The sequence below is a fragment of the Frigoribacterium sp. CF331 genome, from assembly GCF_057787905.1.
Genome location: NZ_CM173545.1, coordinates 3,119,123 through 3,176,330, shown reverse-complemented (window position 1 = coordinate 3,176,330; position 57,208 = coordinate 3,119,123). Strand labels below are relative to the sequence as shown.

The following is a 57,208-nucleotide window of genomic DNA, read 5'->3' as shown; positions in this document are numbered from 1 at the left end:
TGGTCGGTCGTGACCGAGTCGCCGAGCTTCGCCAGGACGCGGGCACCCTGGATGTCGGTGACCGGCGTCGTCTCGATCGTCATGCCCTCGAAGTACGGGGGCTTGCGGACGTAGGTCGACTCGGAGTCCCACTCGAAGGTCGCACCGGTCGGTGTCGGCAGCGACCGCCACCGCTCGTCCCCGTCGAAGACGCCCGCGTACTCGTGCGTGAACATGCCGGTGTCGATCGACGAGTCGATGGTCTGCTGCACCTCGGCCGCGTCGGGCCAGATGTCGCGGAGGTACACGTCGGTGCCGTCGTCGGAGGTGCCGAGCGCGTCGTTCTCGAAGTCGAAGTTCATCGAGCCGGCCAGGGCGTAGGCGATGACCAGGGGCGGGCTCGCCAGGTAGTTCATCTTGACGTCCGGGTTGATGCGACCCTCGAAGTTGCGGTTGCCCGACAGGACGGCCGTGACGGCCAGGTCGTTGTCCTGGACGGCCGTCGAGATCTCGTCGAGCAACGGACCCGAGTTGCCGATGCAGGTCGTGCAGCCGTAGCCGACGGTGTAGAAGCCGAGGTCCTCGAGGTACGAGGTCAGACCGGCCTTCTCGTAGTAGTCGGTGACGACCTTCGAACCGGGCGCGAGGGTCGTCTTGACCCACGGCTTGGCCTTGAGGCCCTTCTTGCTGGCGTTGCGGGCGAGCAGGCCGGCGGCGAGCATGACCGAGGGGTTCGACGTGTTCGTGCACGAGGTGATGGCCGCGATGGCGACGGCGCCGTGGTCGAGGGTGAAGGTCGAGCCGTCCTCGAGGGCGACGGACGTCGGCTTGGAGACCTTGGCCGGTGCATGGGACGTGTGCGAGATCGTGTGCGGCTGCGCCTCGTCGTCGTCCTCGGCCGTGAAGCCGATGGGGTCGGACGCCGGGAAGGTGCCCTCGACGGCGGCGTCGACGTGCGAGTGGTCGGTGCCGGCGTAGTTCTCGAGGTCGACCTCGAACTGCGACTTGGCCTCGGTCAGTTCGATGCGGTCCTGCGGACGCTTCGGACCCGCGATGGACGGGACGACCGTGGCGAGGTCGAGCTCGAGGTACTCGCTGAAGACCGGCTCCGTCGACGGGTCGTGCCACAGCCCCTGCAGCTTCGCGTACTGCTCGACGAGGTCGATCTGCTCGTCGGAGCGGCCCGTGAGCCGCAGGTAGTCGAGGGTCACGTCGTCGATCGGGAAGATCGCCGCCGTCGAACCGAACTCGGGGCTCATGTTGCCGATGGTGGCGCGGTTGGCCAGCGGCACCTCGGCCACGCCCTCACCGTAGAACTCGACGAACTTGCCGACGACGCCGTGGCGGCGCAGCTGCTGGGTGATGGTGAGGACCACGTCGGTGGCGGTCACGCCGGTGGGGATCGAGCCCGACAGCTTGAAGCCGACGACCTTGGGGATGAGCATCGACACCGGTTGACCCAGCATGGCGGCCTCGGCCTCGATGCCGCCCACGCCCCACCCGAGGACGCCGAGGCCGTTGACCATCGTCGTGTGCGAGTCGGTGCCGACGAGGGTGTCGGGGTACGCCTGGAGCACGCCTCCGACCTCGCGGCTGTAGGTGACGCGGGCCAGGTACTCGATGTTGACCTGGTGGACGATGCCGGTGCCCGGCGGGACGACCTTGAAGTCGTCGAAGGCCGTCTGGCCCCACCGCAGGAACTGGTACCGCTCGCCGTTGCGCTCGTACTCGATCTCGACGTTGCGCTCGAGGGCGTTCTCGCTGCCGAAGAGGTCGGCGATGACCGAGTGGTCGATGACGAGCTCGGCGGGCGCCAACGGGTTGATCTTGGTGGGGTCGCCGCCGAGCTCGGCGACGGCCTCGCGCATGGTGGCGAGGTCGACGATGCAGGGCACGCCGGTGAAGTCCTGCATGACGACGCGAGCCGGCGTGAACTGGATCTCGGTGTCGGGGTCGGCGGTCGGCTGCCACGAGCCGAGTGCCCGGATCTGGTCACCCGTCACGTTCGCACCGTCCTCGGTGCGGAGCAGGTTCTCGAGCAGGACCTTGAGGCTGAACGGAAGCTTCGAAGAACCCTCGACCGCGTCGATGCGGTAGACCTCGTAGTCGGTGGACCCGACCGTGAGGGTGTTCTTCGAGCCGAAACTGTTGATTGCAGACACGTGCCGTCTCCCTTGCTGACTACGCCCTCATCTTGGCCGGTGGGCGCGACGCGCACCAGCGAGGTCAGCCTAAGTCCGCGGGGTCTCCCCGGGGCCGATCCCAGCGATTTGTCTCGATGTCGAGATAAAACATAGCACCAGGAGGCGCGGGTCAGGTCGACGGGCCCCGCGCGTCGGCCGCCGCGTCGCGTCCCCGGTAGACCGTCCGCACGAGCAGCCAGGTCACCCAGAGCAGCCCGGCGTACAGCGGCACGCCCATGACGAGCTTGAGGGTGCCGAGGAGGGCGACGTCGCCCGCGAGCCAGAGGGGTGCCTGGACGGCCAGGCGTGCGGCGAAGAGCCCGGCCCACAACCACGTGGCCAGCACCAGCACGCGACGCTTGGCACGATCCGCCCGCCAGCCCGTCCCGTCGTTGGTGAGCAGCCCGACGACGATGCCGATGAGCGGCCACCGGACGGCGATGCTCACGAGCAGTGCCACGAGGGACGCCGCGTTGATCAGGAGGCCGGGGACGAAGTTGTTCTCCGCCCGGCCCGAGAGCAGCGCTATGCCCGCCGAGAGGGCGATGCCGAGGACGCCGGCCAGGGCCTGCGCGACGGGACCGCGTTGGATCGCCCGGACCACGACGAACGCGACGGCGAGCACGAGCGGGATGAGGACCGACGGCACGACGTCACGGGTGATCGTGTAGACGACCACGAACCCGAGACCCGGGACGATGGACTCGACGAGACCCCGCACGCCTCCGATCGCGGTGAGGAGCGCCGCGGCCGTCGGCACCTCGCCGGGCGCGACCTGCCCGATGCCGGCTCGACGCGCCGCAGCCTGGAGCTGGGCCGCGAGGGACACCCTCGGGTCGTCGAGCGGGGTGGGATCGGACGGATCGGGCCGCTCGGGCGTCGCCGACACGTCGGGTCAGACGACCGAGGGCGTGGTGCCCGGGGCGTCGGTCGGGCCTGCCTTGGGCATGGCGAGCGGGATGAGCTCGCGGGGAGGCATGGGGGTCGTGCCACGCACGACGACGATGCTGCGGAAGAGCTCCTCGATCTTCTCGGCGGCCTCGCCGTCGTCCGCGGCGTCGCCGGCGATGACGCCGCGCAGGAACCACCTCGGGCCGTCGACGCCGATGAAGCGGGCCCGTCTCGTCGTGCCGGGGTCGCCTCCCATCACGGGGATCTCGGCGCGGACCTCGGGACCGAAGGGCCCGTCGACCTCGGCGGTCGTCCCGCCCTGCTTCTCGATCTGCTCGCTGATCTGCCCGCGGATCTCGTTCCAGAGGCCGGTGGTCCTGGGCGCCGCGAAGGGCTGCACCTGGAGGGTCGACTTCGCGAAGTCGAGACCGACGGCGACGACCCGCTTGCTTCCCTCTTCCACCTCGAGGCGGAGGTGCAGACCCTCGCGGGGCAGGATCTTGACCCCGCCGAGGTCGACGTAGGGGCGGACCGGGTTGGCCTCGGTCTCGTCGAGGGGGCCGACCTCGGCGCGGTCGCCGGGAGCCGACTTCGAGTCGTCGAAGACCTCGACCTCGGTCTCGTCGAGCGACTCGATGTCGACCTCGACGTCGGCGACGTCGGCCGATTCGACGTCGATCGCGACCTCGGCCACTTCTTGCTCGCGGCGCTTGGACTTCCTCACGCGGTGCCTCCTGTGTTGTGTGCGTATCCGGTCGAACCGTGCCCGCCGAGCCCGCGCACGCTCTCGGGGAGCGTCGGGACGGGGACGAACGTGGCTCGGACGACGGGCATGACGACGAGTTGGGCGATCTTGTCGCCGACGGCGACGTGGTGCTCCGTCTCGAGATCGGTGTTGAGCAACGAGACCTTGATCTCACCGCGGTACCCGGAGTCGACGGTGCCCGGGGCGTTCACGACCGTGATGCCGTGCTTGGCCGCCAATCCGCTGCGGGGCACGACGAACGCGGCGAAGCCGTCGGGCAACGCGATCGACACCCCCGTGCCCACGAGGGCCCGCCGCCCCGGCTGGAGCACCAGGTCTTCGGTCGACAACAGGTCGGCCCCGGCGTCACCGGGGTGGGCGTACTCGGGGACCGAGGTCGCCTCGGCGGCGATGAGGACGTCGAGGGTCTGGGTCACGTGTCGAGGGTAGTGCAGAAGTCTGGTCGAATGGACCCATGAACCCCTACCGTGAGCGCCTGCTCCCGCCGCTCTCCGTCTTCGTGGCCTGCGCCCTGCTCGTCCCCGCCACCTTGCTGGTATTCCTGCCCATCAACTCGACCGTGGGCGTCGTGATGGCCGTCGTGTTCTACGTGGGGGCCGTCGTCGCACTCGTCCTGACCTCGCCCGTGCTGACCATCGACGACGAGGGGTTCACGGCAGGGCGGGCACGGCTCTTCGCCCACGAGATCGGCGAGGCCGAGGGCTTCAGCGGGGCCGACGCCACCAAAGAGAGAGGGCCCAGGCTCGACGCGCGAGCTTGGACCCTGTTCCGGGGGTGGGTGCGTCCGGTCGTCAAGATCTCGTTGACGGATCTCGACGACCCGGCGCCCTACTGGTTGGTGTCGACCCGTCGTCCCGACGAGGTCGTCCGCCGGTTGGAGGCGCTCAGGCGGCGCACTCCCGGCAGATAGCGCCCAGCTTGGTCTCGTGGTCGAGCTGCGAACGGTGCTTCACCAGGAAGCACTCGACGCAGGTGAACTCGTCGACCTGAGGGGGGAGGACGACGACGTCGAGGTCGAGGTCCGAGAGGTCCTGCCCGGCGAGCTCGAACGAGCCCGGGTTGTCGGCGTCGTCGTCGACCACGCCGGTCATCTTGTCGGGGACCCTCTCTTTGAGCCCCTCGATCGACTCCGAGCCGTCGTCGTCGTTCTTGCGAGGTGCGTCGTAGTCGGTGGCCATGCCCATCCAGTTCTTCGGTCGTTCGTGTGCCCGATTCGGCGGGTGCAGTTTGCATCACTCGTTGTCGAATAGCAAACCGGTTCCCACGGCCTTCCGGCCGCCTCATAAGAACTGACGGCACGCCCGTCGTATTCCCGCGAGAAGGGGCCCCGACGTGCGACTCTTGGCACCGGATCACGACGGTGAAAGGCGTGGAAAATGCAGGATCTCAGGGTCATCGGCGTCCAGAGCGGAGCTCTGCTCGTCTCCACCGACGCCGGTGGCGAGTACCGCCTTCCCGTCACGCACACCCTGCACTCGCAACTCCGGGCGGCCAGCCCGGCCGACGCCCCGGTCGAGCGCAAGGCGCCGCCCCGTGAGATCCAGGCCCTGGTCCGTGCCGGCAGGACGGCGGCGCAGATCGCCGAGCTGACCGGTGCCGACGTCGACTACGTGCACCGCTTCGAGGGTCCCGTCCTCGCCGAGCGCGCCTTCGTCCTCGAGAGCGCCCGCGCCGTGCCCGTCTCCGTGGCCGACGACGCACCCGTCGAGCTGCAGGCGACGACGTTCGGCGCCGTCATCGACGAGCGACTCGACGGGGCCGACACCACGCAGCGCGAGTGGACCGCCTACAAGGACGCAGAACACGGGTGGGTGGTCCAGGTCGCCTTCGTCACGCACGAGGTCGAGCGTGACGCGACCTGGCGGTTCGACCCCAAGAAGACGGTCCTCGCGCCGCTCGGCGGCGACGCCCATCGTCTCTCCCGGCACGACGAGGACGCGGGCCCGCTCGTCCCCCGCCTCCGGGCCGTGGGCCGCGACTCCCGTCCGGACGACACGTCCGGTCGTTTCGACAGCGGGGCGTTCCTCGTCGAGCAGGACGTCGAGGTCGAGGCACCGGCCGAGCCCGCGACCGACCGGCTGCGTCCCGGGGGCAGGAGCACCGCCTCCTTCGTGGCCGCCAACCGGACGCCCGACGACCCGAGCGGTCACGACCAGACCGCCGACCTGCTCGAGGCGTTGCGTCGCCGCCGCGGCGAACGCGAGGCGGCCCGCTTCTCGGACGACGACGGACGGCTCGACCACCCGGCGACCGGTTCGATCCGCGTGATCGACGTCCCCCTCGACGACTTCGACCTGCCCGAGGGTGCCACCGCACCCGCGCCGGTCGTGCCCGACCGGTCGGGTCGGGACGAGATCACCGTCGAGAGCGTGCCCGTGCAGCCCTCGGGCATCCGCGGCAGTCGTGGTCGTTCGACCCGCCGGGAGATGCCGAGCGCGGCCCAGCCGACCAAGAAGGCCCGTGGCCGGACGTCCATGCCGAGCTGGGACGAGATCGTCTTCGGCGCTCGGTCCGACGACGATCCCGCCTGACCCGACCGTCTCGTGGCCGCGGTGACCCGCGGCGTGGACCGGCAGCGTCGACCAGCGGCCTCGGCCGGCGCCCTCGACTAGCGGCGGTAGGCGCCGAACGCCCTCAGGGGCACGATCGTCTCGTCGTCGGACCACGAGCCGTGTTGTCCGATCATCGTGCCGGGTTCGCCACCCCGGTCACGACCGTCGTAGTAGGCGACGCCGCGACGGGCCGCGACGACGACGTCGCCGATGCGGGGCAGGACCACGGGGTCGACAGGGCCGAACCAGCCGGCCTCGACCACCTCGTCGCGGGTCAGGACCCACGCGCGGTCGGCCTCGGCCGATCGCCAGGCGTCGAGGACCGCCCGCCGCCGGCCGTCGTCCGCGTCGGGTTCGAGGTGCAGCTGGAGGCACCGGGGTTCGCCGGCGACGTGTCGGACCCCGTCCACGAGGGCGGGCGTCCCGCCGAACACGATGCGCCGGTGCTCCGCCACGTCGACCATGCCGTGGTCGGCCGTGACGATCACGCCCACGTCCGGCGCCAGCGCCGCCTCGAGGGACCGCACCTCCGCGTCGACGCCCTCGAGCGCGTCGGCCCATTCGTCGGACTCCCACCCGGCCCGGTGCGCGATCATGTCGAGCTCGGGGACGTACAGGTACACCAGGGAGGCGCGGCTCGACTCCACCAGTCGCGCCGCGGCTGCGAAGCGGTCGCCCACGCTCTCGGCGACGTCGTACGTCGCGCCGCGGAGGATCGCCTCCGTGAGACCCGAGGAGCGGTAGCGCTTCGGGCCCACCGCGTGGGACTCGACGTCGGTCGCCGTCTCGAAGAGGGTCGGTCGACGCTGCCAGTCGTCCGGGCGCATGCGGTCGTCCCAGCCGGAGAGCTGCTTGACCACGCGGTCGTTCTCGGCGTCGAGGACCGAGTAGCCGACGAGTCCGTGCTGCCCCGGCAGCGCGCCCGTCGTCAGCGTCGTGAGGGCGGCGGCGGTGGTGGTCGGCCAGCCGGACCACAAGCTGCCCTTCACCCCCGAGAGGGTGCGAGCGTGGCCGCGGCGGGCACCGAGCGCCGCCTGGCCGAGGCCGTCGACCACGACGACGACGGCGGCCCTGACCGGTGGCAGGCCGAGGGCGTTGACCTCGCCCCGCAGGGAGGCGAGGCACGAGGGCACCACGTCGGCCAGGCTCGCGGCCCCTCGGGGGCGCGCCGGTACGATGGAGGACACCGGCCCCAGTCTGGCACAGCGACGACCGGGGGCCTCGTCCACCCCGATCCGTGAGAAGTGCATGACCACCACCGAGAACACGAACGAGCCCGACCACGGCGAACGCATCGAGGACATCGACGTCTCGCTCGAGATGCAGGGGTCGTTCCTCGAGTACGCGTACTCGGTCATCTACTCACGGGCGCTGCCGGACGCCCGTGACGGCCTCAAGCCCGTCCAACGACGCATCCTGTACCAGATGTCCGAGATGGGCCTCCGTCCCGACCGTGGACACGTCAAGAGCGCCCGGGTCGTCGGTGAGGTCATGGGCAAGCTGCACCCCCACGGCGACACCGCCATCTACGACGCCATGGTGCGTCAGGCGCAGCCGTTCACGATGAGGGTCCCGTTGATCGACGGCCACGGCAACTTCGGCTCCCTCGACGACGGGCCCGCGGCACCGAGGTACACCGAGGCGCGGCTCGCCGAGGCGTCGCTGGCCATGACGCAGGGGCTCGGCGAGGACGTCGTCGACTTCGTGCCGAACTACGACAACCAGCTGATGCAACCCGAGGTGCTGCCCGCCGCGTTCCCCAACCTGCTCGTGAACGGTGCCAGCGGCATCGCCGTCGGCATGGCCACGAACATGGCCCCGCACAACCTCGTCGAGGTCGTCGGCGCCGCCCGTCACCTGATCGACCACCCCGACGCGAGCCTCGACGACCTGATGGCCTTCGTGCCCGGCCCCGATCTGCCGACCGGAGGCACGATCGCCGGTCTGGCCGGCGTCCGCGACGCCTACGCCACCGGTCGTGGCAGCTTCAAGACCCGGGCGCGCGTCGCCGTCGAGAGCATCACGGCGCGCAAGAACGGTCTCGTCGTGACCGAGCTGCCCTACCTCGTGGGCCCCGAGAAGGTCATCGAGAAGATCAAGGACGGGGTGCAGGCGAAGAAGCTCACCGGCATCACGGACGTCACCGACCTGACCGACCACAAGCACGGCCTGCGTCTCGTCATCGGCATCAAGACGGGCTTCAGCCCCGAGGCCGTGCTCGAGCAGCTCTACCGCTACACGCCCCTCGAGGACGGCTTCAGCATCAACGCCGTCGCCCTCGTCGAGGGTCAACCGCGCACGCTCGGGCTGAAGGAGATGCTCGAGGTCTACGTCGCGCACCGGCTCGCGGTGGTGACCCGTCGCAGCCGCTACCGGCTCGCGAAGAAGGAGGACCGCCTCCACCTCGTCGAGGGGTTGCTCGTCGCGATCGTCGACATCGACGAGGTCATCCAGGTCATCCGGACGAGCGACGACACGGCCGCCGCCCGGGCCCGCCTGCGGGAGGTCTTCGACCTCAGCGAGATCCAGGCCGAGTACATCCTCGACCTGCAGCTGCGGCGGCTCACCAAGTTCAGCCGCATCGAGCTCGAGGCCGAGCGGGACGAGCTGCTCGCGGCGATCGCCGACCTCCAGGCGTTGCTGGCCGATCCTGCCCGCCTTCGTGCCCTCGTCTCGAGCGAGCTCGGCGAGATCGCCGAGCAGTTCGGCACCCCGCGGCGCACGCTGTTGACCGAGGCCAGGCCGAGCGTGGCCACGTCCGGCCGCGGCAGCAAGGCGGCACCCGTGCTCGAGATCGCCGACACCCCGACCCGGGTGTTCCTCTCGACCACGGGCCGCATCCTGCGCGTGGACCACCTCGACCCCGACTCGGCGGCGCCCACTCCCCCGGCGCGGCGCACCAAGCACGACGCGGTCCTGTCGTCGATCGACACGACGGCCCGCACCGAGATCGGTGCGGTGACCACCTTCGGTCGCCTCATCCGGCTCACCCCCGTCGACCTGCCCTCCGTGCCCCCGACCTCGGTCCAGCTCGGTGCGGGGGTCCCCGTCCGCGACTACGTCGGCCTCGTCGACAAGAGGGAGCGCGTCCTCGGACTCGTCTCGCTCACCTCGGAGCGGACCATCGCCCTCGGGACGGCCCGGGGCGTCGTCAAGCGCGTCGCGACCGGCCAGTACCCGGCCCGACCCGACTTCCCCGTGATCTCGCTGAAGAAGGGGGACGAGGTCGTCGGAGTCGCCCAGGGCGTCGACGACGACGACCTCGTCTTCGTCTCGTCGGCCACGCAGCTCTTGCGGTTCAGCGCGTCGTCGGTGCGTCCCCAGGGGCCGGCCGGAGGGGGCGTCGCCGGCATCAACCTGCCGGACGACGCCACGGTGATCTTCTTCGGAGCCGTGTCCGCTGGCCGCGAGGCCGTCGTGGCGACCGTCTCGGGCAGCAGCTCGACGATCGCCGGCACCGACCCCGGGCGGGCCAAGCTGAGTGCGTTCGACGAGTACCCGGGCAAGGGGCGGGCGACCGGCGGCGTCCGATCCCACTCGTTGCTGAAGGGAGAAGACGCCCTCACCCTTGCCTGGGTCGGCCCTCGCCCCGTGCAGGCGGTGGGGCCGGACGGTGCCGTGCGCACCCTGCCGTCCGAGCTCTCCCGTCGCGACGGGTCGGGCACGCCGCTCGAAGCCGTCATCGGGTCGATCGGGGCGTCCGTGGCCCACATCACGGACTCCGCGACGGGGCTGGACGCCGGGGCCGAACCCGGCGAATGACCCGACCCGGGCCGGGGCCCGACACCGTCGACCTCGGGACCGAGGGGCGTCGTCGTGCTCGACGTCACGCGGCCTCGGGCGGCGGGACGCTCACACGTCGATGCGGTCGCGGCTGAGGCCTGCTCCGTCGATGATGAACTCCTTCCGCGGAGCGACGTCGTTGCCCATCAGCAGCTCGAAGACCCGGGCCGCGTTCTCGGCGTCGTCGACCTTCACGCGACGCAGCATGCGGTTCTGGCGTTCCATCGTCGTCGTGCGGAGCTGCTCGGCATCCATCTCGCCGAGACCCTTGTACCGCTGGATGGGGTCCTGGAACTTCTTGTTGGTGCGCTTGAGTCCGGCGAGGACCCCGTGCAGCTCTTTCTCGGAGTACGTGTAGAGCGTCTGGTTCGGCTTGCTGCCGGGGTGCACGACGACGACGCGGTGCAGCGGAGGGACGGCGGCGAACACCCGCCCGGCCTCGATCATCGGACGCATGTACCGGAAGAACAGCGTGAGCAACAGCGTCCGGATGTGGGCGCCGTCCACGTCGGCGTCGCTCATGATGATGACCTTGCCGTAGCGGGCCGCCTCGAGGTCGAAGGACCGCCCCGAGCCGGCGCCCAGCACCTGGATGATGGAGGCGCATTCGAGGTTCGAGAGCATGTCGCTGACCGAGGCCTTCTGCACGTTCAAGATCTTGCCGCGGATGGGCAGGAGTGCCTGGAACTCGCTGTTGCGGGCGACCTTGGCCGTCCCGAGCGCCGAATCGCCCTCGACGATGAAGAGCTCGCTGTTCGCGACGTCGTTGGATCGGCAGTCGACGAGCTTGGCCGGCAGGGTCGAGTTCTCGAGGGCGTTCTTGCGACGCTGGGTCTCCTTGTGCGCACGGGCGGCGATGCGGGACTTCATCTCGGCCACGACCTTGTCGAGGACGAGCCCGGTCTGCGCCTTGTCCTCACGCCGGCCGGACGCGAAGAGCGTGCCGAACTCGTCGGCCACCACGTTCGCCACGATCGCCCGGACGGCCGGCGTGCCCAGGATCTCCTTGGTCTGACCCTCGAACTGCGGCTCGGGCAGACGGACCGTCAGCACGGCGGTCAGGCCGGCGAGGACGTCGTCCTTCTCGATCTTGTCGTTGCCGACCTTGAGCCGACGGGCGTTCGCCTCGACCTGCTGTCGGACGAACTTGAGCAGGCCGGTCTCGAACCCCGCCTGGTGGGACCCGCCCTTCGGCGTGGCGATGATGTTGACGTAGCTGCGGAAGACCGTCTCGTAGCCGCTGCCCCAGCGCAGCGCGATGTCGACGTCGCACTGCCGTTCGAGTTCGGTGGCGACCATGGCGCCGCCTTCGGTCAGGACGGGCACCGTCTCGGTGTAGGTGCCGGACCCCGTCATGCGCCACGTGTCGGTCACGGCGGTGTCGGGCGCGAGGAACTCGACGTACTCGCTGATGCCCCCGTCGAAACGGAACCTGCTCTCGAGGGGAAAGCCGCCGTCGGTGAGGGACCCTGCCCGCTCGTCGCGGAGGGTCAGCGTGAGACCGGGGATGAGGAACGCCGTCTGTCGGGCCCGGCCCGAGAGCTCGTCGGTCTGGAACGACGCACCCCGGGTGAAGATCTGCCGGTCGGCCCAGTAACGGACCCGTGTGCCCGTGACGCCGCGCTTGGTCTTGCCCACCTCGCGCAGCACGCTGCCCGACACGAAGGGGGTGAACGGAGAATCGGGCGTGGGTTCGCCCGCGTCGTCGAACGTGCCGGGTTCACCCCGGCGGAACGACATGGCGTAGGTCTTGCCGCCCCGGTCGACCTCGACGTCGAGCCTCTCGGACAACGCGTTGACGACGGACGCCCCGACCCCGTGGAGGCCCCCGGAGGACGTGTACGAGCCGCCGCCGAACTTGCCGCCGGCGTGCAGCTTGGTGAAGACGACCTCGACCCCGCTCAGACCCGTCTTGGGTTCGATGTCGACGGGCACGCCCCGACCGCTGTCTCTCACCTCGACGCTGTCGTCGTCGTGCAGGACGACGTCGATGGTGTCGCCGTGGCCGCCCAGGGCCTCGTCGACGGAGTTGTCGATGATCTCCCACAGGCAGTGCATGAGACCCCGCGAGTCGGTCGACCCGATGTACATGCCGGGCCGCTTGCGGACGGCCTCGAGGCCCTCGAGCACCGAGAGGTGACGAGCCGAGTAGTCGGAGGCGGGTGCGGACGAGGTGGGGGGCATGGTTCTCCAGGAGCCTCGTGGCTCGACGGCGGGAATGCGAGGAGGCGGTGGCCGCGTTACAGACTACCGAGGGCCGCCGACAGGGCGGCTCCGACACTCGATCGGCTCGTCGGCACTACGCGATGAGCGAAATCGGGCCCGATGTCACGCGATCGCGACCTCGGCGTGTTTTGATGAGTGTCACCACCCACCGCACCACCGTCAGGAGGAGCATCACATGACTCAGATGGCCACCGACCAGACCGCCGTCGACGAGCTCGGCTCCCGTTACCAGTTGAGCGCCGCAGACCGCTGCGACAGCTGCGGGGCCCAGGCCTACATCCGCGCCACCATGGCCACCGGCGAACTGCTCTTCTGCGCCCACCACGGCGCCAAGTTCAAGGAGAAGCTGCAGCCCACCGCCATCGAGTGGCTCGACGAGAGCTCCAAGCTCCTCGCCCACTGAGACGCCACGTCGACCCGGACCACAGCCCGGGTCGCACGCACGACGAAGGCCCCGCACCGGATCGGTGCGGGGCCTTCGTCGTGTCGTCGACCGACGACGAGGTCACATGGCCTTGAAGGACCGTTCGAGGTTGTCGGCGATGACCCGCTGCGACGCGGCGGCGTACTCGTCGAGCTTGGCGTGGGGTGCACCCGCCGCGTACGAGATCATGCGGCGGCTCAGGGCGACGCGCAGCACGCGGTCCGTCAGGGCCGGGTTGAGCGGCAGCACGGGACCCTTGAGTTGCGTGCCGAACGAGACACCCCGTCGGACGCCCTCTCGACCGTCTCCGTTGCCTCCGCCGTGGACGACCGAGCCGAACGCCTCGGCGTCGGGACCCAGTTCGAGGTGGGCGGCGTGGTCCTCGAAGCCGAAGAGCGTGAGCTCGTCGCCCTGGTAGTCCGTCGTCACCGTCAGGTAGTTCGTCCGTCGGGGCGCACCACGGCGGACGAGGGCGTCGAAGAAGCCGACGCCCTCGACGGTCTCGCCCTCGACGGTCTCGACGCCACGGCTCATCAGCTCGAGGCCTCCGCCGACCGCGACGACCGGGACGCCCGAGGCAGCGAACGACTCGAGGGCCGGCCGGAGGCGGCGTGCGTCCTCGGCGACCGAGCGGACCCCGGACAACGGCCCGTGACCCACGACGACGACGTCGGCCACGGTGGGGACGTCGTCGCCGACGCGGTACTCGAGGACGGAACCGTCGATGCCGGCGCGACGTGCCCGGACGGCGAGGGTGGTCACGTTGCCTCGGTCACCACTGACGCCGAGCTCTTCGGGGTAGAGGTGCACGATTCGGAGGACGTCGTCGCTCACGCGGTCTTCTCCAGGTCGGGGTGGCCGAGGATGCGGCGCGCCAACATCATCTGCTCGTAGTTCGTCACGAAGTGCTTGGTGTGGTCACCCGAGGACGGGAGGGCACGCATGAGCCGGATGGCCTTCGCGATGTCCTCCTCGATCACGTGCACGGGGATGCCCTCGTGTTCGAGCCTCAGGGCGAGCTGCCAGGCCTTGGCCCCGGCCAGGACGTCGACGTGGTCGAGGTGGGAGAAGTCGATGTCGTAGATCCACGAGATGTCGGGCGTGCCCTCGTCGATCGCGAGCATCACCTGTTCGACGTCCTGGGGAAGGGCGTCGAGGTTGAGCTGGAGGCTCGCCGCGTTCTTGAACATGATGAACTCGGCCTCGTCGTCACCGAGGGACATCCGTTCACCACGCCCGTAGGCGGGCTTCATCTCGTCGAACGCCCGCCGGACCGCGGCCGGGTCGACGGGGTGGCCCAGGACCACCGAGGCGGTCTGCAACGCCGCGGCGGCGTCGACGGCGTAGTGCAGTCCCCGCGCCGGCAGGCGGAGGTCGATCGGGGTGCCCGAGACGGTGATGGTCGCTCCGTCACCCGTGAGGGCCGTGACCTCGGTCTCGGCCACGAGGGAGTCGTCCGCCCGGCGGCTGAAGTCGTGGGCGTTCTGGAGGCCGTTGGGCGATGCCGAGACGACCTCCGGCGAAGCACCGAAACGGGTGACGGCCTGCCGACCGACGCCCTGGTAGGGGCCCAGGTGCTGGTCGTCGCGGTTCGTGACGACCGCGGTCGTGGCCGCGGCCGCGGTGTCGGTCATCATCGTGCCGACGCGCTCGGTCTCGAAGAACCGGTAGAGCTGGTCGACCTGGACGTTCAGCATGAGGACGGTGGACGGGTGCAACGACTTCGTCAGCTCGACGGCGAACGCCTCGTCGACCTCGATGACGCCGATGTCGTCGCGGACGCGTCCGAACGGCGTGACCTCGCGCAAGAACGCGGACGCGATGCCCTGGGGCAGGTTGGCGCCCGTCGGGTTCGTGAACACCTTAAGGCCGTGGGCCCGCAGGGTCTCGGTCAGCATCATGGTCGTGGTCGACTTGCCGTTCGACCCGAGCACGAAGACGACGCCGCGCTCGAACTGCGAGGAGACGTGCGTCAGGAAGTCGGGGGCGAGCGTGAGGACGGTCCGCCCCGGGTACGCCGAGCCGCCGCCACGGAGCCGGGCGACGGCCCGGACGAGACGGCCGGCCAGGACGGGGACCAGGTAACGCACGGGCCTACTCGAGGTAGTCGCGGAGCGACTGCGATCGCGACGGGTGGCGGAGCTTCGCCATCGTCTTGGACTCGATCTGGCGGATGCGCTCGCGCGTCACGCCGAAGGTGTCACCGATCTGGTCGAGGGTCTTGGGCATGCCGTCGCCCAGCCCGAAGCGCATGCGGATCACGCCCGCCTCGCGTTCGGACAGGCTGTCGAGCAACGACTCCAGCTGCTTCTGCAGCATGGTGAAGCCGACGGCGTCGGCGGGGACGACGGCCTCGGTGTCTTCGATGAGGTCGCCGAACTCGCTGTCGCCGTCCTCACCGAGGGGCGTGTGCAGCGAGATGGGCTCGCGGCCGTACTTCTGGACCTCGACGACCTTCTCGGGCGTCATGTCGAGCTCACGGGACAGCTCTTCGGGAGTGGGCTCGCGACCGAGGTCTTGCAGCATCTGACGCTGGACGCGGGCGAGCTTGTTGATGACCTCGACCATGTGGACCGGGATGCGGATGGTGCGCGCCTGGTCGGCCATGGCCCGCGTGATCGCCTGGCGGATCCACCAGGTGGCGTAGGTCGAGAACTTGAAGCCCTTGGTGTAGTCGAACTTCTCGACCGCGCGGATGAGACCGAGGTTGCCCTCTTGGATCAGGTCGAGGAACTGCATGCCACGGCCGGTGTAGCGCTTGGCGAGGCTGACCACGAGTCGGAGGTTGGCGCCGAGCAGGTGGCTCTTGGCCCGCTGGCCGTCACGGGACACCCACCGCAGCTCGCGTTCGAGCTCGCGGCTCAGACCGGTGCTGTTCGCGAGCTTGTCGTCGGCGAAGAGACCCGCCTCGATGCGCATGGCGAGTTCGACCTCTTCGGCCGCGTTCAACAGGGCGACCTTGCCGATCTGCTTCAGGTAGTCCTTGACCGGGTCGGCCGTCGCGCCGGTGATGGTCGTCGAGTAGACGGGCATCTCGTCGTCGTCGTCCTGCGAGATGACGAGGGCGCCGGTCGGGAGGATCTCGGGTGCCGGGGTCGGGCTGTCGGAGTCGGCCTCGTCGCTCGCCGCCGGATCGACGACGGCGTCGGCGTCGACCTCGTCGTCGGTCGCCTCGGCCGCGGCGGCCTTCTTGGCGGCGGCGGTCTTCGCCGGAGCCTTCGCTGCCGCCTTCTTGACCGGGGCCTTCTTGGCGGGAGCCTTCTTGGCCGCGGGGGCCGTGGTCTCGGCCTCGACGGCCGTGTCGTCGCTCGCGGCCTCGTCGGGGGCCGTGGTCGCCTTGCTGCGTGTAGCCATGCGAACACCTTTCAGTTCTCGGTACGTCCGGACCGGACGCGGTCGTCGCCTTCTCGCGCGCCGGTGGGGACGTCGACCGGCACTGGGCGTCGGCCGAATTCGGGCAGTACGAGGACCCATGTCAAGTCCTCGGGCGAGTGCCCGTCGGCTGTGCCGACGCGTGTCTCGATCGATGGACATGAACGGGTCCGTGTCTCATTATTGCACGTCCGGCGTGGGCCGGACGACACGGGGTCAGGCGGTGGACCCGCCCCGGCCACGCCGGCGCGCGGCCTGCCACCGCCTGTTGAGGGCAACCCAGAGGGGGGCGACCTCTATTCCTTCCTCGAGGCGGAGACCGCGCCGCGTCCGCCGCCGTTCGACCAGGAGCGCCACGACTCCTCCGCCGACCACGACGTACTGGACCAGCAGCGCCACGCGGAACGAGTCGAACGAGAACAGGTCGCTCGGGAGGCCGGAGGCGATGCGCGCCGAGTCGAGACGGTCGAGCACGACCCCGATGAGGAACATCATGACGAAGCTGGCCAGGAAACCGCCGACGTTCACGACCCCGTTGGCGACGCCGAGGCTGCGGAGCGGGTTGAAGGTCCGGGCGAAGTCGAAGCCGATGAGCGACCCCGGGCCCCCCACCCCCAGGGCGACGACGAGCACGTACGCGAGCCAGTGCGGCGGCGTGCCGGGCCAGGCCAGCAGGGTCGTCCACACCACGCCGAGCATCGTGACGATGCCCAGGACGAGGTTGGAGCGCCGCATGGGATACCTCGCGACGAGGACGCCGAGCACGGGCCCCGCCAGGACGCCCGACAGCACGAGCAGGGAGAGCATCCCCGACGCCTCGCCGGTCGAGAACCCGAGCCCGCCCACGAGCAGCGGCACGCCCCACAACAGGCTGAAGACGGTGCCGGACGACTGCGTCACGAAGTGCGACCAGAACCCCAGTCGGGTGCCCGGTCGCCGCACGCTCTGACCGAGCTGTCGTCCCGCGTCGGCCCACGTGACGACCGCCTCGGACCGGAGGCGGCCGGCAGGGGACTCCTTGACGACCAGCAGCACGACCACGGCGGCCACGACCGAGAGCGACGCGGCGCTCAGGAAGGCCGGCGTCCAGCCCGCCCCGTGCAGCACGACGGACAGGGGCACCGCCGACAGCACCTGTCCGAGCTGGCCGACGTTGCCGGTCCACTGCGACACCTGAGGCAGGATCGGCCCGCGGAACCACGCGGGCAGGAGCCGGATGACCGAGATGAAGGTCATGGCGTCACCGGCCCCGACGAGCACGCGGCCCGCGACGGCCACGCCGATCGCGGGCGGTGAGAGCGACACGACGAGCTGACCCGCGGCGAGCAGCACCGCCCCGGCGACGATGAGCCTCTTGGGCCCCACACGGTCGAGCAGGACGCCGACGGGGATCTGCAGTCCGGCGTAGACGACGAGCTGCACCACCGCGAGAGTCGACAGGGTCGAGGCCGAGACGCCGAAGAGCTGTTGCGCCTCGACGCCCGAGACGCCGAGCGACGAACGCTGCAGGACGGCGACGACGTAGGCGAAGACGGCGGCGCCCCAGACGAGCCAGGCGCGGGCGGAGTTCACCCCGTGACCCTAGCCGACCGGGGGCTGGGCGCCGGCCCGCGCCTCCTGCGCTCGGACGACGGCCCGGACCCGGGAGGCGCGGCGCGCGTCAGCCGCGGTCGTCGCCGTCGCCGTCCACCCGACGGGTGGCCAGGAACTTCTCGAGCTCGGCCGCCAGCGCGTCGGCCGTGGGCACCTGGCCGTCCTGGTCGGTCAGCGGAGACGGCAACGGGTTGCCCTGCATGTAGGTGTCGTGGCGTTCCTCGAGCGTGGCGACCAGGCGCGAGAGCTCGTGGTTGCCCGCGACCTGTTCGTCGACCTTGACCATGAAGTCGCGGCCTTCTTCGCGCAGGCGGTCGGTGGGGAAGATGAGACCCGTGGCCGCACTGATGCTCGAGAGGGCCGCCACCGCCGCGTCGGGGAACTCGGTGTCGGCCAGGTAGTGCGGCACGAGCAGGACGAAGCCGGCCGTCGGGTGGCCGGTCTCACCGAGCCGGTGCTCGACGAGGTGGAGCGCGTTGGCGGGAGCCTGGGTCACGGGCTTCCAGACGGACATGGCCTCGACCAGGTCGGGGCGGTTGCCGCTGACCGTCACCCCGATGGGCCGGGTGTGAGGCACCGGCATGGGGATCGAGTGCACCCAGGTGGTCGTCGACACACGGTAGCGCTCGACGAGTTGGACGACGGCCGCGGTGAACCGTTGCCACTGGAAGTCGGGTTCGAAGCCCGCCAGGAGCAGGAACTGCTGACCCAGGTCGTCACGGACGAGGTGGAGCGACAGGCTCGAGGGCTCGATCTCGGAGATGTGGTCCTGGTCGAACGTGAAGGTCGGACGGCGGGCCCGGTAGTCGAGCAGCTCGTCCGCGTCGAACGTGGCGACGAGCGTGTGGTCGAGCGTGTCGAGGACGTACTCCGCGAGCTGGCTCACCGCCGAGCCCGCGTCGGCGAACCCGGTGAGGCCCGCGACCAGCGGGAGACCTTCGGGCACGCCGTCGGCGTCGGGGGTGAAGTCGTAGAGGGCTGCGGGGTCGTGCATGGTCTCCATGCTAGGCATCGGGCGTCGCCGACCGGGGACGACGACCACGTGCCCAGAGCGAACAGCACGATCGATACGATGGCCCGATGACCGTCGCCACGCTCTCCGTCCTCTCGTCCGATCCGACCACCGCCGAGGCCGACGTCCTCGTCGTCGGGGTCGTCAAGGGGGCCGACGGCCCCGAGGCCACCCTCGAGGTCGCCGGGCTGTCCGACTCGTTCGCCGCACTCGGCGTGACCGGTGCCCGCGACGAGCTCGTCAAGGTCCCCGGCGACGGCGTGACCGCCTCGATCGTCGCGCTCGTCGGTCTCGGCGACTCCGTCACGGCCGAGGGCCTCCGGTACGCCGCGGGGGCCGCGGTCCGTCAGCTCACCGCCGTCGACCGGGTCGTGCTCGCCCTCCCGGTCGCCGACGACCGGGAAGCCCTCGCCACCCTCGAGGGTGCGGCCATCGCGTCGTACGAGTTCGACGCCTTCCGTCACGCGACGGCGTCCGACAGCCGTCGGCACGCGCGGGACGTCGTCCTCGCGACGTCGGTCGAGGTGCCGGCGGCCGCCGTCGAGCGCGCCGCCGTGGTGGCCGAGGCCGTCCACACGGTGCGCGACCTGGCGACGACTCCCCCGCAGCACATGTACCCGCAGGCACTCGCCGACTTCGCGGTCGAGCACGCCTCGGACGACTCCCTCTCGGTGACCGTCCTCGACGAGGAGGCCCTCCGCGAGGGCGGCTACGGCGGCATCCTCGGCGTCGGTCAGGGCTCGAGCCGGGGCCCCCGGCTCGTCAAGGTCGAGTACTCCCCCGCCGGGGCGGGCAAGCACCTCGCCCTCGTGGGCAAGGGCATCACCTACGACACGGGCGGCCTGTCGCTCAAGCCCGCCGCGAGCATGCTCGGCATGAAGGACGACATGACCGGCGCGGCCACGGTGCTCGCCGTGACCGTGGCCGTCGCCAAGCTGCGGCTGCCCGTCCGGCTGACGGCGTGGCTGTGCATCGCGGAGAACATGCCGAGCGGCACGGCGATCCGCCCCGACGACGTCCTCACGATCAAGGGCGGCACGACCGTCGAGGTCACCAACACCGACGCCGAGGGTCGCCTGGTGATGGCCGACGGGCTGGTGGCGGCCAGCGACGAGCAGCCCGACGCCATCGTCGACGTCGCCACGCTGACGGGCGCGCAGGTCGTGGCGCTCGGCACGAGGTACGTGGGCGTCATGGGCAACGACGACCTCGCCGACGAGATCGTCACGGTGGCCGACGCGGCCGGCGAGACCTTCTGGCGCATGCCGCTGGCCGCCGAGTTGCGGGCGCGCCTCAACTCGGACGTGGCCGACCTGGTCAACGCGACGCCGGGCAACACCGCGGCGGGCATGTTGCTGGCCGGGGTCTTCCTGAACGAGTTCGTCGGCACGCGCGAGGGATCCACGACCCCGATCCCGTGGGCCCACCTCGACATCGCGGGGCCGTCGAACAACAAGGGCGGCGGCTACGGCTACACGGCCAAGGGCTCGACGGGCGTGTCCGTCCGCACCCTGATCGAGCTGGCCGACAAGTTTTCCGCTGCGTAGTAGGGTCGTGGGGGCGGGAGAAACCCGCTGAGATCGGTCCCCCGAGAGCATCTGCCGACGTGCGTCACGACGACGCCGCCGAACGGTGCGGTCGGTTCGGGGTCGGGCGCCGTCGCCACCGCGACGGCCCCGCCTCGGCGTCGGGGCACCGCCGAACGCACGAGGGAGTTGCTGGGTGTCGGAACAGAATTTTGACCTGGTGGTGCTCGGCGGCGGGAGCGGCGGATACGCCGCGGCGCTGCGAGCGAGCGAGTTGGGCCTGAGCGTCGCACTCGTCGAGAAGGACAAGGTCGGGGGCACCTGCCTGCACCGCGGCTGCATCCCCACCAAGGCGCTGCTGCACTCGGCCGAGGTGGCCGACGTGTCGCGCGAATCCGCCAAGTACGGCGTGAACACCGACTTCCACGGCATCGACATCGCGGCCGTGACCTCGTACCGCGAGGGCATCGTCGCCAGCAAGTACAAGGGCCTGCAGGGCCTCGTCAAGGCCCGCGGCATCACCACGGTCGAGGGCGAGGGCAAGCTCACGTCGCCGTCGACCGTGCAGGTCGGCGAGACCACGCTCAAGGCCAAGAACGTCGTGCTCGCCACGGGTTCGTACTCCCGCAGCCTGCTCGGACTCGAGATCGGCGGCAAGGTCATCACCAGCGAGCACGCGCTCGCCCTCGACCACGTCCCGAACAAGGTCGTCATCCTCGGTGGCGGCGTGATCGGCGTCGAGTTCGCCAGCGTCTGGAAGAGCTTCGGGGTCGACGTCACGATCGTCGAAGCCCTGCCCCACCTCGTCCCGAACGAGGAGGAGTCGATCTCGAAGCAGTTCGAGCGCGCCTTCCGCAAGCGCGGCATCGCCTTCTCGCTCGGCGTGCGCTTCCAGGGCGTCGAGCAGAACGACGACGGGGTCGTCGTGACCCTCGAGGACGGCAAGACCTTCGACGCCGACCTCATGCTGGTCGCCGTCGGTCGCGGCCCCTCGACGGCCGGTCTCGGCTACGAAGAGGTCGGCGTGGCGATGGACCGCGGATTCGTCCTGACCAACGAGCGCCTGGCCACGAACGTGCCCGGCGTCTACGCCCTGGGCGACATCGTCCCCGGTCTGCAGCTCGCCCACCGCAGCTTCCAGCACGGCATCTTCGTGGCCGAGGAGATCGCCGGCCTCAAGCCGCAGGTGATCTCGGACGTCAACATCCCCAAGGTCACCTACTCCGACCCCGAGGTCGCGTCGGTCGGCCTCACCGAGGTCAAGGCGGCCGACCAGTACGGGGCCGACAAGGTCACGAGCTACGACTACAACCTCGCCGGCAACGGCAAGAGCCACATCATCGGCACGAGCGGTTCGGTCAAGGTCGTCCGCGTCGTCGACGGTCCGGTCGTCGGGGTGCACATGATCGGAGCCCGCGTCGGCGAGCTGATCGGCGAGGCACAGCTCGCCGTCAACTGGGAGGCCTACCCCGAGGACGTCGCTCCCCTGATCCACGCGCACCCGACCCAGAACGAAGCGCTCGGAGAAGCCATGCTGGCCCTGGCCGGCAAGCCCCTCCACGCGATGTGACCCACCCGCACCACCCGCTCCTGCCCGGCAGGGGCCCGCACCACCACCACAGCAACCACAGACACACAATGTCGTCAAAGGAGCCCCACAGATGAGCGAATCCGTCAACCTCCCGGCACTCGGTGAGAGTGTCACCGAGGGTACGGTCACCCGCTGGTTGAAGAACGTCGGTGACCGCGTCGAGGTCGACGAGCCGCTGCTCGAGGTCTCGACCGACAAGGTCGACACCGAGATCCCTTCCCCCGTCGCGGGCGTGATCGAGGAGATCCTCGTCGCCGAGGACGAGACCGTCGAGGTCGGCACGGCGCTCGTCCGCATCGGAGACGGCAGCGCAGCCGAGGCGCCCGCCGACGAGCCCGAAGCCGCGTCCGAGCCCGAGCAGGCCCCCGAGGCGCCGGCCGAGGCGGAGGCCGAGGAGCCCGAGGTCCCCTCGTCCGCGGCTCCCGCCCCCGGAGAGGACTCCGCCGCGAGTGCTCCCGAGCCCGCCCCTGCGGTCGACCCGGCTCCGGCCGCGAAGCAGGACGACGCCGGACAGCAGCCCGCCGCCGCCCAGCCCGAGGCGTCGCAGCCGAGCAGCGAGCAGCCCGCCCCGTCGGCTCCGACCCCGTCGCCCGCCACCGGTTCGTCGGAGTCGGCGACCCCGGCACCGGCCGCCCCGGCGCCGAGCAGTGGTGCGCCGGTCGGCTACGTGACCCCCCTCGTCCGCAAGCTCGCGAACGAGAAGGGCGTCGACATCTCCACCCTCACGGGAAGCGGGGTGGGTGGCCGCATCCGCAAGGAGGACGTCCTCGCCGCTGCCGAGGCCGCCTCGTCGGCGGCCACGTCGGAGTCCGGGTCGACCGGCCCGGCACCCGTCGAGGTCTCGCCGCTCCGTGGCACGACCGTCCCGATGTCGCGGCTGCGCAAGGTCGTCGCCGAGCGCGCCGTCCAGTCGATGCAGGCCATGGCCCAGCTCACCAGCGTGGTCGAGGTCGACGTCACCAAGGTCGCGGCCTTCCGCGACGCGCACAAGGGTGCGTTCCTCGAGAAGACCGGCAACAAGCTGTCGTTCCTGCCGTTCTTCACCCTGGCCGCCGCCGAGGCCCTCAAGGCCCACCCGAAGCTGAACGCCACGGTCGACGGTGACTCGATCGTCTACCCCGACCACGAGCACGTGGCCATGGCGGTCGACACCGAGCGGGGCCTCCTGACGCCGGTCCTGAAGAACGCCTCCGACCTCGACCTGGCGGGCATCGCCGGACAGATCGCCGACCTGGCCCAGCGCACGCGCGACAACAAGCTCAAGCCCGACGAGTTGGCCGGTGGCACCTTCACCGTCACGAACACGGGCTCGCGTGGGGCCCTGTTCGACACCCCGGTGGTCTTCCTGCCGCAGGTGGCGATCCTCGGCACCGGCATCGTCGTGAAGCGTCCCGTCGTGATCAAGGCGGACGGGTCCGAGTCCATCGCCATCCGCTCCATGGTCTACCTGGCCCTGTCGTACGACCACCGCATCGTCGACGGAGCCGACGCCGCGCGCTTCCTGGTCGCGGTCAAGGACCGCCTCGAAGGCGGGGACTTCGCCTCGAAGCTCGGCATCTGACGATCGACGGGTGAGGTGCCCGGCGCCTCACCCGTCGACGAACACGTCGCGAAGCCGCCAACCGGCCTCGGTCCTCATCACGAGGACCGAGGCCGGTTCGCCGTCGGGGCCCCGGGCCCCCAGGAGGACCGTGCCACCCGCCGTCGAGGACTCGCCCGTCAACTCGACGGGGAAGGCCAGCTCGCCGGCGAGTGACGGGTCGGCGAGGACCGCCGCGTCGCGGAGGGCCAGCGGCGAACCGGCCTGGTCGACCGCCGCGAGGCAGTCCGGCGTGGCCTCTCGCAGGCAGCCGAGCCTCGCCCCGAGGAGGATCGTGGCAGCCGCACCGGCGTCCCCGCCGAGAACGGTCGCCTCGTCCGCTTGATCCGCCTCGCCCGCCTCGCCCGTGGTGCGGAGTCGCTCCTGGCCGGCAGCCCCGGCCGCCGTCGAGGCGTCATTCCGCGGTGCCTCGGTGGCGGGTCCCTCGTCGCTCGACGCCGGGGCCGTCTCGGCGGTGGAACCGGGAGAGACGGTGCCGGCCCGGTCGACGTCACCCGTCACCGACGTGCCGAGCACGAGGGCCGCCGCGCCCACGAGCAGGGTGCCGGCTCCGAGCACCCGGTAGCGGGGCCTGACGAGTCGGAGCCCGGCGAGCACGCCCCGAGGACGCAGGCTCGGCAGCCAGGCGACGACCCTCGCGACGACCTCGGACTCGGGCAGCAGGGCCCACCAGGCCGGCGCGGTCGGCTCGTCCGTCGTCGCGACCTCGGCGTGACCCGTCGGGGCGCCGTCGTCCGAGACGTGGACGCTCGAGAGCGGAACGGCCTCGCCGAGGTCGAAGACCGACTCGACCAGCGACTCGAAGCTCGTCGCGTCGAGGGATGCCGGAGGAGGCCCGCCGCCGGGCGCCGTCGCCCGTCCGACCATCGACCGGGCGAACTCGGCCGCGACGGACAACGACGCACCCTCGGCGTCCGGCCCGACTGCGTCCGGGCCGACTACGTCCGGGCCGACCGTCGCCGCGACGGACAGCCCGACGACGACCGGTGCCCCTCGTGCGTCGACCTCCACGTCGTCGACGCCGAGGGCCGAGAGGGCCACGCCTCGACGGGCCAGGTGCTGGACGGCGGCCAGCACCGGGACGACGAGCGTGACCACTTCTCCGGGTTCCGGGCGTCCCCGCGCGGCCAGCCACGACGGCAGCGGATCGCCTCCGACGTCGTCGAAGGCCAGCACGAGCTCACCCGTCGGGCCCGTCATGACGTCGACGAGGCTCGCGACGTGCGGGTGGTCCGCGTGGGCGAAGGCGACCGCCTCGGCGACGGCGGGCCTTGTTGCGGGGCGTGACCCGCGCCTCCTGAGCACGACGCGACGCCCGTCGGGCGCCTCGGCCTCGAGCCGTTCGACGTCGCCGTCGAGACGGCGTGAGAGCACGCGGTAGGGACCGACCGATCCGTTCGTCATGGGCCGATGCTGGTCGACCGGGGTCGGCAGGAGGGCCGCCGTCCCGGCCCCTGTCGACCGACGGCACCCCGGGTCCGCTGGGGAGGACCCGTCGGCGCGCCCGACCCCGTATCCTGGTCCACATGGCTCGACGCACGTCCCCCGAGAACACGTCCCCGAAACCGCCGAAGGAACCCGGCCGTCTCAAGCAGATGTGGCAGGTCTTCCAGATGACCCGCCGCGTCGACAAGACGGCGCTGCCGATGATGCTGCTGGCGTTCTTCGTGCCGGTGTTGCTCGGCGTGGCCGCGGCCCTCCTGCTCACGGACGGCAACGTGCTCGCCCTCGTGCTGTACATCGTCGTCGGCGTGATGCTCGGGTTCCTGCTGCTGTTGATCGTCCTGGGCCGCAGGGCCGAGCGCGCCGCCTACTCCCAGATCGAGGGTCAGCCCGGTGCGGTCGGCGCCGTGATGAAGAGCGGCCTCCGTCGTGCCTGGCGGGCCGCCGAGATGCCCGTCGCCGTCCAGGGCCGCAGCCAGTCCGCCGTCTACCGCGCGGTCGGCAGGCCGGGCGTCGTGCTGATCGCCGAGGGGGGCACGGGTCAGACCCGTCGCCTCGTCGACGAGGAGCGCCGCAAGATCGCGCGCATCCTGCCGAACGTCCCCGTCCACGTGCTGAACGTCGGCCCCGACGCCGACGCCGTGCCACTCCACAAGCTCGCGGGCCGCATGAACAAGCTGAAGTCGTCGATCAACCGCAACGAGGTGCTGGCGATCAGCAACCGCCTCCAGTCGCTCGGGCAGAACGGCCTGCCGATCCCGAAGGGCGTCGACCCGTTCAAGGTGCGGTCCGGTCGACCGCGCTGACGCAGCCGACCGACGTGACGTGACGACGGCGCCCCTCCTGGTCGGAGGGGCGCCGTCGTCGTCCGCCGTCCGGCCGGGCGGGTCAGACCCGGACGAGGATCGTGCCCGCGACGCGGTCGTGCAGGCCCCGCTGGTCGAGGTCCCACACGACGGCCGGGATGACCAGGACGAGCAGGACCGACCGCACCACGGGCCGCCGGACGCCGATCCGGCCGCCCGCCATCGGCACGAGCCGCAGGCCCACGGCGAGGTGCCCGAGCGACCCGCCGAACAGCACGAGGAACACCAGCTGCATCAGCAGGAAGACGCCCGTGATCGCGAGCCCCTCGCCGCCGAAGAAGAGGGCGGCGAGGGCGTAGGCGACCCCCCAGTCGACGGCCAGTCCGGCGACGCGCCGCCCGAGCCGTGCCACCGACCGCGGGCCCTTCTCGGGCAGGCCCAGACGGTCACCGGGCCACCGCTGGGCCCCGTCGTCGGGTCCGCCGACGGAGGGGCGAGAAGGAGGCGCGGTGCGATCGGGCATGCCCCGAGCCTACCGAGGGGCCGAGCCGTAACATGCCCGAAACATGAGGGACACCGCAGCGAAACGGCCCCTCCGTAGCCTCGACGGAGGCTGCGTCCCGCATCCGATCCGTTCCCAGCTCATTGGAGAGACATCTAGATGTTCACCGATTCTTCCGAGGTGCTGAAGTTCATCAAGGACACCGACGTCAAGTTCCTTGACATCCGCTTCACCGACCTGCCCGGTGTCCAGCAGCACTTCAACATCCCCGCCTCCACGGTCGACGAGGAGTTCTTCTCCGTCGGACAGCTCTTCGACGGGTCCTCCATCCGGGGCTTCGCGTCCATCCACGAGTCCGACATGCAGCTCATCCCCGACGTCACGACCGGGTACGTCGACCCGTTCCGCGCCGAGCGCACCCTCGTCCTCGTCTTCGACATCTTCAACCCGCGCAACGGCGAGCTGTACAGCCGCGACCCGCGCCAGGTGGCCAAGAAGGCCGAGAAGTACCTGGCCTCGACCGGCATCGCCGACACCGCGTTCTTCGCACCCGAGGCCGAGTTCTACATCTTCGACGACGTCCGCTACGAGGTGAAGCAGAACGCCAGCTTCTACAGCGTCGACAGCGAAGAGGGCGCGTGGAACACCGGCCGCGTCGAAGAGGGCGGCAACCTCGCCAACAAGACCGCGTACAAGGGTGGCTACTTCCCGGTCAGCCCGGTCGACAAGACCGCCGACCTGCGCGACGACATCAGCCTCAAGCTGATCGACTCGGGCCTCGAGCTCGAGCGCGCGCACCACGAGGTGGGCACCGGCGGCCAGCAGGAGATCAACTACAAGTTCGACACGATGGTCCACGCCGCGGACGACATCCTGAAGTTCAAGTACATCGTCAAGAACACCGCCGAGCAGTGGGGCAAGGTCGCGACCTTCATGCCCAAGCCGCTCTTCGGCGACAACGGCTCGGGCATGCACACGCACCAGTCGCTCTGGAACGACGGAAAGCCGCTGTTCTACGACGAGAACGGCTACGGCGGGCTCTCCGACCTCGCGCGGTGGTACATCGGCGGCCTGCTCAAGCACGCCCCCGCCGTGCTCGCCTTCACGAACCCGTCGATCAACTCGTACCACCGGCTGATCCCGGGCTTCGAGGCTCCCGTCAACCTGGTCTACTCGGCCGGCAACCGCTCGGCGGCCATCCGCATCCCGATCACGGGGACCAACCCCAAGGCCAAGCGCATCGAGTTCCGCGTGCCGGACGCCGCCTCGAACCCCTACCTGGCGTTCGCGGCACAGCTGATGGCGGGCCTCGACGGCATCCAGAACCGCATCGAGCCGCACGAGCCCGTCGACAAAGACCTGTACGAGCTGCCCCCGGAAGAGGCGAAGAACATCCCCCAGGTGCCCGCGTCGCTCGACGGTGCGCTCGACGCGCTCGAGGCCGACCACGAGTTCCTGACCAAGGGCAACGTCTTCACCGAGGACCTCATCGAGACCTGGATCGCGTACAAGCGCGAGAAGGAGATCCTGCCCATGGCGCAGCGTCCCCACCCCTTCGAGTTCGAGCTGTACTTCGGCGTCTGACCAGCCGGCGACGATCGCCGCGAGGCCCGCATCCCCCCGGGGGTGCGGGCCTCTCGCGTGCGCGGGTGGGCGTCCTCGGTGAGGCGACCCGCGCCTCCTCGGGACTGCGGGCCACCAGGAGGCGCGGGTCGCGCACGCAGGACGGGCCGCCTCCCGCAGGAGGCGGCCCGTCAGCCCGTGCCCGACGATCCGGTCAGGCGGGTACGGCGGTCGGCGCCAGCACGCGGCGCTGGGCCGGGGTGCGGCGGCCGCCCAGCGGGCGGACCTCCCACCCGGCGGCCGACCAGACCTCGGCGTCGAGCACGTTCCGTGCGTCGATCACCACGGGGTTCGCGGCGAGCTCGGCCAGCCCCGCCGCGTCGGCCCCGACGAACTCGGGCCACTCCGTGAGCAACAGCACCGCGTCGGCGTCCGTGACGGCCTCGGCGGCGGAGTCGGCGAACGACAGCGTCGGGAAGCTGCGCTGGGCCGTCTGCGTCGCCTCGGGGTCGACCACGAGCACCTGGGCACCCCGGAGGTGCAGGGCGGCCGCCACGTTCAGCGCCGGCGAGTCGCGCACGTCGTCGGTGTGCGGCTTGAACGCGGCGCCCAACACCGCGATGCGCCGGTTGAGCACCGAGCCGCCGCAGGCGTCGATGGCCTGGTCGATGACCCGTTGGCGCTGCGCCATGTTGATCTCGTCGACCTGCTGCATGAGCCCGACGACTCGGTGGGCCGACAGCTCGTTCGCCCGGAACATCAGGGCCCTGATGTCCTTGGGCAGGCAGCCGCCGCCGAAGCCGAGGCCCGCGTTCAAGAACTTCCGACCGATGCGGTCGTCGAAGCCGAGCGCATCGGCCAGGGTCGACACGTTGGCACCCGCCGCCTCGCACAGTTCGCTGATCGCGTTGATGAACGAGATCTTGGTCGCCAGGAAGGCGTTCGCGCTGACCTTGACGAGCTCGGCGGTGGGCAGGTCGCACGAGATGACCGGCGTCCCCGTGGCGATGGGCAGGGCGTAGACCTCGCGCAGGAGCGCCTCGGTGCGGACGTCGGTGCCCCCGAAGACGATGCGGTCGGGACGCAGGGTGTCCTCGACGGCGTGCCCCTCGCGGAGGAACTCGGGGTTCCAGACGAGGTCGGCCGTGACGCCGGCCGGCACGACGCCCGCGACGATCTCGCGCAGGTGCGCCGCCGTGCCGACGGGCACCGTCGACTTGCCGACGATGAGGCCGTCGTGGCTGAGGGCCGCGGCCACGTTGCGGGTGGCCTCCTCGACGTACGAGAGGTTCGCGGCGTGGCTCCCCCGTCGCTGCGGCGTGCCGACGCAGACGAAGTGCACGTCCGACAGCGCCACGGCCTCGGCGAGGTCGGTCGTGAAGCTCAGGCGACCCGAGGTCACGTGCTTCACGATGAGCTCGGGCAGGCCGGGCTCGAAGAAGGGCACGCGGCCGTCGGCCAGGGCGGCGACCTTGGCGGGGTCGGTGTCGACCCCGATCACGTCGAAGCCCATCTCGGCCATGGCGGCGGCGTGGGTGGCCCCGAGGTACCCGGTGCCGATGACGCTGATTCGGGGCTTCACCGCGGTGCCGGCGGCGGACTCGGGGGTCACGGACTCGGGGGTGGTGGCGTCGTTCGTCATGATGCGCTCCTGGGGATGAGGGAGGTGCGTGGGGTGCGTGGGGTGGGGTGGGAGGCCGTCACGGGGAGGGCTCCAGGTCGAAGCCGATGTCGCGGCGGGTGATGCCCTCGGTGAAGGCGGCGAGGCTGTCCGAACGCGAGGTGAGGCGCCAGTCGTTCGTGGAGCGGACCCCGTCGACGACGGTCGTCGCGACCAGGTCGAAGTACGAGAAGCCGATGATGTCGTCGTTCGCCGGATCCGCGAGGGCGGTGAACAGCGAGTTGAACCACTGGGCCTTCTCGCTGGTCGAGGTGGGATCGGACGACCCGCCCGTCTCGCTGGCTCCGATCTCGGCGAGCAGGATGTTCTTGCCCGGCGCCACGGCCCGGAGCTGAGCGAGCGTGGCCCCGAACGTGCTGGCGAAGGTGGGCTTCGACTTGTCGTCGTAGGGCGGCCGGTAGTAGCCCGACATGCCCACGATGTCGACGTAGTCGGCACCCGGGTAGAGGGTGGCCAGGAACTCCTGCGACGTGTGGTCGCTGCCGCCGGTCTTGCCGGTCGCGAGGCGGTCGACGCGCGTGGGTGCCCAGACCCAGGCGACGAGTTCGTTCGCCCCCTGGCGTTCGAAGAGGTCGTGCACGTGCTGCCAGGCCGCGACGAAGTCCGTGGGCCCGTTGCCGTTGACCGAGCCCTTGCTGTTGCCGTAGTCCGTGCTCCACGGGTACCAGGTGCCGTTCATCTCGTGGTCGAAGCGGAGCGCGAGCGGCATGCCGTTCGCCACGATGTCGTCGGCGTAGGTGGTCAGGTACTCGTCGAAGCTGCCGTCGACGATCTTCGACAGGCTGTAGTCGGGCTGCTCGGGCTCGTTGTTGCCCGCCTTGATCGGCTGCGACTCCCAGGTCAGCACGGGCAGCTTGCCGCGCGACCACGACGACCGCACGGCGTCGGCGCGGAAGTCCTGGTCGAAGCCCTGGAAGTAGCCGACCATGTTGGCCTCGGACCCGACCGCCGCCTCCTGGGCGTCGTAGGTCGCCCAGTTGAACGGTGCCTGGTCGGTGAAGAGACCGAAGTAGCGCGACTCCGGATCGATGATCGAGGCCAGGGACGGGGTCTGGACCGGGACGGGGCCGATCGTGCCCCCGTCGCTCGAGCCACCGCCTCCCGAGCCGGTGCCGGTGCCAGCGCCGGTGCCGGCGCCGTTGCCTCCCCCGGCGCCCCCGGTCGAGGTGCCGTCGCCGCGGGCGCCGGACGCCGTCCCCCCGGCACCGGAGCCCGTGCCGCCGCCCGTGCCGCTCCCGGCCCCACCACTGCCCGAGTCGACGGCCGACCGGGCCTGGGCCAGCGCGGACTCGGCCGAGGCGAGCTTCGCCTGGGCCGCGGTCAGCTGACCCTCGGAGGTCCAGGCCTGCTGTTGCACGTCGGCCAGGGCGGCCTTGCTCTCGGCGAGCTGCTCCTTGGCCGAGACCAGTTGGTCGAGGAGGGCCGAGCGGTCGGCCTTGAGCGACGAGACGTTGATCGACGGGTCGACGCCCGTGACCTCGGTCACGGCGCTGCGGACCACGTTGTCGGAGGGTGAGATCCAGATCAACCACGAGATCATGGCGAGCAGGACGACCACGGCGGTGGCACCGAGCGCCGTGCGCCGGGCGTTGCCGTGTGAGGTCGCCCACCAGGCGCCGGACTGCATGTGGACGGGGGTGACGAAGTCCTGGGTCGAGTCAGACAATGAAGAAGACCTCCAGGGCGATGATGGCGGCGCCGATCAGGTACGGGAATCCGGCTTTGGGGTTGAGGCGGCGTCGAGGAGGCGCGGTGACGGTCGACCGGGCGGCGATCGGCGTCGGGGCGGCCGCGTCAGCCTCCTCGGCCTCGGCCTCGGCGGCCAGTGCGGCCTTGCGGCTCTTGACCAGGACGGCACCGTGCTCGTCGGTGTCGTCCGCCGCGGAGCCGAAGTCGAAGAGGGTGTCGACGCCGGGGTCGACGCCGTCGCGGAACTGCCGCTCGAGGGCGTCGATCGGGGCCTCGTCGGCCACCTCGTCCAGCGCGCCCTGCATCTCGTCGTTCGCCGCGCCTCCTGCGTAGGCGCCGGCCCGGGTGCCCCAGCCGCTGGCGTGGCCCATGCGGAAGAAGCCGACGACCCGGATGGGCATGAGGAAGAACGTCGACACGATGATGAACACCGGCAGGCGGAAGAAGTCGGACGGCTTCTCGGCGAGGTGGCGCATCTGGCGGATCGCCATGCTGAGCACCGACGAGATCACCATCAGGACGACGATGCTGATGAGGCCGGTCTGGACGCCGTACTCCTCGAGGATGCCCCGGTAGAGGTTGACGCCCTGGCCGGTGATGCCGCGGTAGATCCAGCCCCCGATGACGCCCATCAGCATGAACGGCAGCACGATGTCCATGGCGAAGAAGAACGCCAGCAGGGGGGCGTGCCCCACCATCCACGGCATCATGCGCAGGGTGTTGTACTGACTGCCGCGAGCCCAGCGGAGCTGCTGCTTGTAGAGCTTCTTGACCTGCAACGGCGCGTCCGTGTAGACGAGGCTCGTGTGCTGGTAGACGGTGCGGTAGCCCTCCTTCAGCGTGAGGTTCGTCAGGGTGCGGTCGTCGCTGACCTCGAGGAAGACGCCCATGAACTTCTCGGTCATGAACTTGTCCATGACCCGGACGAGGATCTCGCGCCGGAAGGCGATGGTGCGACCGGGCAGGCACCCGATCTGGCCGAGCACGCTCTGGGCCGGCATCGAGTAGAGGGCCCGCGAGTTCTCGAGCCAGTCGGCCCACCGGGTGATCCAGCTGCGCTCGGGCTCGAGGATGCGCTGACGGGTCGTGACTCCGCCGACGTTCTCCTGGGCGAAGGGCCGCAGCAGCTCGGGCAGCGTGCCCGGCGTCCAGACGGTGTCGGAGTCGACGAGGACGGTGATGTCGCCCCGGCTCAGCTCGGTGCCGATCATGACGGCGTTGCGCTTGCCCGGGATCGGCGTGTGCACCCACCGGACGAGCGGACCGAACTCGTCGCACACCGCGGCCAGCTCGGGGTTGGGCTTGCCGTTGATGACGACGATGATCTCGCCCGGACGCTGCTCGACCATGCGGCCGATGACGTCGCGGAACAGGTCGAGGGGTTCGTCGACCACGGGCACGACGACGCTGGTGGTGCCCCGGAACTCGCCGGTGAAGGGACGGTAGCGACGCGAGAGCAGGACCTTGACGATCCACAGCACCCAGATGAGGGCGCTGTAGGCGGCGAAGAGATAGATCTCGGGGTATCCGCCCGCCATGGAGCGGAGTTGCAGGATGAAGGTCAACACGATGGCCACCTGGGGTGTGAGAAAGGGATCGGCTTCCGCAACGCTGGGGAACTGGTCTATCGGGTTGTGGGAATTCTCAGTCACCGACGGGGTGCCCACAACCACCCCCCGAGCGTGGGGCCCCGACCGGGCCGACCGGGGTACACCGGGTCCGTCGAGCTGCTGTCGGCCGAAGTGCCGACACGGTCGACCTCGACCGACGGGCAGGCCGCGTCGACGACACGAGTGGCGCGGGCACCGGGGACCCCTTGTCGCCTCGTCGACAAAAGTCCCGCTCAGACGCCTCCCCGGCCGGGTCCGACATGTCGTTGCCCGATGGGCAACCGAGGTGACGGACCGCGAGGGCCGCGCGTGGCCCCCGCAGGCGGGTCATCTGCCCGAAACGACCCGGACATCTGACCCGGGGTACGAGCGACTCGTTCGGGGTACGGCCGCGACGGGCCGGAGTACCCCGGGGCGAGAACGGGCCGAGATCGCATCCCGGGCGTGTCGCGCCCGGCCGACCAGGTCAGCCGAGGGGTTCGGGGGTCTCCTCCACGCCGTAGAACTCCCGCTCGAAGACCGCCCTGGACCTCCGGGTCGCGGCGAGGTAGTCCTCTTCCAGCGAGGTGGCGGAACCCGGCGGGTACTCCATCAACCGGGCCACCCCTTCGAGCTGGCGCCGGTCACGGGGCAGCACGTCCTGCGTGCGCGAGGTCCAGAGGGTGACGGCGGAACGAGCCCTCGAGGCCATGATCCAGGCGTCGTGCAGGCGCTGGGCGTCGTCCGACGAGACGAGGCCCGCGTCACGGGCCGCCGCCAGCGCGTCCAGCGTGGACGGCGTCCGCAGGCCGGGCACGCGGACCGCGTGCTGCAACTGCAGCAGTTGGACGAACCACTCGACGTCGCTGAGCGACCCGCGCCCGAGCTTCAGGTGCCTCGAGGGCTCGGCCCCCTTCGGCAGCCGCTCGGACTCGACCCGGGCCTTGATGCGCTTGACCTCGCGCACTTGTTGCTCGGTCAGGTCGGTCGGGTAGCGGACCGAGTCGGCGACCGCCATGAAGTCGTCGAGGAGTGCGGGGTCGCCGGCCACGGGTCGTGCCCGCAAGAGGGACTGGGCCTCCCAGGTGAGCGACCACCGCGCGTAGTAGACGCGGTACGACGCCAGGGACCGGACCACCGGCCCGTTCTTCCCCTCGGGACGCAGTCCGGTGTCGAGGTCGAACGGCACGAGGGCGTCCGAGGTGAGCCGGCTCATCTCGGCGGCGACGGCGAGGGCCCGGCGGTGCGCGGTCTCGTCCCCCTCGCGCGCCCGGTAGACGTAGAGGACGTCCGCGTCCGAGCCGAAACCGAGCTCGCCCCCGCCGTAGCGCCCCATGGCGACGACGCCGAACTCGAGGTCGCCCGCCGCGCGCCGGGCCAGGGCCAGGGCTCCGGTCACCGACGCGGTGGTCACCGCCGTGAGGCCGCGGGCGAGCGCGTCGATGTCGAGGATGCCGAGGATGCCACCGATCGCGAGACGGAGGATCTCGCGGCGGCGGGCCTGCCGGAGCACGGTCGCCGCCGCGTCGGGCGACCGGTGACGGGCGAGCGTCGCCGTCGTCTCGTCGAGCAGGCTCTCGAGGGGCCGGGCGCGGAGCTCGGCGTCGTTCTCGAGCCAGGCCGCCGCCTCGGGGATGCGGTCGAGCAGGTCGGCCGCGAAGGTCGACGACGACAGGACCGTCGTGAGGCGGTGGGCGGCCCCCGACGAGTCGCGCAGCATGCGCAGGAACCAGTACGACTCACCCAGTCCGTCGCTCAGCCGACGGAACGCCAGCAGGCCGAGGTCGGGGTCGGTGCCGTCCGCGAACCACTGCAGCATGGCGGGCAGCAGGTGTCGCTGGATGTTCGCCCGTCGGGAGACGCCGGCGGTCAACGCCGCGATGTGGCCCAGCGCGCCCTTGGGGTCGGCGAAGCCGATCGCTGCGAGCCGGGCGGTGGCCTGGTCGGAGCTGAGGGCGAGGTCCTCTTCGGGGCGGGCGGCCACCGCCGAGAGGAGCGGGCGGTAGAACAGCCGGACGTGGAGCGTCCGCACCCGCCGCTTCACGCCCTGCCACAGGTCGACGAGCTGGGTCGCGCCGGACGCGAGGCCGGTGCCGCGCGCCAGCACCCGCAGGGCGTTCTCGTCGGTCGGCATGAGGTGGGTCCGGCGCAGGCGCGTGAGCTGGATGCGGTGCTCGAGCAGCCGGAGCACGCGGTAGTCGCGGTCGAACTCGGCCGCCTCGGCGCGACCCACGTAGCCGCGGGCGGCCAGGGCCTCGAGCGCGTCGAGCGTGGACCGCTGGTGCACGCGATCGTCGGCCTGGCCGTGCACCAGCTGCAGGAGTTGGATCGTGAACTCGATGTCGCGCAGTCCGCCCGGCCCGAGCTTGAGCTGCCGATCGACCTCGTCGGCCGGGATGAGGGCCGTGACGCGTTCGCGCATGGCCTGCACCGACTCGACGAAGTTCTCACGGGCCGCGGCGGACCAGACGAAGGGTGCCACGGCCGCGACGTACCGTTCGCCGAGCTCGACGTCGCCGGCCAGCGGCCTCGCCTTGAGGAGGGCCTGGAACTCCCACCCCTTCGCCCAGCGCTCGTAGTAGGCGACGTGCGACTCGAGGGTGCGGACGAGCGCTCCGTCCTTGCCCTCGGGACGCAGGTTCGCGTCGACCTCCCACAGGTCGGGCTCGACCGCGAGGTCCGAGATCGCCCGGGCGGCGTGCATCGCGAGCCGGCTGCCGATCTCGACGGCCCGACCGTTCTCGAGCCCGTCGACCCCCTCGGCCACGTACACGACGTCGACGTCGCTCAGGTAGTTCAGTTCACGGGCCCCCGCCTTGCCCATGCCGATCACGGCGAGCCGGGTGCGCTCGACGTCCGCGGCGGGGAACGGGACCTCGCGCCGGGCGACGTCGACGGCCGCGTCGAGGGCGGCGCCGGCGAGGTCGGCCAGGGCGGCGGCCACCCGGGGCAACACCTCGACGGGGTCGTCGGCCTCGAGGTCGTACGCGGCCAGCCGGAGCAGGTGCCGCCGGTACCGGACGCGCAGGGCGACCCGGGCCTCGTCGCCGGTCGCCCCCTCGGCGGCCCGTCGGACGTCGAGCCGGTAGGCCTCGGCGGACGGCGGTGCGTCGAGCGGGTCGAGCAGCACCGCCGCCTCGGCCGGTCGGCGCGCGACGAAGTCGGCGAGGCCCTCGGACGCGCCCAGGACCCTCAGGAGGCGCGGACCGGCCCCGCCGTCGAGCAGCCCGACCACGCCGGCCCGGTCTCGCTCCACCGATCTCTCGAGGTGGCGCAGGGCCGCGTCCGGGTCGGCGACCGTGGCGAACCACGGGACGAGGTCGCGGATGCCGGGCACCTCGGAGACCAGGCGATCGAGCCGGTCACGGCCGCCGCCGAGGTCGTCGAAGCCCAACCGCGCCAGCTCGGAGAGACCGGTCGCGGATCGGGGCATGGGGATGGGACGGCCGGCGGTCAGAGGATCTCGAGGTTCGAGCGCAGCTCGAACGGCGTGACCTGGGCCCGGTACTCTTTCCACTCTTGACGCTTGTTGAGCAGGACGTAGTTGAAGACCTGCTCCCCCAGCGTCTCGGCCACGAGCTCGCTGTTCTCCATGATCGAGAGGGCGTGGTCGAGGCTGGCCGGCAGCTGCCGGTACCCCAGGGCACGACGCTCGGCGTCGCTCAGGCCCCAGACGTTGTCCTCGGCCTCGGCCGGCAGCTCGTAGCCCTCTTCGATGCCCTTGAGGCCCGCCGCGAGCATGAGCGAGAAGGCCAGGTAGGGGTTGGCGGCCGAATCGATCGCGCGGTACTCGACACGGCTCGAGTTGCCCTTGTTCGGCTTGTAGAGGGGGACTCGCACGAGGGCGGAACGGTTGTTGTGGCCCCACGTGACGAAGCTCGGTGCCTCGTCGCCGCCCCAGAGTCGCTTGTAGCTGTTGACGAACTGGTTGGTCACCGCGGTGATCTCGGGAGCGTGCTTGAGCAGGCCGGCGATGAACTGACGGCCGATGGTCGAGAGCTGGTACTCGGCGCCGGCCTCGTAGAAGGCGTTGGAGTCGCCCTCGAACAGGGACATGTGCGTGTGCATGCCCGAGCCGGGGTGCTGGCTGAACGGCTTCGGCATGAACGAGGCGAAGACGCCCTGCTCGATGGCCACCTCTTTGATGACCGTGCGGAAGGTCATGATGTTGTCGGCCGTGGTCAGGGCGTCGGCGTAGCGCAGGTCGATCTCGTTCTGGCCGGGACCCGCCTCGTGGTGGCTGAACTCGACCGAGATGCCGAGGTCTTCGAGCATGCGCACCGAGCGTCGGCGGAAGTCGTGGGCGGTGCCGCCGGGCACGTTGTCGAAGTAGCCGGCGGAGTCGACCGGCTGGGGGCCGTCGGCCCCGAGCTGGGCGCTCTTCAGCAGGTAGAACTCGACCTCGGGGTGCGTGTAGAACGTGAAGCCCCGCTCACCGGCCCGGGCCAGGGTGCGCTTCAACACGTTGCGGGGGTCGGCCACGGCGGGCTGACCGTCGGGCGTCGTGATGTCGCAGAACATGCGGGCGGTCGGATCGACCTCGCCGCGCCAGGGCAGGATCTGGAAGGTGGTCGGGTCGGGCTGGGCGAGCACGTCGGCCTCGTACGACCGGGTGAGGCCCTCGATGGCCGAGCCGTCGAAGCCGATGCCCTCGGCGAAGGCCCCCTCGACCTCGGCCGGGGCGATGGCGACGGACTTCAGCGTGCCGATCACGTCGGTGAACCAGAGGCGGATGAACTTGATGCCGCGCTCTTCGATCGTGCGGAGGACGAAGTCCCTCTGTTTGTCCATGCCACGGCCTTTCTGCTCCGCCACTACGGTAGTGGACATGCCCCGACTCCGCTTGGCGCTCGCGCAGACCAACCCCGTCGTCGGCGACCTCGCCGGCAACTCCGCCCAGATCGTCGAGGCGGCCCGTCGAGCCCACGCCTCGGGCGCCGACCTGCTCGCCGCCGGCGAGATGAGCGTCACGGGCTACCCGATCGAGGACCTCGCCAGCAGGCCGAGCTTCCTGCAGGCCAGTCGGCACGCCGTCGAGGTGCTCGCCGAGACCCTCGAGGCCGAAGGGCTCGGAGACCTGCCCGTCGTCGTCGGCCACGCCGACGGCCCCTTCGAGCCCCGGCTGCTCGGCACGAGCAACGCCCCGACGGCCATCGCGCAGAACTGTGCGAGCGTCCTGCAGGGCGGGCGTGTCGTCACGACCACCGCCAAGTACCACCTGCCGAACTACTCGGTCTTCGACGAGTACCGCGTGTTCATCCCCGGCGACGAACTGCTGGTCGTCCGGGTGGCGGGCGTCGACGTCGCCCTCGTCGTCTGCGAGGACCTCTGGCGTGACGGGGGCCCGGTCGAACGCGTCCTACACGCCGACGCCGGCCTGCTCGTCGTGATCAACGCCAGCCCGTTCGTCCGCGACAAGGACGAGGTGCGCCTGCCGCTCGTGACCCGCCGGGCCGTCGAGAACGACACCCTGGTGGCCTACGTCAACATCGTCGGCGGGCAGGACGACCTGGTCTTCGACGGCGACAGCGTCGTCGTCGACGGCAGCGGGACGATCCTCGCCCGGGCCCCGCAGTTCGAGGAGCACCTGCTCGTCGTCGACCTCGAGCCCGAGGCGGCCACCGACACCGAGCTGCCCGAGGGCATCCGCCGCGTCGAGCTCGAGGCGGCGACCGAGGCGACCGGCGACGGGGGCTCCGGATCCGACGCGGGCCGCGCCTCCTCGTCCGCGGTCGGACGCGACGTCGCCGAACTGCCCGACGACCGGCAGCAGCTCTGGAACGCCCTGGTGCTCGGCACCCGCGACTACGTGCGGAAGAACGGGTTCCGCAGCGTGATCCTCGGCCTTTCGGGTGGCATCGACTCGGCCGTGTGCGCGGCGATCGCCGCCGACGCCATCGGGCCCGACGCCGTCCACGGCGTCTCGATGCCCAGTCAGTGGTCGAGCGAGCACAGCCGCAGTGACGCCGACGACGTCGCCGAGCGGATCGGCGTGCGCTACTCGACCGAGCCGATCGCCGACCTCGTCGCGCCGTTCGAGGAGCAGTTGCACCTCACGGGCCTCGCCGCCGAGAACGTCCAGGCCCGCGCCCGGGCGCTCGTGCTGATGGGCTTGTCGAACCTGCACGGCCACCTCGTGCTGACCACCGGCAACAAGACCGAGCTGGCCGTGGGCTACTCGACGATCTACGGCGACTCGGTCGGCGGGTTCGCCCCGATCAAGGACGTCCCGAAGACGATGGTCTGGGAGCTCGCCCGGTGGCGCAACGCCTACGCCGAATCCATCGGCGAGACCGCCCCGATCCCGGAGAACTCGATCACCAAGCCCCCGTCGGCCGAACTGCGCCCCGACCAGAAGGACGAGGACTCGCTGCCGCCGTACGAGGTGCTCGACGGCATCCTCGAGGGCTACGTGACGAACGCGCTCGGGGCGGCCGACGTCGTCGCGCTCGGCTACGACGCCGACACGGTGGCCGAGATCACGAAGCTGGTCGACCGGTCCGAGTGGAAGCGGCGCCAAGGGGCGATCGGCCCGAAGATCTCGGGCATGGCCTTCGGTCGCGACCGCCGCCTGCCCATCACGTACCGGCCGACGACGGTCTGACGCCCCCGGGGTCCCGTCGGCGAACCGCCGACGGGACGCTCCGCCGATCAGTCGTCGGCGGCCTCCTCGGCGTCGAGGGCGGCGTTTCGTGCCTTGATCGTCTCGATCGCGTGGGCGGCCTCGTCGCGCGTGGCGTACGGCCCGGCGCGGTCGACGGCCGGCGAGACCTTGCCCTCTTCGACCTCGTGGGTCTTCGTGTTGAACCAGAACTCGGCCATGGTGTCGTCCTCTCGGTGCGGCTGTCGAGAACGCGAGCCCGTCGCGCTCCCCCTAAGCTTGATCGTATGCCCCGGGACTCCCACGGATTCTTGACCCCGGGCCGGATCTCAGCGCAGCGTCCGGTCCCCCCGTCGATCGCCCGACCCGAGTACGTCGGCAAGGCCGCACCGGCCGAGTACACCGGCGGCGACGTCTACGACGCCGAGACCGTCGAGCTGATCCGCGAGAGCGGCCGCATCGCGTCGCAGGCGATCGACGCCGTCGAGGCGGCCCTCCGCCCCGGGGTCACCACCGACGAGCTCGACCGCGTCGCGCACGAGTTCGTCGTGGGCCACGGCGCGTACCCGTCGACCCTGGGCTACCGCGGGTACCCCAAGTCGGTCTGCACGTCGCTGAACGAGGTGATCTGCCACGGCATCCCCGACGACACCGTCCTGGCCGACGGCGACCTGATCAACGTCGACATCACCGCCTTCAAGAACGGCGTGCACGGCGACCTCAACCGCACCTTCGTCGTCGGCGAGGGGTCGCCCGAGACCGTCGACCTGGTCGAACGCACCCGCGAGGCCCTACGGCGGGGCATCAAGGCCGTCGCCCCGGGGCGCCAGGTCAACGTGATCGGTCGCGCGATCGAGTCGTACGCCAAGCGCTTCGGCCTGGGCGTCGTGCGCGACTACACCGGCCACGGCGTCGGCCGGGCGTTCCACTCCGGTCTGATCATCCCCCACTACGACGCCCCGCAGTACGACGACGTCATCGAGGTCGGCATGGTGTTCACCATCGAGCCCATGCTCACCCTCGGCGGCATCGACGCCGACGTCTGGGACGACGACTGGACCGTCACCACCCGCGACAAGAGCCTCACGGCCCAGTTCGAACACACCCTGGTCGTCACCGAACGCGGTGCCGACATCCTCACGCTCTCCTGAGAAAGGACCCCCCATGGCACGCACCGCAGTGGGAATCGACATCGGCGGCACCGGCATCAAGGGGGCGATCGTCGACCTCGAGAGCGGCGAACTCCTCTCGGACCGCATCAAGAAGAGCACGCCCGAGGGCGGCGAGCCCGACGCCATCGTCGCGGTCGTCAAGCAGATCGTCGACGAGCTCGGCCTCGACGACGCCTCGCTGCCGGTCGGCGTGTGCTTCCCCGCGGCGATCATGGACGGCAAGACCCTGTCGGCCGCCAACGTGTCGAAGAAGTGGATCGGCTTCGAGGCCGAGAAGCTCTTCGAGACCACCCTCGGCCGGAACATCCACTTCGTCAACGACGCCGACGCCGCCGGCTACGCCGAGACGCGCTTCGGCGCCGCCAAGGACGTCAAGGGCCTCGTCGTCATGACGACCCTGGGCACGGGCATCGGCACCGCGCTGATCAACGACGGCGTGCTCATCGTCAACGCCGAGCTCGGTCACCTCGAGATCGGCGGCAAGGACTACGAGACCAAGGCCTCCTTCGCCGCGAAGGAGCGCGACGACCTCAGCTGGAAGCACTGGGCCAAGCGTCTGCAGAAGTACTACTCGCACCTCGAGGCCCTGCTCTACCCGCGCCTGATCATCGTCGGCGGGGGCGTCTCGAAGCACCACGACGAATTCTTGCCGCTGCTCGACCTGCGGGCCGAGATCGTCCCCGCGAAGCTGCGCAACAACGCCGGCATCATGGGTGCGGCCGCTCTGGCCGCCGACTCGAACCCGGCGTTCTGAGGCGGGTCGCGGCCGACGCGAGAGGGCCCAGGGTCAGGAGGCGCGCCTCCTGACCCTGGGCCCTCTCGCGTGAGACGGATGGGCCGACTGGTACGCCGGGTTCTGTCCCGGTGCCGAAGCACCCTGGACGGCCATCTCTCTCGGGACTACGTTGCCGCAGCCCTCTAGCGGTCTACCCGGGGACTCGGCGAGCAGCCTCGACGTCCCCTCTTTGACCTTGCTCCGGGCGAGGTTTACATAGCCGGCCGGTCACCCGAGCCGCTGGTGGTCTCTTACACCGCCGTTTCACCCTTACCCCGTGTCGCACCCGGAGGTGCGACCCGTGGCGGTCTGCTCTCTGTTGCACTTTCTCGCGGGTTGCCCCGGGTGGGTGTTACCCACCGCCCTGCTCTGTGGAGCCCGGACGTTCCTCGGCGGCGGGTTCGCACCCGCCGACGCGACCGTCTTGTCGACCCATCCGCGAGACCGAGCCTACCGGTGCGACGGCACCTGTGGCACCGGGAGGCGGGCCCGTCGTCGACGGGCCTCAGATGCCCGACTCGTAGGTCCGCACGAGGATCGCGTTGCTGTCGGGGCAGAGCACGACGTCGTCCTCGGCCGCGGCGCGCACGGCGGCGAGGTCGCTGCCGGTCAGGGCGACGCCGCTGGCGCTCGAGACGCCGCCGCGCAACAACGACGCGCCCACGCCGTAGCGGTCGCGCTGGCGTTCGTAGAGGGCGAGCAGCTCGGGCGGCACGGTCGCCGCGATGGTCTCGCGGTTCGCGACGACCTCGGCCCGCTCGGCCTCGAGCTCGGCGAGCTTCGCGTCGCGACCCGTCTCGGCGTCGACCCGGCGGGTGTCGAGCTGGTCGAGCTCGCCGCGCGTGACGGTGGCGACGGCGCCGAGGCTCTCGACGCGCTCCATGACCTCGAGCTCGACGTCCTCGAGGTCGGAACGGCGCTTGGTGAGGGCGGCCAGCTCGCCCTCGAGGGCCGCGACGTCCTTCGTCGACGACGACGCGGCGATCCGCTGCTCGTCACGGGCGACTCGCGCCTCGACCACGGCCACGTCGGACTCGATCCGCCGCAACTCGGCCTGCGCGTCCTCCCACGCGCCCTGTTCGGTGGCGAGGCGGCTGCGCAGGCGCGACCCGTCGCCCTCGAGCGACGCGAGCACGGCGATCTCGGGCAGGTTCGCGCCCTTGTGGGCGATCTGGCGCAGCGTGGTGTCGAGCTGCTGCAGGTCGAGCAGCAGGGCCTGGTGTTCGTAGCTGGCTTTCATAAGGGGCATGGGGGCTCTTCTCGTGATCGGGGGGATGCGGGGGGCGGGGCACCCGGGAGGCGCGGGTCGCGTGGGTCTCGGAGGTCACGCCGCGGGGCCGTCGCCACGGACGGCCCGGGGGTGGTCACTGCACGACGGCGAAGTCCCACGGGTCGGTCCGCAGGTCGCTGAGGGTCACCTCCACGTCGTGCAGCTCGAGGCGGAGCTGCGCGGCCGCGGTGTCGAGCCAGAGCCACTCGCTCGCCCAGTGCGAGACGTCGACGAGCGACGGGCCGCGGCCGAGTCGCATGAGGTCGCGGGCGTCGGACGCGGGGTGGTGTCGCAGGTCGCTCGTGACGTAGACGTCGGCGTCGAGCACGGCGGGGTCGGCGAGCAGGGAGTCGCCGGCGCCCGCGCAGAGCGCGACCGTCTCGACCACGCGGTCGGCCTCGCCCGCGACGCGCACGCCGGACGCCGTCGGCGGCAGGACGTCGCCGAGCTGGCGGGCGAGGGCGACCAGGGTCATGGGGTGCGGCAGGCGCCCGACGACGCCCAGGCCCGTGCCGTCGACCGACCCCTCGACGATCGGACGCTGCTCGACGAGGCCGAGCTGGTGCGCGAGGACGCGGGACGTGCCGGTCTCGACGACGTCGGCGTTCGTGTGGGCGGCGACGAGGCCGCACCCCGCCCGGACGAGCCGGGCGACGACGGCGCCCTTCGTCGTGTCCTCCGACACCGTCGAGACGCCGTGGAACAGCAGGGGGTGGTGCACGAGCAGCAGGTCGGCCGCCATGCCGAGGGCCTCGTCGACCGTGTCGAGCACTGCGTCGACCGCGAGGTGCACGTGGGTCACGGGTTGGTCGGGATCGCCGACGACGAGGCCGGGTGAGTCCCACGACGAGGCGCCCGCGAGAGGCCAGAGGCGTTCGATGACGGAGTTGACCGAGGCGAGGGTGGACACCTCGACAGCCTAGTCGCGAGCCGTCGAGCGGAACCCCGTGATCATGACCGCGACGATGAAGGCGACGACGCCGGCGCCGACGACGGCGGCGACGACCGAGACCGGCGTCGAGAGGCCGGTCAGGTCGACGGCTCGGACCAGGTAGCCCTGCCAGGCGAGCGAGCCCAGGTCGCTCAGGAGGACGCCGTAGCCGACCACGGTGCCGACCACGACACCGGCGACCACGCCGACCGGACCGCGGCGGGCGACGCGCGCGGCGTCGTCGGGTCGCGTCGAGACCGAGGCCAGGGCGGCGAGGCCGACGAGGCCGGTCGCCACGGGGACGGCGACCGTCGCCAGGACGGCCGAGGCCGGCACGAGGCCGGGGACGAAGGCCAGCACGAGCGCCGCGACGACCACCAGCAGGGCCGCCGCGGCGACCACGAGGGCCGTCGGGCGACGCAGCAGGGTCGGGGCGGGCACGGCGGCGACCGCCCGCGCGTCGGGTGCCGGCGCGGTCGGCGCGACCAGCGCCTCCTGGTCGGCGGTCGCGCGCTCGTCGGGTTCGTCGCCCGACGCGGCGGTGACGCCCTGGGGGCCGGTCGACGCGACGACGGCGGGGGCCTCGACCTCGGCGGGCTCGGCGGGCTCGGCGGCGGGGCCGGCGGGGGCGGCCGGTGCGTGGCCGGCCTCGACGACGGGTCGTGGCTCGCGCGACGCGCCGGGGCCGACCACCGGGACGACGCCCGTGAAGCGGAGGCGGGTGGCCTCGAGGGCTCGAGCCGCCTCGTCGGTGCCGACGCGGGTGATCTCGTCCTCCCACGAGGCGAAGCGGGCCGCCTCGACCCGGCGGAGGTCGAGCTGCGCCTGCACGACGGCCATGAGGTCGATCGTCGCCGTGTCGTCGAAGCGCTTCTCGACGAGTCGGGCGAGCACCTCGTCGTCGAGCGTCAGTCGCTCGGGGGGCTGGGGCAGGTCGTCGGGCACCGGGACGGCGAGCACCGGGAGCGTGATCGCCGACGTGTCGACCGAGTGCCGGGCGACGCTCGCCGGGCGGGCCTCGTACGCGTCGGTGGGGACGACGTCGTCGAGGTCGACGTCGGCCCGGTGGGACGGAGTCGAGACGGGACGGGGCTCGCGGTGCGGCGGGCTGACGGGCAGGACGGCCACGGGGGCGGCGTCGTCCGCTTCGGTGGGGCCGGCGAGGTCGTCGACGGGGGCCTCGGGGGCGAGGGTGTGGTTCACGGGGTGGTGCTCCTGGTCGTGCCGGCCCGGCCGGGCGGGTCGCTCGGGGGCGGTGTCGTCGAGGGGTGCGACGAAGGTCACACGGCGCCGGTGGAACGCGACGTCGTCGTCGGGGGGCGCGATGCCCCCGACGCTCGCGGTCTGCACGTTGTCGGCCATGCTCGGATGGTAGGTGACGAACGGTCCCCAGCCGGGCGGACTCGCCGGTCCGACCGGCACATTCGTCGTTCTCGAGCCACCGGGCGCCCTCGTCGGCCCACGCCGGCGGCGGCAGGTCAGGAGGCGCGGGTCAGGTGGGCGAGCACCTCGCGCGAGACTCCCCTCGAGCCCAGCCCGAGGTGCCCGGACCGCCGGTGCACGGCGAGCGTCGCGTCCGGCAGGCCCGCGACGGTCCGGGCGACGAGGTCGAGGGGGTAGAAGCCGTCCGCTCCCCCGGCCACGACGAGCGTCGGTGCCGTGACCGCGCCGAGCCGGTCGCCCACGTCGAAGGAGTCCTCGGCCTCGAGGGTGGCCACGAGGTCGTGGTGACGCTCGCCGACGACGAAGTGGGGTGCCAGTCGGCCGAAGCGGCGCAGGAGGTTCGAGGCGGTGACGCCGGTCGTGGTCTGGCCGAGCATGGTCGCCGCGGCCCGTCCCGCCTCGCCGTCTCGGAGGTGGGCCGCGACGCGGCGCTGGGCCTCGCGGCCGTCGTCGCCGAGGCGGTGGGCCGCCGAGACGAGGACCAGGCGACGCACCGTCCGCGGGTGGTCGACCGCGAGCTGCAACGCGATGCTGCCGCCCGTCGAGGTGCCGACGACGTCGATCGGGTCGTCCGAGATCTCGGCGGCGGCTCGGGCGACGTCGTCCCCGAGGTCGCGCATCGTGGTGCCGGGCGGCAGGCCGCGCCGACGTCCGAGGGTCCACAGCTCGACCTCGCGGGCGAGCGCCGCCGTCTCGAGGCGCAGCAGGGTGCGGTCCCAGGCCGAGGGGTGGTGTCGTCCGGGGCCGATGCCGGGCAGCAGGATCGTGGGAGTGCCCGTGCCGCGACGGACGAACGGGAGGCCCGCGACGTTGCCCCGGGCCGTGGCCGGTCGCCCGGTCACGGTCGGCCCAGCCGGCGGAACCTCGCCGGTGCCTCGCCGCCCTCGACGAGGTCGACGAGGATCGAGCCCACGAGCGGCGTGAACTTGAACCCGTGGCCCGAGAACCCGGCACCCACCACCACGGGACCCACCCGGTCGAGGACGAAGTCCTCGTCGTCGGTCGTCGTGTAGGTGCAGCTGATCGGGTCGGCCGTCTCGGCGTCGACGCCCGGCAGCCACTCCCTCGCGTACCGCCGCAGCGCCTCGAGCTGCTCGGGGACGGCAGCGTACGACCGACGGTCGGGGTGGACGACCGGCCCGGCGCCGTGCCAGCCGGCCTTGACGCCCTCGCCGGGCGTGAGCATGCCGTAGACCACCCCGGGCCACCACGACTCGGCGGAGTCGTCCGGGTCGGGCCGGTGGTTGAAGCTCGGCCACACCGCGTCGGCGTCGCGGACGGCGAAGTGGGCGGGCTGCTCCTGCGTCACGGTGAGGCGGGGCAGGGGCACGAGACCGCCGACGACGTCGTCGGTCCACGCACCGGCCGTGACGACGACGCGACGGGCGACGATCTCGGCGTCGGCCGTGACGACGCGCACGCGCTCGGGCCCCTCGACGTGCAGGCCCGTCACGGGCGTCGACCAGAGCAGCCGCGCGCCGTGGTCTTCGGCGGCACGGGCGAGGGCGCGGAGGGCGTCGGCCGCCCGGATCCGTCCGCTGCCGGGCACGTGCAGCACCTCGGTCTCGAAACGGACGCCCCGCCACCGCTCCCCCGCCTCGACGGGGTCGACCAGCTCGCTCGGGACGCCCGCCTCGACGTGCAGCGCCCGCATGCGGCGGAGCATCGACGGGCGACCGTGGTTCACGACCCCCACGAGGTCGAGCAGCGGGGTGCCGGTCTCGTCGGCCAGCGCGTCCCACCGCACCCGAGCCTCCTTCGCGAGGGCGACGTAGTCGGCGTCGTCGTAGGCGAGGTTCAGGTTGCGGGTCGCCCCGTGGGAGGCACCCCGGTGGTGGCCCTGCTCGAAACGCTCGACGAGGACGACCTCGTGCCCCCGTGACGCGGCCTGCCAGGCCGTCGCGAGCCCCATGGCACCGCCCCCGACGACGACCAGGTCGACGTCGGGACGGGACGGGCGCGGGTCACCGGCGGGCATGCCCCGAGCATAGGAGGCGCGGTGCGGCGTCGTTCCGTCGGCCGCGTCGTCCGCCGACCTGCGATGATCGGCGGATGACCTGGCGCAAGCTCCTCAAGGCCTTCCCCACCGTGGTCCTGGTGGTCGACGTCCTCATCCGGATCGTCTCGGTGGCGGTCGTCCCGCGCAACCGTCGGCCGAGCTCGGCGATGGCGTGGCTGATGGCGATCTTCGTCGCACCCATCCCCGGCAGCGTGCTCTACGCGCTGCTCGGCAGTTCGAAGCTGCCGAAGGACCGGCGTGACAAGCAGCGCGAGATCAACTCGTTGATCCTCGAGAACACCCAGGGCCTCGACAACCGGGTGCCGACCGACACCCAGCCGCCCTGGTTCGGCACGGTGGTGCAGCTGAACCGCACGCTCGGCGCGATGCCGCTGATCCCCGGCAACACGGCGCGGCTGCTGCCGGACTACGCGGGGTCGATCGCGGCGATGACCGAGGCCGTCGACGCGGCCGAGCGGTACGTGCACGTCGAGTTCTACATCCTGACCCGCGACGAGTCGACCTATCTGTTCTTCGACGCCTTGAAGCGGGCCCACGACCGCGGCGTCAAGGTGCGGGTGCTCTACGACCACTGGGCGACCATCCGCAACCCGCAAGGACGCGTGACGCGCACGTGGCTGCGCGACGCCGGCATCCGCTTCGAGGAGATGCTGCCGTTCCACCCCACCAAGGGCATGTGGCGGCGGCCCGACCTCCGCAACCACCGCAAGATCGTGGTCGTGGACGGCGACGTGGCCTTCACCGGCTCGCAGAACATGACCGACCCGAGCTACAACAAGCGGGGCAACATGCGGCGCGGTCTGCAGTGGAAGGACCTCATGGTGCGCGTGGACGGTCCTGCCGCGATCGGCCTCAACGCCCTGTTCATCACCGACTGGTACAGCGAGACCGACGAGCTGCCCACCGACGCGCGGACCGGGCCCCGAGTCGAACCGCGCACGGGTGACGACGCCTTCGAGTGCCAGGTCGTCCCCAGCGGACCGGGGTTCGACGGCGAGAACAACCTGCGGCTGTTCAACGCCCTCGTCTACGGCGCTCAGGAGCGCCTCATCATCGCCAGCCCGTACTTCGTGCCCGACGACTCCATGCTCTACGCCATCACGACGGCCGCCGAGCGCGGCGTCGACGTCCAGCTCTTCGCCTGCGAGGTCGCCGACCAGTTCCTCGTCTACCACGCCCAGCGCTCGTACTACGAGACCCTGCTGCGCGCCGGGGTGCGCATCTTCCTGTACGAGAAGCCGATCGTGCTGCACTCGAAGCACTTCACGGTCGACGACGACGTGGCGGTGATCGGGTCGAGCAACATGGACATGCGATCGTTCAGCCTGAACTTCGAGGTGTCGCTGATGGTGCGGGGCGCCGGCTTCGTCGACCAGGTGCGCGAGATCGAAGAGGACTACCGCTCGAAGTCGCACGAGATCACCCTCGCCGGCTGGCTGACGCGGCCCGCCCCCTTGCAGGTGCTCGACAACGTCGCGCGCCTGACCGCGGCGGTCCAGTAGGGCGCCTCCGGCCCTCCGTGCTGGACGGCCCGTCGGGAGACCGGCAGAGTGTCGGCATGGACGAGAAGGAACACCTGAGCCGCTACCTGACCCGCTCGCGCGACGACCTGGTGCGGAAGCTCGACGGGTTGACCGAGTACGACGTCCGCCGTCCGCTCGTCCCCAGCGGGACGAATCTGCTGGGGTTGGTCAAGCACGTCGCGACCGTGCAGCTGGGATACCTGGGCGACGTCTTCGGGCGTCCGAGCGGCATCGAGACGCCGTGGCTCACCGACGAGAGCGAACCCGAGGCCGACCTGTGGGCAACGCCCGACGAGAGCCGCGCCTTCGTCGTCGACCTCGCCCGACGCTCGAACGCCCACGCCGACGAGACCGTCCGGGTGCTGCCCCTGGACGCCCGCGGTGACGTTCCCTGGTGGGGACCTGACCGGCGTGAGGTCACCCTGCACCAGATCCTGGTGCACCTGACCGTCGAGACGGCCCGGCACGCCGGCCATGCCGACCTGGTCCGCGAGCTGATCGACGGTGGCCTCGGCAACGGTCCCGCCGACCCGAACGTGCCCGACCGGGACGCCGACGGATGGCGTCGGCACCACGACCGCGTCGAGGCCGCCGCCCGCGCCGCCGCCGGCCGCTGACCGCTGACCGCTGACCGCTGACCGCGAGCGGCCGCGGTCGTCCGGTCGGGGGGTCACGGCAAGCTCGCAGGAGGCGCCCCTCGCCAGGTCGGGGTCGGAAGCGTAGCGTCGCCGGGGTGATGCCTCCCTCCGTGAGAACCGTCGGCGAGCTCAGGCGCTCGGGCCACGTCCCGAAGCCCCTCCGCGCCGAGATCCGAGACAACCTGCTGGACGCCCTCCGGGAGGGCCGCGACCCCTGGCCCGGACTGCACGGCTTCGAGTCGACGGTCATCCCCCAGCTCGAACGGGCCCTGATCGCCGGCCACGACGTCGTCCTGCTGGGCGAACGAGGCCAGGGCAAGACCCGGCTGCTGCGCACCCTCGCCGGGCTGCTCGACGAGTGGTCGCCCGTCATCGAGGGATCCGAGCTCGGGGAGCACCCGTTCGAGCCGATCACGACCGAGAGCCGCCGCCGGGCGGCCGAACTCGGCGACGACCTGCCGGTCGCCTGGCGCGGCCGCGACGAGCGGTACGTCGAGAAGCTCGCGACGCCCGACACGAGCGTCGCCGACCTCATCGGCGACGTCGACCCGATGCGCGTGGCCGAGGGCCGCAGCCTGGGCGACCCCGAGACGATCCACTTCGGGCTCATCCCGCGAGGGCACCGCGGCATCGTGGCGGTCAACGAACTGCCGGACCTCGCCGAGCGCATCCAGGTGGCGATGCTCAACGTCATGGAGGAGCGCGACATCCAGATCCGTGGGTACGTGCTGCGGCTGCCGCTCGACGTGCTCGTCGTCGCCAGCGCCAACCCCGAGGACTACACGAACCGCGGACGCATCATCACGCCGCTGAAGGACCGCTTCGGGGCCGAGATCCGGACGCACTACCCGACCGAGCTGGCCGACGAGGTCGCGGTCGTCCGGCAGGAGGCCGACCTCGTGGCCGAGGTGCCCGACCACCTCGTCGAGATCCTGGCCCGGTTCACGCGGGCCCTCCGCGAGTCCCCGTCGGTCGACCAGCGCAGCGGCGTCAGCGCCCGGTTCGCCATCGCAGGGGCCGAGACCATCGCCGCCGCCGCACTGCACCGCGCGACCCGTCAGGGCGAGGACGTCGCGGTGGCACGGCCGATCGACCTCGAGACCGCGGTCGACGTGCTCGGCGGCAAGATCGAGTTCGAGTCGGGTGAGGAGGACCGCGCCGAGGAGGTGCTCGAGCACCTGTTGAGGACGGCCACGGCCGAGACCGTGCGGGCGCACTTCCGCGGCCTCGACTTCGACGCCCTCGTCGACGCCCTCGAGTCGGGCGTCATGGTGACCACCGGTGAGCAGGTGACCGCCCGGGACTTCCTGGCCGGGCTGCCCTCGCTCGACGAGGACGACCTGTACGACCGGGTGGCCGAACGCCTCGGCGCGATCACCGACGGCGCCCGGGCGGGCGCCGTCGAGCTCGCGCTCGAGGGCCTCTTCCTGGCCCGTCGGGTCAGCAAGGAGAGCGGTGACGGTGAAGCGGCCTACGGGTTCTGAGGGACGACGTGGCCAGGAGTAACCGTCGCCTGCACCGGGCCGCGCGCTACCAGGCGTACGCCGACGGCCCCGACCCGCTCGCGCCTCCTGCCGACCTGTCCGAGGCGCTCGACGCCGTCGGACGCGACGTCATGGCGGGCACGAGCGCCGAGGCCGCGCTGCGCGAGTTCCTGCGTCGCGGAGGACGGGACCAGACCGGACTCGACGACCTCGCGCGCCAGGTGGCCGAACGCCGGAGGGCCTTGACCCGCGACCACCACCTCGACGGGACGCTCCAGGAGGTCCGCGAACTGCTCGACCGGGCGCTCCGTGCCGAACGGGCACAGCTCGCCCGGGACGTCGACCTCGACGACGGCGACCGGGCGTTGTCGCAGCTGCAGCTCGAGAGCCTGCCGCCGTCCCCGGCCGGTGCCGTCGCCGAGCTGTCCGACTACCGGTGGCAGAGCGGCGAGGCCCGGCAGGCCTACGAGCAGATCAAGGACCTCCTCGGGCGCGAGATGCTCGACCAGCGCTTCGCCGGCATGAAGGGTGCCCTCGAGAACGCGACCGACGCCGACCGCGAGGCCGTCGCCGAGATGCTGCGCGACCTGAACGACCTGCTCGACGCCCACGCCCGCGGCGACGACACCCCCGAGCAGTTCGACGACTTCATGGCGAGGCACGGGGCGTCCTTCCCCGAGCAGCCGGGCGACGTCGACGAGCTGATCGACGCGCTCGCCGCCCGGGCGGCCGCCGCCCAGCGCCTCCGCAACTCGATGACGGCCGAGCAACGCGCCGAGCTCGATTCGTTGGCCCAGCAGGCCTTCGGCTCCCCCGACCTCGTGCAGTCGCTCGAACGGCTCGACGGCACCCTGCGCGCGCTGCGGCCCGGGCAGGACTGGGGTGGCTCCGAGGGCCTGGACGGCGACCAGGGCCTCGGGCTCGGTGACGGCACCGGGGTCTTCCAGGACCTCGCCGACCTCGACGCGCTCGCCGAACAACTGGCCCAGCAGTCACGCGGATCGACGCTCGACGACGTGGACGTCGACGCCCTCCGGCGCCAGCTGGGCGAGCAGGCCGCCGTCGACGCGGCCGCGCTCCGACGCCTCGAGAAGGCTCTGCGCGATTCCGGCGCCCTCCGGCGTCGGGCCGACGGCACGCTGGCGCTCACGCCGCGGGCCATGCGTCAGCTCGGCAAGGACCTCCTGCGCGACGTCGCCACCAAGCTGTCCGGACGGACCGGGAGGCGCGAGCTGCGGTCCGCAGGAGCGCTCGGCGACCGTTCGGGCGCGAGTCGCGAGTGGGCGTTCGGCGACACCGAGCCGTGGGACGTGACGCGGACGATCACCAACGCCGTCACCCGGACCGCGGCCGAGGGTGCCCGGACGGACGCCGGGGTGCGCATCGAGATCGGCGACGTCGAGGTGCTCGAGACCGACGCCCGGACCCAGGCCTGCGTCGCCCTGCTCGTCGACACCTCGTTCTCGATGGCGATGGAGGACCGCTGGGTGCCGATGAAGCGCACCGCGCTGGCCTTGCACACCCTGATCACGTCGCGCTTCCGGGGGGACGACCTGCAGCTGATCGGCTTCGGCCGGCACGCCGAGGTCATGCCGATCGAGCAGCTCGTCGCCCTCGACGCGAAGTGGGACAAGGGGACGAACCTGCACCACGCACTGCTGCTCGCGAACCGGCACTTCCGCAAGCACCCGACGGCGCAGCCCGTGCTCTTGATCGTCACCGACGGCGAGCCGACCTCGCACCTCGAACCGGGCGGCGAGGTGTTCTTCGACTACCCGCCGCACCCCGTGACGATCCTGCGGGCGGTCGAACAGCTCGACGTCGCCCGTCGACTCGGCGCGCACACGAGCTTCTTCCGCCTGGGCGACGACCCCGGCCTCGCACGGTTCGTCGAGGGCATGGCCCGACGGGTGGACGGCACGGTGGTGGCCCCGGACGTCGACGACCTCGGTGCCGCGGTCGTGGGGTCGTACGTCAGAACAAGGGCCACGGAACCGCCGGCATAGGGCCGTGGGGTTCGGGGAAGACCCCGGCTTCGAGCAGTCCGTCGCACCGGTCGCCGAGGGCCTCGAGCTCGTCGGCCGTGACGAGTGCGGTCAGTGCGGCGCCCAGGGCACCCGAGAGGCCCGACCGGACGCGGGCGACGCCCTCGGCCTCGGACGCCGTCAAGGGGTCGCCGACCCAGCCCCACAGCACCGTGCGCAGCTTGTGCTCGGCGTGGAAGGTGAGGCCGTGGTCGACCCCGTGGCGCCGGCCGTCCGGCAACGCGAGCACGTGCGCTCCCTTGCGGTCGGCGTTGTTGACCACGACGTCGAAGACGGCCATGCGCCGGAGCGCCTCGGTGTCCTCGTGGATCAGGGCCACGGGCCCGTCGTCGCCGTCGCCTTCGAGGACGAGGCGCCACCCGTCGTCGGGCAGGTCGTCGACGGGGACGAGGTCGACGGCGTCCTGCTCGGGGTCGACGTCCTGCCAGAGCTGCACCATGCCCTCACCGAGCGGACCGTCGCGCAGCCAGGTGCGGGGCACGACGTCCCAGCCCAGGGCCTCGGACACGAGGTAGGCCGCCACCTCGCGATCGGCGAGCCGACCGTCGGGGAAGTCCCAGAGCGGTCGCTCGCCGGCCACCGGCTTGTAGATGACGGACACGTCGCCGAGGCGCGCGAGGAACGAGGCGTTGGACGCGGTGCGGATGCGACCGGTGAGCTCGAGCTCGACGTCGTCCGACGGGACGGGGACCGGGTCCGAGCCGGCACCGGCCGGGTCGTCCGCATCGTCGGCCGCCGGCGCCGACGACATCAGAGGTCGCCGGGCAGGACGCAGACGTGCCCCTCGGGGTCCATCGGCTGACCGCAGAACGGGCACAGCGGACGCCCCGCGCCAACGATCTCGAGGGTGCGCGCCGCGAAGGCTCGTGCCGTGCCGACGGGGATGCGGACGACCATGACCTCGTCGGGCTCGACCTCGGTCGCGTCGTCCGGCTCGTCGTCGTCGTCGACCTCGACGAGCGGGAACGCCTCGATGACCACCTGGGCGGTCGACGGGTCCCAGCCGAGGCTCAGGGCACCGGCACGGAACTCCGGTTCGACGGGCTGGTCGAGGGGCTCGTTGTCGACGAGCTCGACCGGGATGCCGGTGGGCACGCTGACCGGGTTGCCCTCGGCGGCCATCACCTGGTCGAGGATCTCGTCGATCTTCTCGGCGAGGGCGGCGGACTGCATCTTCTCGAGGCCGACGCTGGTGACGCGGGCACCGTCACGGGCCTGGAGGTAGAACGCACGGGCGCCGGGGCGGCCGACGGTGCCGACCACGACGCGGTCGGGCCAGTCGAAGGCGTGGACGATGGAGGGCATGCGACGAGTCTACGAGCGGCCCGCCCCGGGCGCTCAGGTCGCGGCGGACCGCCCCGAGTCACCGTCGGCACCGGACCGGCCCGCGCCTCCTCCGACGGCCGCGTCGCCTGCCGGGGCCGCCTGCCGCAGCCACGAGAGGTCGCCCGAGTCGGTGTTGGTCGCCACGACGTCGGGGCGGTTCGGCCCGTACCGCACGATCGACACCGAGGCGGGTCCGACGTTGATGCGCTGGAAGAGGTCGAGGTGCATGCCGTAGGCGTCGGCGAGGACGGACTTGATGATGTCGCCGTGGCTGACCGCCACCCAGACGGCGCCCGGACCGTGCTCGGCCTCGAACGCCGCGTCGTGTCGACGGACCGCCGCGACCGCCCTCGACTGCATGGTCTGCAGCGACTCGCCGCCGGGGAACACCGCGGCCGACGGCTGGTTCTGCACGACCGACCAGAGGGCCTCGCCGGCCAAGTCCTTCAGGGGCCTGCCCTGCCAGTCGCCGTAGTCGCACTCGGTGATGCCACGGTCGATCGGAGTCGCCGGCGTGCCGGCCTGACGGTCGAGGATCGCCCGCGCCGTCTGACGGCAGCGTTCGAGGGGGCTCGACACGACGCCCACCAACGGCACGACGGCGAGCCGCTCGGCCGTTCGTCGCGCCTGGTCGCGCCCGACGTCGTCGAGTCGGACGCCGGCCGTCCGTCCGGCGAGCACGCCGCTCGCGTTGGCGGTGGTGCGTCCGTGCCGGACGAGGACGAGGGTGGCCATGCCCCGAGCCTAGACACCCTCGCACGCCGCGGGGGCGGGCGGGCCTGGACCGGGGACGACGAGGAGGCGCGGTGCCGGGACCACCGGCACCGCGCCTCCTCGGCTCCCCCGGCGGCTAGGCGGCCGCGGCCCGGAGACCCTCGGCCAGCGGCGTGGTCGGGCGGCCGATCAACGAACGGAGGTCACCGCTCGTCTCGGCGAGCAGTCCGTCGCGGATGTTGCCGTCGAGGGCGACGACGAACCCGACGGTCCCCTCGTCGAGGCCGGCGCCCCGCAGGCGCTCGGCGTGCTCTTCTGGCGTCAGCGACTCGTAGCGGACGGGGGTGCCGGTGATGCCCGCGACGGCCTCGGCCAGCTCGTCCCAGTTCCAGGCGTGGTCGCCCGACAGTTCGAAGGTGCGCCCGGCGGTCGAGTCGTCGAGGGCGGCCACCGCCGCGGCCTCGGCGTAGTCGCGGCGGCTGGCGCTCGCGACGCGGCCGTCGCCCACGCTCGCGGAGACGACGCCGGACTCGCGGGCCGAGGCGACCTCGCCGGCGTAGTTCTCGGTGTACCACCCGTTGCGCAGGACGGTCGCGGGCACGCCCGACGCGGCCAGGTGCTCTTCGGTCGCCTTGTGCTCCGGCGCCAGCACCAGGGCCGAGGTCGTGGCCTTCGGAGCGCTCGTGTAGACGACTCGGGCGGCGCCGGCGGCCTCGGCCGCGTCGATGACGGCGGCGTGCTGCGCCAGGCGCTGCCCCACGGCGTCGCTCGAGATGAGGACGACGACGTCACCGGCACCGACGACGGCCGCGATCGTGTCGGGTCGCGCGTAGTCGAGTTCGGCGGTGCGGACGCCGCGCTCGACGAGGTCGGTCAGCTTCGAGACGTCGCGGGACGTGGCGACGACGCTGTCGGGGGCGGCGCCGCGGGCGAGGAGGGCCTCGACGACGAGGCGGCCGAGCTGACCGGAGGCGGCGGTGACGATCGTGGACATGGTGTTCCTTTCGGTTGCGTGCCGGGGACAACGACGGGGACGACTCCCGTCTTCCCGGCTCGGCGGCCCTCCCGCCTCAGCGACCGAACGACCGCCGGAGGGTCCGAATGATCGCGGCCCGCGCCTCCCGGCCCGAGCGCGTCGGCAGCAGGGGGTACGCGTGCACGTCGCCCTCGCCCTCGTGCCACTCGAGGTCGACCCCGGCCCGCTCGGCCCGGTCTCGGAGGAGGTGCGCGTCGGGGTTGAGGACATCCCGGGTCCCCGTGAACACCGTCACCGGCCCCAGTCCGGCGAGGTCGCCGAAGAGGGGGCTGACCGTGGGGTGGCGGAGGTCGAGCGAGCCCCGCCAGTGCTCGGCCAGCACGCGACCGCCGGGCGTCCCGAGCCACGGATCGGTCGGCTGCACCTCGGGGATGCGCGGGTTGCTCCAGGTGAGGTCGAGCGCCGGGGCGATCAGCACGGCGTTCGCCACGACGACGCCCGCATCCCGCAACGACAGGGCCGCCGAGAGCACGATCTGACCACCGGCCGAGTCCCCCGCGAGGGCCACCGGCCCTTCTGCGGACGTGACCAGGTCGACGACGCCGACCCGCGCCTCCTCGGCGGTGCCGAAGGGCACCAGCGGGTAGATCGGCAGGACGACGGTCGCGCCCACCTCGGCGGCGAGCTGCGCGGCGAGATGCCAGTGCTGCGAGACGATCTCGCCGACCCAGCCGCCGCCGTGCACGTAGACGACGGTGCCGTGCGAGGCGCCGTCCCGCCGGGTGACCGAGTAGACCGGCCAGCCGCCGCGCTGGGCGACGTCGACCCGGACGTCGTCGCGAAGGGTCGGCGGTGGGCCGTACGGGGCCGGGCGCAACGACCGCTGTCTGATGCGCCGTCGGGCGCCTGCCGCGGTGACGAAGGTCCGGTTCGCGCGGATCACCCGCAGGAAGGCGGGCGCGAGGGCGCGCGGCAGGACGAGCCTCGCGGCCAGGGGCACGCGGACCCCCGAGGAGGCGCGGGCGGTTGCTCGGGACGGGCTCGGCTTCACGGCCGCGACGCTACTCGCGCCCGTCGTGGCGAGTCCTGCGGCGACCTCGGGCCCCTTGAACGACCCGCAGGTCGGACGTACGGTGGACGGGTCGACGAGGACGGGGGACCCCATGGACGACGACGATCGCGATCGAGGCCGCTGGCGGCTGCAGAAGCCGACCTTCCGCGGATCGGCCGTCGGCTGGGGCATCTCGGCCGTGGTCTGGTCGTCGTGCCTGGCCTGGGCGGTCGTGGGCCTCGTGCGAGGTGACGGCGACGTTTCCGTCGGGCCGGTCCTCCTGGTCGTCGCCCTGGTCGTGGCGTCGGCGGTGTGCGTGGCGGGCACCGTGTCGACCGTCCGGCACCCCCGGGCGGCACCTCCGGCGGAGGACGCCCGGTAGTCCCGACGGCGTCGGAGGCCGTCCCCATGCGCGCCTGGTTGAGTTCGTCAAAGCGTTCGACCGACGAAAGGGCAGACAGCACATGG

The 57,208-nt window shown here is 71.6% G+C and carries 48 protein-coding genes and 1 other RNA gene (2 of these 49 cut by a window edge); 18 read left to right on the top strand and 31 right to left on the bottom strand.

Features of this window, described 5'->3' with window-relative positions:
* The 4 genes from acnA to dut form a co-directional block, all read right to left on the bottom strand.
* On the bottom strand, window positions 1-2,141 hold the 5' portion of the coding sequence (gene acnA / locus AC3CCI_RS14720; RefSeq protein WP_488627633.1) for an aconitate hydratase AcnA. It extends 676 nt beyond the left edge of the window; the window shows 2,141 of its 2,817 coding nt (coding positions 1-2,141); its start codon is at window positions 2,139-2,141; the stop codon falls past the left edge of the window.
* A gap of 151 nt (window positions 2,142-2,292) precedes the next feature.
* Entirely contained in the window at window positions 2,293-2,991 is a 699-nt protein-coding gene (locus tag AC3CCI_RS14715; protein ID WP_488627632.1) for a DUF3159 domain-containing protein, read from the bottom strand.
* Between the two features lie 66 nt (window positions 2,992-3,057).
* Complete coding sequence (locus AC3CCI_RS14710) at window positions 3,058-3,690, bottom strand: DUF3710 domain-containing protein (protein ID WP_354594340.1); 633 nt, start codon at window positions 3,688-3,690, stop codon at window positions 3,058-3,060.
* Between the two features lie 83 nt (window positions 3,691-3,773).
* A complete protein-coding gene (gene dut / locus AC3CCI_RS14705; protein ID WP_354594289.1) occupies window positions 3,774-4,235 on the bottom strand; it encodes a dUTP diphosphatase in 462 nt (153 codons plus the stop codon).
* A 38-nt stretch (window positions 4,236-4,273) separates the two neighbouring features.
* Between dut and AC3CCI_RS14700 the strand changes: the two genes are divergently transcribed.
* Complete coding sequence (locus AC3CCI_RS14700) at window positions 4,274-4,729, top strand: DUF3093 domain-containing protein (RefSeq protein ID WP_488627631.1); 456 nt, start codon at window positions 4,274-4,276, stop codon at window positions 4,727-4,729.
* Here AC3CCI_RS14700 and AC3CCI_RS14695 read toward each other — a convergent pair.
* The gene (locus AC3CCI_RS14695) at window positions 4,704-4,997 is read right to left on the bottom strand and encodes a DUF4193 domain-containing protein (protein WP_043592858.1); all 294 of its coding nucleotides are present in this window, start codon (window positions 4,995-4,997) and stop codon (window positions 4,704-4,706) included. The two genes, AC3CCI_RS14700 and AC3CCI_RS14695, sit on opposite strands and share 26 nt — an antisense overlap.
* A gap of 198 nt (window positions 4,998-5,195) precedes the next feature.
* On the opposite strand from AC3CCI_RS14695, the gene sepH reads away from it, so the two are divergent.
* On the top strand, window positions 5,196-6,350 hold the full coding sequence (sepH, locus tag AC3CCI_RS14690) for a septation protein SepH (protein ID WP_488627630.1): 1,155 nt from the start codon (window positions 5,196-5,198) through the stop codon (window positions 6,348-6,350).
* Window positions 6,351-6,427: 77 nt separating this feature from the next.
* Here the strand turns inward: sepH and AC3CCI_RS14685 are convergent, their stop codons facing one another.
* Window positions 6,428-7,558 carry an alkaline phosphatase family protein gene (locus tag AC3CCI_RS14685; protein ID WP_488627629.1) on the bottom strand — a complete coding sequence of 377 codons (1,131 nt, stop codon included), beginning with the start codon at window positions 7,556-7,558 and terminating at the stop codon, window positions 6,428-6,430.
* A gap of 61 nt (window positions 7,559-7,619) precedes the next feature.
* Between AC3CCI_RS14685 and AC3CCI_RS14680 the strand changes: the two genes are divergently transcribed.
* Entirely contained in the window at window positions 7,620-10,133 is a 2,514-nt protein-coding gene (locus tag AC3CCI_RS14680) for a DNA gyrase/topoisomerase IV subunit A (protein ID WP_354594293.1), read from the top strand.
* Window positions 10,134-10,223: 90 nt separating this feature from the next.
* On the opposite strand, the gene AC3CCI_RS14675 is transcribed toward AC3CCI_RS14680, so the two are convergent.
* Window positions 10,224-12,338, bottom strand: coding sequence for a DNA gyrase/topoisomerase IV subunit B (locus tag AC3CCI_RS14675; RefSeq protein WP_354594294.1), 2,115 nt, complete (start codon window positions 12,336-12,338; stop codon window positions 10,224-10,226).
* 217 nt (window positions 12,339-12,555) lie between these two features.
* Between AC3CCI_RS14675 and AC3CCI_RS14670 the strand changes: the two genes are divergently transcribed.
* Window positions 12,556-12,783, top strand: coding sequence for a DUF7455 domain-containing protein (locus tag AC3CCI_RS14670; protein ID WP_043592677.1), 228 nt, complete (start codon window positions 12,556-12,558; stop codon window positions 12,781-12,783).
* Between the two features lie 102 nt (window positions 12,784-12,885).
* Here the strand turns inward: AC3CCI_RS14670 and AC3CCI_RS14665 are convergent, their stop codons facing one another.
* The 5 genes from AC3CCI_RS14665 to AC3CCI_RS14645 all read right to left on the bottom strand — a co-directional run bounded on the left by AC3CCI_RS14665 (window position 12,886) and on the right by AC3CCI_RS14645 (window position 18,763).
* On the bottom strand, window positions 12,886-13,638 hold the full coding sequence (locus AC3CCI_RS14665; protein WP_488627628.1) for a type 1 glutamine amidotransferase: 753 nt from the start codon (window positions 13,636-13,638) through the stop codon (window positions 12,886-12,888).
* Window positions 13,635-14,894 carry a MurT ligase domain-containing protein gene (locus tag AC3CCI_RS14660; RefSeq protein WP_488627627.1) on the bottom strand — a complete coding sequence of 420 codons (1,260 nt, stop codon included), beginning with the start codon at window positions 14,892-14,894 and terminating at the stop codon, window positions 13,635-13,637. Before AC3CCI_RS14660 ends, AC3CCI_RS14665 begins: the two co-directional genes overlap by 4 nt.
* Window positions 14,895-14,898: 4 nt before the next feature.
* A complete protein-coding gene (locus AC3CCI_RS14655; RefSeq protein ID WP_488627626.1) occupies window positions 14,899-16,158 on the bottom strand; it encodes an RNA polymerase sigma factor in 1,260 nt (419 codons plus the stop codon).
* 234 nt (window positions 16,159-16,392) lie between these two features.
* Complete coding sequence (locus AC3CCI_RS14650) at window positions 16,393-17,748, bottom strand: MFS transporter (RefSeq protein ID WP_354594298.1); 1,356 nt, start codon at window positions 17,746-17,748, stop codon at window positions 16,393-16,395.
* 88 nt (window positions 17,749-17,836) lie between these two features.
* On the bottom strand, window positions 17,837-18,763 hold the full coding sequence (locus tag AC3CCI_RS14645; RefSeq protein WP_488627625.1) for a proteasome assembly chaperone family protein: 927 nt from the start codon (window positions 18,761-18,763) through the stop codon (window positions 17,837-17,839).
* Window positions 18,764-18,849: 86 nt separating this feature from the next.
* Between AC3CCI_RS14645 and AC3CCI_RS14640 the strand changes: the two genes are divergently transcribed.
* The 3 genes from AC3CCI_RS14640 to sucB all read left to right on the top strand — a co-directional run bounded on the left by AC3CCI_RS14640 (window position 18,850) and on the right by sucB (window position 23,459).
* Window positions 18,850-20,328: a leucyl aminopeptidase gene (locus AC3CCI_RS14640; RefSeq protein ID WP_488627624.1), complete on the top strand. Its 1,479-nt coding sequence runs from the start codon at window positions 18,850-18,852 to the stop codon at window positions 20,326-20,328.
* Window positions 20,329-20,503: 175 nt separating this feature from the next.
* Window positions 20,504-21,877, top strand: a complete 1,374-nt coding sequence (lpdA, locus tag AC3CCI_RS14635; RefSeq protein WP_488627623.1) for a dihydrolipoyl dehydrogenase — start codon at window positions 20,504-20,506, stop codon at window positions 21,875-21,877.
* A 91-nt stretch (window positions 21,878-21,968) separates the two neighbouring features.
* Window positions 21,969-23,459 carry a 2-oxoglutarate dehydrogenase, E2 component, dihydrolipoamide succinyltransferase gene (sucB, locus tag AC3CCI_RS14630; protein WP_488627622.1) on the top strand — a complete coding sequence of 497 codons (1,491 nt, stop codon included), beginning with the start codon at window positions 21,969-21,971 and terminating at the stop codon, window positions 23,457-23,459.
* 27 nt (window positions 23,460-23,486) lie between these two features.
* Here the strand turns inward: sucB and AC3CCI_RS14625 are convergent, their stop codons facing one another.
* Complete coding sequence (locus AC3CCI_RS14625) at window positions 23,487-24,902, bottom strand: serine/threonine-protein kinase (RefSeq protein WP_488627621.1); 1,416 nt, start codon at window positions 24,900-24,902, stop codon at window positions 23,487-23,489.
* Window positions 24,903-25,024: 122 nt separating this feature from the next.
* On the opposite strand from AC3CCI_RS14625, the gene AC3CCI_RS14620 reads away from it, so the two are divergent.
* Window positions 25,025-25,747, top strand: coding sequence for a DUF4191 domain-containing protein (locus AC3CCI_RS14620; protein ID WP_488627620.1), 723 nt, complete (start codon window positions 25,025-25,027; stop codon window positions 25,745-25,747).
* A gap of 82 nt (window positions 25,748-25,829) precedes the next feature.
* On the opposite strand, the gene AC3CCI_RS14615 is transcribed toward AC3CCI_RS14620, so the two are convergent.
* Window positions 25,830-26,270, bottom strand: coding sequence for an RDD family protein (locus AC3CCI_RS14615; RefSeq protein ID WP_488627619.1), 441 nt, complete (start codon window positions 26,268-26,270; stop codon window positions 25,830-25,832).
* Between the two features lie 138 nt (window positions 26,271-26,408).
* On the opposite strand from AC3CCI_RS14615, the gene glnA reads away from it, so the two are divergent.
* Window positions 26,409-27,833 (top strand): type I glutamate--ammonia ligase, encoded by a 1,425-nt coding sequence (gene glnA / locus AC3CCI_RS14610; protein WP_056256541.1) that lies wholly within the window; start codon window positions 26,409-26,411, stop codon window positions 27,831-27,833.
* Window positions 27,834-28,026: 193 nt separating this feature from the next.
* Here the strand turns inward: glnA and AC3CCI_RS14605 are convergent, their stop codons facing one another.
* The 5 genes from AC3CCI_RS14605 to AC3CCI_RS14585 form a co-directional block, all read right to left on the bottom strand.
* Window positions 28,027-29,454, bottom strand: a complete 1,428-nt coding sequence (locus tag AC3CCI_RS14605; protein ID WP_354594307.1) for a UDP-glucose dehydrogenase family protein — start codon at window positions 29,452-29,454, stop codon at window positions 28,027-28,029.
* A 58-nt stretch (window positions 29,455-29,512) separates the two neighbouring features.
* Complete coding sequence (locus AC3CCI_RS14600; RefSeq protein WP_354594308.1) at window positions 29,513-31,159, bottom strand: glycoside hydrolase family 26 protein; 1,647 nt, start codon at window positions 31,157-31,159, stop codon at window positions 29,513-29,515.
* Complete coding sequence (locus AC3CCI_RS14595; protein WP_488627618.1) at window positions 31,152-32,750, bottom strand: glycosyltransferase family 2 protein; 1,599 nt, start codon at window positions 32,748-32,750, stop codon at window positions 31,152-31,154. Before AC3CCI_RS14595 ends, AC3CCI_RS14600 begins: the two co-directional genes overlap by 8 nt.
* A gap of 508 nt (window positions 32,751-33,258) precedes the next feature.
* Window positions 33,259-36,204 (bottom strand): bifunctional [glutamine synthetase] adenylyltransferase/[glutamine synthetase]-adenylyl-L-tyrosine phosphorylase, encoded by a 2,946-nt coding sequence (locus tag AC3CCI_RS14590; protein ID WP_488627617.1) that lies wholly within the window; start codon window positions 36,202-36,204, stop codon window positions 33,259-33,261.
* A gap of 20 nt (window positions 36,205-36,224) precedes the next feature.
* On the bottom strand, window positions 36,225-37,562 hold the full coding sequence (locus AC3CCI_RS14585; protein ID WP_056256547.1) for a glutamine synthetase family protein: 1,338 nt from the start codon (window positions 37,560-37,562) through the stop codon (window positions 36,225-36,227).
* Window positions 37,563-37,599: 37 nt separating this feature from the next.
* Between AC3CCI_RS14585 and AC3CCI_RS14580 the strand changes: the two genes are divergently transcribed.
* Window positions 37,600-39,375, top strand: a complete 1,776-nt coding sequence (locus AC3CCI_RS14580; protein WP_354594311.1) for an NAD+ synthase — start codon at window positions 37,600-37,602, stop codon at window positions 39,373-39,375.
* A 47-nt stretch (window positions 39,376-39,422) separates the two neighbouring features.
* On the opposite strand, the gene AC3CCI_RS14575 is transcribed toward AC3CCI_RS14580, so the two are convergent.
* Window positions 39,423-39,593, bottom strand: a complete 171-nt coding sequence (locus AC3CCI_RS14575) for an SPOR domain-containing protein (protein ID WP_157490001.1) — start codon at window positions 39,591-39,593, stop codon at window positions 39,423-39,425.
* A 66-nt stretch (window positions 39,594-39,659) separates the two neighbouring features.
* On the opposite strand from AC3CCI_RS14575, the gene map reads away from it, so the two are divergent.
* Both map and ppgK read left to right on the top strand, forming a co-directional pair.
* Entirely contained in the window at window positions 39,660-40,523 is an 864-nt protein-coding gene (gene map / locus AC3CCI_RS14570) for a type I methionyl aminopeptidase (RefSeq protein WP_488627616.1), read from the top strand.
* Window positions 40,524-40,536: 13 nt separating this feature from the next.
* Window positions 40,537-41,298 (top strand): polyphosphate--glucose phosphotransferase, encoded by a 762-nt coding sequence (gene ppgK, locus AC3CCI_RS14565; RefSeq protein ID WP_354594313.1) that lies wholly within the window; start codon window positions 40,537-40,539, stop codon window positions 41,296-41,298.
* A 75-nt stretch (window positions 41,299-41,373) separates the two neighbouring features.
* Here the strand turns inward: ppgK and rnpB are convergent.
* From rnpB to AC3CCI_RS14535, 6 genes are all read right to left on the bottom strand, one after another.
* An RNA gene (gene rnpB / locus AC3CCI_RS14560) (RNase P RNA component class A) lies at window positions 41,374-41,754 on the bottom strand.
* A 70-nt stretch (window positions 41,755-41,824) separates the two neighbouring features.
* Window positions 41,825-42,568: a zinc ribbon domain-containing protein gene (locus tag AC3CCI_RS14555; RefSeq protein WP_488627615.1), complete on the bottom strand. Its 744-nt coding sequence runs from the start codon at window positions 42,566-42,568 to the stop codon at window positions 41,825-41,827.
* A 115-nt stretch (window positions 42,569-42,683) separates the two neighbouring features.
* Window positions 42,684-43,499: a Nif3-like dinuclear metal center hexameric protein gene (locus tag AC3CCI_RS14550; protein ID WP_488627614.1), complete on the bottom strand. Its 816-nt coding sequence runs from the start codon at window positions 43,497-43,499 to the stop codon at window positions 42,684-42,686.
* Between the two features lie 9 nt (window positions 43,500-43,508).
* Window positions 43,509-44,882 carry a hypothetical protein gene (locus AC3CCI_RS14545; RefSeq protein ID WP_488627613.1) on the bottom strand — a complete coding sequence of 458 codons (1,374 nt, stop codon included), beginning with the start codon at window positions 44,880-44,882 and terminating at the stop codon, window positions 43,509-43,511.
* A gap of 116 nt (window positions 44,883-44,998) precedes the next feature.
* Window positions 44,999-45,805: an alpha/beta fold hydrolase gene (locus AC3CCI_RS14540; protein ID WP_488627612.1), complete on the bottom strand. Its 807-nt coding sequence runs from the start codon at window positions 45,803-45,805 to the stop codon at window positions 44,999-45,001.
* Window positions 45,802-46,941, bottom strand: a complete 1,140-nt coding sequence (locus tag AC3CCI_RS14535) for an FAD-dependent oxidoreductase (protein ID WP_488627611.1) — start codon at window positions 46,939-46,941, stop codon at window positions 45,802-45,804. Before AC3CCI_RS14535 ends, AC3CCI_RS14540 begins: the two co-directional genes overlap by 4 nt.
* Window positions 46,942-47,015: 74 nt before the next feature.
* Between AC3CCI_RS14535 and cls the strand changes: the two genes are divergently transcribed.
* From cls to AC3CCI_RS14515, 4 genes are all read left to right on the top strand, one after another.
* The gene (gene cls / locus AC3CCI_RS14530; protein ID WP_488627610.1) at window positions 47,016-48,485 is read left to right on the top strand and encodes a cardiolipin synthase; all 1,470 of its coding nucleotides are present in this window, start codon (window positions 47,016-47,018) and stop codon (window positions 48,483-48,485) included.
* 56 nt (window positions 48,486-48,541) lie between these two features.
* Complete coding sequence (locus AC3CCI_RS14525) at window positions 48,542-49,123, top strand: DinB family protein (RefSeq protein ID WP_354594320.1); 582 nt, start codon at window positions 48,542-48,544, stop codon at window positions 49,121-49,123.
* Window positions 49,124-49,242: 119 nt separating this feature from the next.
* A complete protein-coding gene (locus AC3CCI_RS14520) occupies window positions 49,243-50,628 on the top strand; it encodes a magnesium chelatase ATPase subunit I (RefSeq protein ID WP_488628698.1) in 1,386 nt (461 codons plus the stop codon).
* 8 nt (window positions 50,629-50,636) lie between these two features.
* Window positions 50,637-52,634 carry a hypothetical protein gene (locus AC3CCI_RS14515; protein ID WP_488627609.1) on the top strand — a complete coding sequence of 666 codons (1,998 nt, stop codon included), beginning with the start codon at window positions 50,637-50,639 and terminating at the stop codon, window positions 52,632-52,634.
* Here AC3CCI_RS14515 and AC3CCI_RS14510 read toward each other — a convergent pair.
* From AC3CCI_RS14510 to AC3CCI_RS14490, 5 genes are all read right to left on the bottom strand, one after another.
* Entirely contained in the window at window positions 52,603-53,424 is an 822-nt protein-coding gene (locus AC3CCI_RS14510) for an SCO1664 family protein (RefSeq protein ID WP_354594323.1), read from the bottom strand. The genes AC3CCI_RS14515 and AC3CCI_RS14510 overlap by 32 nt on opposite strands.
* Window positions 53,424-53,978 carry a DUF3090 domain-containing protein gene (locus tag AC3CCI_RS14505; protein ID WP_354594324.1) on the bottom strand — a complete coding sequence of 185 codons (555 nt, stop codon included), beginning with the start codon at window positions 53,976-53,978 and terminating at the stop codon, window positions 53,424-53,426. Before AC3CCI_RS14505 ends, AC3CCI_RS14510 begins: the two co-directional genes overlap by 1 nt.
* 33 nt (window positions 53,979-54,011) lie before the next feature.
* The gene (locus AC3CCI_RS14500) at window positions 54,012-54,734 is read right to left on the bottom strand and encodes a histidine phosphatase family protein (RefSeq protein ID WP_488627608.1); all 723 of its coding nucleotides are present in this window, start codon (window positions 54,732-54,734) and stop codon (window positions 54,012-54,014) included.
* A 115-nt stretch (window positions 54,735-54,849) separates the two neighbouring features.
* Complete coding sequence (locus tag AC3CCI_RS14495) at window positions 54,850-55,707, bottom strand: NAD(P)H-binding protein (protein WP_488627607.1); 858 nt, start codon at window positions 55,705-55,707, stop codon at window positions 54,850-54,852.
* Between the two features lie 76 nt (window positions 55,708-55,783).
* The gene (locus AC3CCI_RS14490; RefSeq protein WP_488627606.1) at window positions 55,784-56,740 is read right to left on the bottom strand and encodes an alpha/beta hydrolase fold domain-containing protein; all 957 of its coding nucleotides are present in this window, start codon (window positions 56,738-56,740) and stop codon (window positions 55,784-55,786) included.
* A 112-nt stretch (window positions 56,741-56,852) separates the two neighbouring features.
* Between AC3CCI_RS14490 and AC3CCI_RS14485 the strand changes: the two genes are divergently transcribed.
* Together AC3CCI_RS14485 and AC3CCI_RS14480 are read left to right on the top strand one after the other, a co-directional pair.
* On the top strand, window positions 56,853-57,122 hold the full coding sequence (locus AC3CCI_RS14485; RefSeq protein WP_488627605.1) for a hypothetical protein: 270 nt from the start codon (window positions 56,853-56,855) through the stop codon (window positions 57,120-57,122).
* 82 nt (window positions 57,123-57,204) lie between these two features.
* Window positions 57,205-57,208, top strand: the 5' portion of a protein-coding gene (locus tag AC3CCI_RS14480) for a dihydrolipoyl dehydrogenase family protein (protein ID WP_354595527.1). 1,397 nt of this gene lie beyond the right edge of the window; 4 of the gene's 1,401 nt are visible here — the first part of the coding sequence; it begins with the start codon at window positions 57,205-57,207; its stop codon lies off the right edge, out of view.

Bases quoted from the DNA above. Each gene is read 5' to 3' on its own strand.
- AC3CCI_RS14500 (WP_488627608.1), bottom strand. From the start codon at position 54,734: ATGGCCACCCTCGTCCTCGTCCGGCACGGACGCACCACCGCCAACGCG.
- AC3CCI_RS14590 (WP_488627617.1), bottom strand. From the start codon at position 36,204: ATGCCCCGATCCGCGACCGGTCTCTCCGAGCTGGCGCGGTTGGGCTTC.
- AC3CCI_RS14545 (WP_488627613.1), bottom strand. From the start codon at position 44,882: ATGGCCGACAACGTGCAGACCGCGAGCGTCGGGGGCATCGCGCCCCCC.
- AC3CCI_RS14505 (WP_354594324.1), bottom strand. From the start codon at position 53,978: ATGCCCTCCATCGTCCACGCCTTCGACTGGCCCGACCGCGTCGTGGTC.
- AC3CCI_RS14555 (WP_488627615.1), bottom strand. From the start codon at position 42,568: ATGCCCCTTATGAAAGCCAGCTACGAACACCAGGCCCTGCTGCTCGAC.
- AC3CCI_RS14525 (WP_354594320.1), top strand. From the start codon at position 48,542: ATGGACGAGAAGGAACACCTGAGCCGCTACCTGACCCGCTCGCGCGAC.
- AC3CCI_RS14700 (WP_488627631.1), top strand. From the start codon at position 4,274: ATGAACCCCTACCGTGAGCGCCTGCTCCCGCCGCTCTCCGTCTTCGTG.
- AC3CCI_RS14670 (WP_043592677.1), top strand. From the start codon at position 12,556: ATGACTCAGATGGCCACCGACCAGACCGCCGTCGACGAGCTCGGCTCC.
- AC3CCI_RS14680 (WP_354594293.1), top strand. From the start codon at position 7,620: ATGACCACCACCGAGAACACGAACGAGCCCGACCACGGCGAACGCATC.
- AC3CCI_RS14695 (WP_043592858.1), bottom strand. From the start codon at position 4,997: ATGGCCACCGACTACGACGCACCTCGCAAGAACGACGACGACGGCTCG.
- AC3CCI_RS14640 (WP_488627624.1), top strand. From the start codon at position 18,850: ATGACCGTCGCCACGCTCTCCGTCCTCTCGTCCGATCCGACCACCGCC.
- glnA (WP_056256541.1), top strand. From the start codon at position 26,409: ATGTTCACCGATTCTTCCGAGGTGCTGAAGTTCATCAAGGACACCGAC.
- AC3CCI_RS14485 (WP_488627605.1), top strand. From the start codon at position 56,853: ATGGACGACGACGATCGCGATCGAGGCCGCTGGCGGCTGCAGAAGCCG.
- AC3CCI_RS14580 (WP_354594311.1), top strand. From the start codon at position 37,600: ATGCCCCGACTCCGCTTGGCGCTCGCGCAGACCAACCCCGTCGTCGGC.
- AC3CCI_RS14625 (WP_488627621.1), bottom strand. From the start codon at position 24,902: ATGACGAACGGATCGGTCGGTCCCTACCGCGTGCTCTCACGCCGTCTC.
- AC3CCI_RS14620 (WP_488627620.1), top strand. From the start codon at position 25,025: ATGGCTCGACGCACGTCCCCCGAGAACACGTCCCCGAAACCGCCGAAG.
- map (WP_488627616.1), top strand. From the start codon at position 39,660: ATGCCCCGGGACTCCCACGGATTCTTGACCCCGGGCCGGATCTCAGCG.
- AC3CCI_RS14655 (WP_488627626.1), bottom strand. From the start codon at position 16,158: ATGGCTACACGCAGCAAGGCGACCACGGCCCCCGACGAGGCCGCGAGC.
- AC3CCI_RS14495 (WP_488627607.1), bottom strand. From the start codon at position 55,707: ATGTCCACGATCGTCACCGCCGCCTCCGGTCAGCTCGGCCGCCTCGTC.
- AC3CCI_RS14675 (WP_354594294.1), bottom strand. From the start codon at position 12,338: ATGCCCCCCACCTCGTCCGCACCCGCCTCCGACTACTCGGCTCGTCAC.
- AC3CCI_RS14575 (WP_157490001.1), bottom strand. From the start codon at position 39,593: ATGGCCGAGTTCTGGTTCAACACGAAGACCCACGAGGTCGAAGAGGGC.
- sucB (WP_488627622.1), top strand. From the start codon at position 21,969: ATGAGCGAATCCGTCAACCTCCCGGCACTCGGTGAGAGTGTCACCGAG.
- AC3CCI_RS14645 (WP_488627625.1), bottom strand. From the start codon at position 18,763: ATGCACGACCCCGCAGCCCTCTACGACTTCACCCCCGACGCCGACGGC.
- ppgK (WP_354594313.1), top strand. From the start codon at position 40,537: ATGGCACGCACCGCAGTGGGAATCGACATCGGCGGCACCGGCATCAAG.
- AC3CCI_RS14615 (WP_488627619.1), bottom strand. From the start codon at position 26,270: ATGCCCGATCGCACCGCGCCTCCTTCTCGCCCCTCCGTCGGCGGACCC.
- AC3CCI_RS14510 (WP_354594323.1), bottom strand. From the start codon at position 53,424: ATGTCGTCGGCGCCGGCGGCCGACGATGCGGACGACCCGGCCGGTGCC.
- AC3CCI_RS14535 (WP_488627611.1), bottom strand. From the start codon at position 46,941: ATGCCCGCCGGTGACCCGCGCCCGTCCCGTCCCGACGTCGACCTGGTC.
- sepH (WP_488627630.1), top strand. From the start codon at position 5,196: ATGCAGGATCTCAGGGTCATCGGCGTCCAGAGCGGAGCTCTGCTCGTC.
- AC3CCI_RS14520 (WP_488628698.1), top strand. From the start codon at position 49,243: ATGCCTCCCTCCGTGAGAACCGTCGGCGAGCTCAGGCGCTCGGGCCAC.
- AC3CCI_RS14585 (WP_056256547.1), bottom strand. From the start codon at position 37,562: ATGGACAAACAGAGGGACTTCGTCCTCCGCACGATCGAAGAGCGCGGC.
- cls (WP_488627610.1), top strand. From the start codon at position 47,016: ATGACCTGGCGCAAGCTCCTCAAGGCCTTCCCCACCGTGGTCCTGGTG.
- AC3CCI_RS14605 (WP_354594307.1), bottom strand. From the start codon at position 29,454: ATGACGAACGACGCCACCACCCCCGAGTCCGTGACCCCCGAGTCCGCC.